Here is a 46,746-nt window from a genome sequence, read left to right on the forward strand (position 1 = left end):
GCGCGGAAATCCGTTCCGCGCTACACAACCTAGGTTTTAATTCATAACGATTGATGAAACGCCCTTTCGCCCTATTGCTTCTGCTGCTTAGCACGTTGGTGCTAACTGCGCCTGCCACGGCCAAGCCGCCTAAAAAAGAGCCGTACAGCGCCTATTTGTTCGCCTATTTCACCGGCAACGACAAAAACGAGGAAGCTATCCGCTTTGCCCTGAGCAACGACGGCTACCACTACGTGGCCCTGAATGGCAACCGGCCGGTCATCAGCTCGGCCGCCATCAGCGAAACCGGTGGGGTGCGCGACCCGCACATTCTGCGCGGCGCCGACGGCAAAACGTTCTACATGGTAGCTACCGACATGGTATCGGCCAAGGGCTGGAGCTCCAACCGCGCCATGGTGCTGCTGCGCTCTACTGACCTGATTACCTGGAAGTCCAGCATTGTCAACATCCAGAAGAAGTACCGCGGCCAGGAAGACTTGCAGCGGGTGTGGGCTCCGCAAACCATTTATGATGCGAAAGCCAGGAAGTACATGGTGTACTTCTCGATGAAGCACGGCAAAGACCCCGACAAGATCTACTACGCTTACGCCAACAAGGACTTTACCGACTTAGAAGGCGAGCCGAAGCAGCTGTTTTTCAGTCCTACCAACGGGTCCTGCATCGACGGCGACATTGTGCAGAAAGACGGCAGAAACTATTTGTTTTTCAAGACGGAAGGCCAGGGCAACGGCATCAAGATAGCCGTATCGGACAAGCTCACGGGAGGCTACGTGCTGCAAGACAAGTACGTGCAGCAAACTACCGACCCCGTGGAAGGCGCGGGCACCTTCAAGCTCAATAACTCCGACGACTACATCCTGATGTACGACGTGTACACCAAGGGCAACTATCAGTTCACGCGTACCCACGACTTGCAGCACTTCACGGTGGTAGACAGCGAAGTGAGCATGAACTTCCACCCCCGGCACGGCACCGTGCTGCCCATCACGGCCACTGAAGCCGCGCGCCTGGCCGCCCGCTGGCTAGCGCCAACTGATGTGCTGCCGACCGCGCAAAACCTAGCTATTCGGAAGAACAATACCGTCGTGGATAGCCTAGGTGGGAAGGTGTCTTTCTTCGTGAAGCCGGGCACTAATCTTAAATCGTTTGATCCAGCTTTCGCCACCTTTTCTGGGGTGACGGTGGCACCCACCGGCGCCCAGGATTTCACCAAAGGACCCGTGCGCTACACCGTGAGCGTGGGTAGCCGCAAGCAGGCGATAGATATTCAGGTCACCGACCCACACAACCCGGTTTTGAGCGGCTACTACGCCGACCCGGATATTCTGTACTCGCAAAAAACCGGCAAGTTTTACCTCTACCCCACCAGCGACGGATTCACCGGCTGGTCGGGCACGTACTTCAAGACGTTTTCTTCCAATGACCTGGTGAACTGGAAGGATGAGGGCGTGATTCTGGATCTGCCCAAAGACGTGAGTTGGGAAAAAACCCGGGCCTGGGCGCCGACCATCATCGAGCAAAAGACGGCCAGCGGCTATAAGTACGCCTATTATTTTTGCGCGGGCGCCAAGATCGGAGTAGCACTGGCCGATAATCCGACCGGCCCGTTTGTCGACTCTGGCAAGCCTCTGCTCGACCAACGGCCCGAAGGCGTAAAAGGTGGCCAGCAGATTGACCCGGCCGTGTTCCGCGACCCGCAATCCGGCAAGCTCTACCTCTACTGGGGCAACGGCTACCTAGCTTGCGCGGAGCTGAACGACGACCTGGTGTCGCTGAAGCCCGGCACCACGCGCGTGCTGACGCCGGACAACACCTTCCGCGAGGGCGTTTACGTGCTGTTCCGCAACGGGACGTACTACTTTATGTGGAGCGAAAACGACACCCGCGACCCTGACTATCGGGTGCGCTATGGCACGGCCACTTCTCCCCTAGGTCCGATTAAGGTGCCAGCCAACAACTTAGTAATCAACAAGGATGCAGCGGCGGGCATCTACGCCACCGGCCACAACTCCGTCATTCAGATTCCCGGCCGCGACGAGTGGTACTTGGTGTATCACCGCTTCACCTACCCCAAGGGCATCACGATGGGCCGGGCCGCTGGCTACCACCGCGAAGTGTGCATCGACAAGCTGGAGTTTAACCCCGACGGCAGCATCAAGCCCGTGACTCCTACCCACGCCGGCATTCAGCCGGTTAAGCTGAAGTAACGCTTTCTTTGCGTGCGAATTACCTTTCCTCCTACTACCTAGGTCGGCTCCATGATAAACCCTAAGCATCTGTTAACCGCCACGCTGATAGCCCTTGTTGGTCTGCTGGACACTGGCTGCACTACTTCCAAAACCTCCAATGCTGGCACCGGAAAAGCCTTGCCGAAGAAAGAGGAAGTGCTGCCGCTCATCACCAAAGTGAACGACCATTGGCAGGCCGAACACCCGCCGCAGCAGCGCGCTTTTTGGGATGTAGCGGCTTACCAGACCGGCAACATGGCCGCCTATGCCGTAACCAAAAACGACAAATACCGGCAGTACGCCGAAGACTGGGCCGTGCATAACAACTGGAAAGGCGCCACCACCGACGACAAGTCGGCCTGGAAGTACAAGTATGGCGAAACGCCTGACTACGTGCTGTTTGGTGATTGGCAGATTTGCTTTCAAACCTACATCGACCTGTACAACCTCAAGCCGGAGCCCCAGCGCATTGCCCGTGCCCGCGAGGTGATGGAGTACGAAATGAGCACCAACCAGAACGACTACTGGTGGTGGGCCGATGGCCTCTACATGGTGATGCCGGTGATGACCAAGCTCTACAAGGTGACGGGCAATCCGCAGTACCTGGAAAAGCTGCACGAGTACTTCAGCTACGCCAACAGCATCATGTACGACTCCGAAACGGGCCTGTACTACCGCGACGCCAAGTACGTGTACCCGCAGCACAAGTCGGCAAACGGCAAAAAGGATTTCTGGGCCCGCGGCGACGGTTGGGTGCTGGCGGGCCTGGCCAAAGTGCTCCAGGATCTGCCGGCCGACGCCCCGCACCGCGCCGAATACCTGAGCAAGTACCTAGGTCTGGCTGCCGCCATCAAAAAGGCCCAGCAACCCGAAGGCTACTGGACGCGCAGCCTCCTCGACCCGCAGCACGCGCCCGGCCCCGAAACCAGCGGCACCGCCTTCTACACCTACGGCCTGCTCTGGGGCATCAACCACGGCGTGCTCAACAAAAAAGACTACCTGCCGACGGTGCAGCGCGCCTGGCAGTATCTCACGACCAACGCCTTGCAGCCCGACGGTACCATCGGCTATGTGCAGCCCATCGGGGAGAAAGCCATTCCCGGCCAGGTGGTCGACAAAAATTCGACGGCCAATTTTGGGGTGGGTGCTTTCCTGTTGGCGGCCAGCGAGATGTACCGCTACCTGGACAAACCTAGGTCGTGATGCTAACTCCGTAGCTGGCACGAGCAAGTAATTACTGGCTTTGTTCGACTGCTCGCTTCCACGGCAGTGGCGACAACGGCAACACCAAGCGAGTAGGATGTGGTAACCTAGGTTCTGCTCTACGAACTTGTTGGCACTGACGGCGGAGAGGCGGAAAGGAATATAGCGTCAGGCCCAACAACACAAGACGGGCTGGCAAGAATGCACCAAGCGTTAGGAAACCAGCAAGGCTAGCTGCCGGCGGACGGCGCTGTTTGCGACCTAGGTTTGTTGCGCTGGCACTTTTCGCCGCAATACTTCACCTCGTCCCAGCAGTTGCGCCACTTCTTACGGTAGGCAAACGGCCGGCCGCAGGTCAGGCACAGCTTGGTGGGCAGGGTCGTTTTGGTGAAGCGGGACATCATTGGCTAAGAAGTTATCCAACTAGGTAAAAACAAAATTCAGTCTGTCATTTCTCCCGTTGGTCGAAATGACTCCTAATTTGATAAGGTCTTACAAGCTAGGTATTGCTGACAACCAGCGAGTTTAGCCTTGGTTCGACTCCTGAACGCAACCTTTACTCCAGCCAGCGTTTTAAGATGGGGGTCCGGTCGCGACTCACCAGGATTTCCTCGGCTCGCGGGGGCCGCAGCTCGATTTTTAGCTTGCCGGCGAAGTAAGGATAGATTTTGTCGATGGCCTTGAGCGACACCAGGTACTGGCGGTTCAAGCGGAAAAACACGGCCGGGTCGAGCAGCGTCTCCAGCTTTTCCAGCTTGTGTTCGAGGGGAAACTTGCGGCCGTCGTGGCGCACCAGGTACACGAGTTCGTGCTGGGTAAAGCAGTAGGCAATTTCTTCCACCGCCACCGGTAGCAGCTGCTCCCCGGCCGTGACCAGGAAGCGCTGCCGGTAGCGCGGCTGGGTGGGCGCGAACTGCTCTAGCAGCTGCTGCACCTTCGCCAGCTGCGACTCTCCTCCCCGTAACTGTTCCTGTGGTGTGGTCTGGGCGAGCCAATACGCATGCTTTTCCAGCGCCCGGGCTAAGTCAGCGCCCTGGATGGGCTTGAGTAGATAGTCGAGGCTAAGCAGCGTAAAAGCCTTCAGCGCATACTCGTCGAAGCTGGTAGTGATAGATGATGGGCGCGCGCACGGCTACCGCGTCGTATATCTCAAAGCTCAATCCGTCGGAAAGTTGAATGTCGGAGAAAATTAAGTCGGGCGCCGGATTCGTACCTAGCCAATGGATGGCCTCGGCCACGCTGGGCAGCACGGCAATGACTTCGACCGTCGGATGCTTGCGCAGGAGCAGTTGCAGGTGCTCCACCGCCAGGTACTCGTCTTCAATGATGAGGGTGCGCATTAGGCGGGTAGTAAGGGCAGGGTAACTTTAAACTCACTACCCCGATTCTCGATAATAACCCCGCCCCGTACACTGCCCCGCGGAAGAACGAAATCGTGGTGAAGAACCACGCCGTGGCCATCAATCCACTGTACTGGATGAAGCAGGTTGGCGGCAACTTTATGTACGGCTGGCTTAAGTACCCCTTCGTCTTGGGCAGCGACCTGGCCGGGGAGGTGGTGGGAGTCGGCGCCAGCGTCTCGCGCTTTAAGGTCGGCGACCGGGTGATTGGTCAGGCCGTGGGCATGGATAAAAAGCGCAACAGATCGGCGGAAGGTGCCTTTCAGGAGTACACCGTGCTGCTCGCTCACATGGCCGCGCCCATCCCCGACAGCCTAGCCTATGAAAGGGCCGCTGTTTTGCCGCTGGGGTTATCTACCGCTGCCTGCGGGTTATTCGAAAAAGACCAGCTGGCGCTCAACCATCCTTCTGCCAACCCCAAACCCACGGGTAAAACGTTGCTCATCTGGGGTGGCTCGACGAGCGTGGGCAGCAGCGCCATTCAGCTCGCCGTGGCCGCTGGCTACGAGGTGATTACCACCTGCTTGCCCCGTAATTTTGACTACGTAAAAAAGCTAGGTGCAAGTCAGGCTTTCGACTACAACAGCCCGACCGTGGTGTCCGACATCAGCAAGGCGTTCCAGGGTAAGACGAGCGCCGGCGCGCTGGCCATCGGCCAAGGCTCGACTGAGGCTTGCCTGGACATCTTGCCTGCCTGCCAGGGCAACAAGTTTGTTTCTATTGCCTCATTCCCCATCGATTTTCAGCAGTTCACGCAGGGCTTGCCGATCTTGCAGTTCCTGCGCCAGGTCCCGAAGATTGTTGGATTCATCGTGTCGATGCTGTTTAAAGCCCGCACGCGGCGCATCGGCACGAACTTTATCTTTGGCACGACGCTCATGAACAACGAAGTTAGCCAACTTATTTACGCCGACTTCCTGCCCCGCGCCTTGGCAGAGGGCCAATTCGTTGCTACCCCGGCGCCGCATGTTATTGGCAAGCACCTAGGTTTTTTGCAAGCTGCTCTGGATGCCCAACGCCAAGGCGTATCTGCCCAGAAAGTGGTTGTCTCGCTATAAGTATTGGTCATTCGATGAGCTACTTCCTTTCCACACTGGTACTGCGCAACGCACCGCTCTATTACTTCGGCTGGGTTTGCTTGGTTGGGGCGCTGGCCTGCGCCGTGCTAATCCGAATCAGTAGCACTCGCGTAAGGGGCATCAACGCCTGGAGCAAGCCACTCAAGTTCTTCGTCTCCGTCAGCGTATTCTCCTGGACGCTAGGTTGGTACCTAGGCTACCTGGGTTCGCGGCCAGCCGTATCGATTTACACTTGGGTGGTAGTGGTGGCATTGGCTCTCGAACTGCTCTGGATTACTGGACAAGCCGCTCGCGGACAACGCTCACACTTCAACCTCAACTCAGCCTTCAACGCGGTGTTGTCGGCGTCGATGGGTGTGGTCGTTGTGGTTTTGATGTTGTGGACGGCCTATATCGGGCTGCTGTTTTGCCAGGCGCCGCTGCCGGACCTGCCGCCGGCTTATGCCTGGGCCATTCGGCTGGGCATCGGGCTGTTCGTGGTTTTTGCCTTGGAAGGTGGGCTGATGGCTTCGCGGCAGGCCCACACCGTGGGAGGCCGTGATGGCGGCCCTGGCCTGCCTGCCGTGGGCTGGAGCACCCGCCACGGCGACTTGCGCGTGGCTCATTTCCTTGGCATGCACGCCTTGCAGGTACTGCCGCTGCTGGCTTGGTACTGCCGGCTTAGCGTGTTGGGCACCGGGCTAGTGGCACTGCTCTACGGCGGGCTGGCGGTAGCGGTGCTCATTCTGGCGCTACAAGGTCGGCCGTTGCGCCGCCGTACGCCCGCTACTGCGCCCGCCTAGCATCTTGCCTTATCCATTCGCCAAACTTTTAATCGAGGACAAGCTTACGTATTGGTTACAAAGCCCCGCTCATCCTAGGTGGCTAAGTCCACGTATCTTCGCCTCATGTCTCACCCACGTACTTCCGATCCGCTCGGTCAGGCACTGCTTGCCTACCAGCACGGCGACCGTCATGCTTTTGTTACGGTGCATTCCAGCGTTACCGAAGATGATCAGCTGCCCGCCAGCTACTTATACCGCACGCTTTGGGAAATGCCCGAGCTAGAGCGCACCGCGCTGGAAGAGTGTCGCGGCCGCATCCTCGATGCCGGCGCCGGCGCCGGTGCCCACGCCCTGGAGCTGCAAAGCCGCGGGTTTGAGGTAAAAGCCATCGATGTATCGCCGGGCGCCGTGGAGGTGATGCAGGCGCGCGGCGTACGCGCAGTAGCCCGCCACGATATATTCGACGCGCCCGCCACCGACGAGCATTTCGATACCATCCTGATGTTGATGAATGGCCTAGGCTTAGTGGGCACGGTCGAAGGCCTGGAGAAATTCCTGATGCATGCCCGCGCCCTGCTCGCGCCCGGCGGCCAGATCCTGGCGACTTCCTCCGACATCAGCTACCTCTACGAAGACGAAGAAGGCGCCCTGGTGTTCAACCTCAACGGCCCGTACTACGGCGAGGTCGAATACACCATGACCTACAAAGACGAAATGGGACCCGGCTTCGCGTGGCTGTTCGCCGATCCTACCATCTTGCAGGATTACGCCGAAGCCGCCGGCTACGAGGTGGAGTTCCTGGAAGAAGACGACCAGCAGCAATACCTAGCCCGCCTGACCTTGCGAGCCTAGCCATCTGTCATTCCGAGCAGCGCGAGGAATCTGAGTTGGGTACCGAGGTATTTAACCCAGATTCCTCGCGCTGCTCGGAATGACAAAGGGTTTCTACCCTAAAACGCGAACGAGATTTTACCCATCGACACGGCGGGGCTGCCCGGCTGGCTGGGTTCAGCGGCCGGGTTCCCGACCAGGCATTCATTCGCCAGCGTGGCAAACAACACCGCTTCTTTCGCATCGGGGTTGATACCTAGGTCGGCGGTGGTGCGGAACGTGAAATTTGGTAAACGCTTGCGTAGTGTGTTCATCACCAAGCTATTGTAAGTGCCGCCGCCGCTGGCGTAAATACCTAGGTTCGCAGCCGTAGGAACCACCGTGCAGCGCTCTACGGCCCGAATGATACCTTCGGCGCTGAACTGCGTGAGCGTGGCAAGCAAGTCGAAAGGGGAGAGGTCGGTGGCTTGGGCGCGCTGTTGGGCGGCGGTTACATACGCCTTACTGAACAGCTCCGGCCCCGTGGTTTTAGGAAAATCAGCAGCAAAGAAAGGATGAGCGAGCAAGGCCGCGAGCAGCGCTTCGTGCACGCGGCCCTGCGCAGCCAGGTCGCCGTTGGTGTCGAAGCTCTGTTTGGGAAAGAATTGCCGGGTGAAGGCGTCGAGCAACGTGTTGCCGGGGCCTACATCTGTGGCAAAAACTTTAGCTGTATCGAGTGAGCCGGGCAGGTAGGTGAAGTTGGCAATGCCACCCAGGTTCAGCAAAATCCGGTCCTCACCAGCTTGCGACAACAGCAGGTAGTCGCCGTAAGCTGCCAACGGCGCGCCTTCGCCACCCGCAGCGGCGTGCTTCTGCCGGAAGTCGCTGATCGTCAGGATGCCAGTACGTACAGCTAGATGGTCGCCGTCGCCGATTTGCAGCGTGGCATTCGGGAAATCGGGGCGGCCGTGTTGGCGCTGGGGGGCGTGAAACACCGTTTGGCCGTGGCTGGCAATACAATCCACTTCAGCAGGGGCTAGGTGCCAGTCGCGCAGGCAGGCCAGCACCATATCCGCGTGCAACAAGCCAATCCAGGGATTAAGCAGGCAAAGCTGCTCGAAGTCGATTTGCGATTTGGCAAATACGCGCCGGATTTCGGCTTTAACTTCTTCAGTATACGGCACCGTCGCAAACTGCTCCACTTGCACCTTTGTGGCAGTGCCGCTGCCCATGAAGCGGCATAGCGCCACATCCAGCCCATCAAGCGAAGTGCCCGACATCAGGCCGATGATGCGCCGTTCCGGCTTCTGCGCAATGGTGACGAGATGGTGCAGGTTTGGATTCATGACGAATGCTTAGCTAAGAACCGCCAAGTTGCAAAACACGACGCCGTTTTCGTAAACTGCAGTCCCATTTGCCACCAGCTTAGGTGCTCTAATTATGGCCGCAGAGCCTGGCTAAGGCTGTTTTGAGCATTATTTAAGCATTCCGGAGTCAGTTCTAAGTAATAAAAAAGTATAAAACAGTACATGGTTTACACGTAAGCAACAGCCATCTACCTAGCTGTTGACTAGTAGCTATTACAATCCCCTCACCGTCTTTTTCTGAATGCAAGCTTACGAGAAAACCTATACCGCACGGTGGGCCGACATGGACCCGAACGTGCACATGCGCCACTCCGCCTACACCGATTACGCCGCGCAGTTGCGCCTGGAGTACCTAGCCGACCACGGCTTTGCCATGCACACGTTCGCTAAGCTAGCTATCGGCCCTATTCTATTTCGGGAGGATACGCGCTTTCTGAAGGAGGTAGGTCTGAGCGAAATGATCCGGGTAACAGCTGAGCTAGCAGGCCTGAACGAAGATGGCTCGCGCTGGCGCATCGTCCACACGATTTATAAAGCCGACGGGCGTCCCGCGGCTATCATTACCGTTGATGGTGCCTGGATGAATTTGCGGCTGCGCAAGCTAACTATTCCTCCAGCCGAACTGGTGGAAGTGATGCGTCAGCTGCCCCACCACGAAACCTACGCGGACATTGTGAAGCAGTGAACTGGTGAGATAGTGAACTGGTGAGGTAGTGAGTTTAATGTTCTTGATTGTGCACATAGAACATCAAAGTCACCACCTCACCAGTTCACTATCTCACCAGTTCACCACCTCACTGTCTCACCGCACGCGTGATGCGCTCCACTTGCCGCTGGTGGTGCAGCACGTGGTCGATCATGAAGTCAAGGGTTTGATAAATGTTGAGCATACCGGAGCGTGGGTGCCGGAAAATAGCCCGACTCAGCAGCTTCGACGGAAACTCATTAAGCAGGCGTTCGAGTCGCCGGCGTACACTTTCCCATTCGCTTTGCAACTGGCTGAGCGGCGGCGCTTCGGCTGGCATCAGTTGCGCTAAGCGCTTCGGTGATTTGAAGCGCAGAAAAGGCACGCGCAGCAACATCCGGAGCAAGCCAGAGCGCAGAAAAGCTCCTACACCAGCTGGCGCGTGGCCTTCCTCCTGCTGTACCTTTTTCTCCAGATACTGCTCAATACCCGTTTCCGCCAGCACTAAATGCTGCACCACCTGCGCCGCCGACCACTGCTCAGGCCCTGGCGATTGGTGGTCTTTGTCGCCGAGTGCTGCGGCCATCTGAAGCAGCTGCGTAGTAGCTCGTTCAAGCTGCTCGAAGCGAATGTGCAAACGGTGATTCATAAGCAGAGCGAATTGGGTGGGAGAGAAGGAAAGCTCAGCGCTAGATACGAGAAATCAACTTACTAGGGCGCAATTAACCTTCCGCAAGCTAGCTTGTTCGTTTCATGTATGTTCCGGTAGTCTACAAGCTATAAACCTCATGAAAGCCAGCCACTTCAAACATCTCGCCGCTACGGCCTTGCTAGTAGCCAACCTTAGCTTAAGCGCTCAGGCGCAAGAGTATGTAGCACCAGTACCGTCGAAACCTGTTGAGCTGGGGAAGGCACCGGGGTTAAAAGTAAAGCTGCTGAGTACTGGTGGGCAAACCAAAACCTACGTCCTGGTTTTTGCCAAGGGTGACGAAGTGGTATCGGGCTTAACGGAGTTTGCCCAAAAATATAATGTAAAGAGCGCCCACTACCAGGCTATCGGCGATGCCACATCGGCCAAAGTAGGCGTGTATGATTATGACCGTAAGATGTTCAAAGTCATACCCATTGCCGAGCCCGCGGAGGTAACCACCATGACCGGCGACATTGCCGTGTTCAATGGCAAGCCGGTAGCACATTCGCACGTCAACCTAGCTACCCCCGACGGCCTCGTGCACGGAGGGCACCTGCTGGAGCTGATTATCGGTCCGACAATGGAGCTGTTTGTGACGGTTGAGCCGACTCCGCTGTACAAAAAGCTGAATACCGAGTTTAACGCCGGCGTAATAGATCCGGCTCTGGCTAAATAAAGCCGATGTGCGCTGTGGCGAAAGACCTAGGTTTCTGTATGGCCTAATCGTATCACTCTCAGATCAAGATCAGCACAAACAGAAAGAGCCGCCCTTGTTATGGGCGGCTCTTTCTGTGTTATAAAGCTATAGAGAAGCTAGGTTAGGCTTTCTGGTACAGAACACCTTTCACCGCCTTCACCGTGCGGGCCACGTTGGGCAGCGACGCTTCGATGAGGGTAGGCGCGTAGGGCAGCGGTACGTCGGCGCAGGTGATGCGCTCTACGGGCGCGTCGAGGTAGTCGAAGGCGCGGCGCTGAATGATGTAGCCCAGCTCGGAGCTGATGCTGGCCAGCGGCCAAGCTTCCTCCACAATCACCATGCGGTTGGTTTTCTTCACCGATTCTACCAGCGTGTCGTAGTCGATGGGGCGTACCGAGCGCAGGTCGATTACTTCGGCTTCGATGCCTTCTTTGGCAAGCTCGTCGGCGGCGGCATACACCACTTTCATCATTTTGCCAAAGCTCACCAGCGTTACGTCTTTACCCTGGCGCACTATGTTGGCTTTGCCGATTTCCAGCAGGTACTCTTCTTCCGGCACCTCGCCTTTGTCGCCGTACATCAGCTCCGACTCCATGAAGATCACCGGATCGGGGTCGCGAATGGCGCTTTTCAGCAGGCCTTTGGCGTCGTAGGGGTTAGAAGGAACGACTACTTTCAAACCGGGGCAGTTCGCGTACCAGTTCTCGAAGTTTTGGGAGTGCTGCGACGACAGCATGCCCGCGTTGCCGGTTGGTCCGCGGAACACGATGGGGCAGGAGTACTGTCCGCCCGACATCGAGTAGATCTTCGCGGCGGCGTTGATTACCTGGTCGATAGCAACCAGCGAGAAGTTGAACGTCATGAACTCAATGACCGGAATCAGGCCGTTCATGGCAGCTCCTACGCCGATGCCAGCGAAACCTAGCTCTGCGATGGGCGTGTCAAGCACGCGCTCCGGGCCGAACTCGTCGAGCATGCCCTGGCTTACTTTGTAGGCGCCGTTGTACTCAGCCACTTCTTCGCCCATCAGGAAGATGCGCTCGTCGCGCCGCATTTCTTCGGATAAGGCTTCACGCAAGGCTTCCCGGAATTGGATGGTCCGCATAGGTATTGGTTGACAGAGAAATCGATAAACTCAGAAAGAAGAAAAGCCGGTGGCAAACCGGCCCGTAAAGCTACAACGCTTGGCGCGGATGGGCAAATTAGCCAGGCAGAACGTCAGGCGGAGCTGATCGAAGCATCTCTACCGCTTCGTTAGAACGTCATTTCGACCAACGGGAGAAATCTCACGCGCTATGGTAACTTCTGACGTCTGCAACGAAGCGATAGAGATGCTTCGATCAGCTCCGCCTGACGTTCTCAAAGAGCTTTGGTGATTTTTAAATAGCCTTAAACTTTTATTGTCAAGTTTTTGAATAATTATCTTAACCTTTCCACCTTTGTAAGTGTAATGTACTTACAAAAATAGCCGGCAGCCACACGGGCCACCGGCTACCCACTACTTGAACAATTGAGCGGCTAAGTAGACAGCGCCACTAGCCCCTCCAATTGCTCCCAGCACCTTCACAAGGAAGACGCTGGTTACCCGGAATCTGCACTCGAAGTACAGTTCATCCGAGTCCGTACGAGCCCTTTTTTCCATTTCCGTTAGAAGTTAGGGTGTATCAGCACCCAATCTTCTGAAACCCCGAACGGGCCAACGTTCGGGGTTTCGCCGTTTATAGGCAACCGTGTTGGCGGGGTGTTTACCGTACGTTGCGCTAAAGATACCAGGCTAGCCTTGTTTCCCGCTACAAATTCAGTCAAGTTGATCCGGCAGGAGTTGGCTTAATGAGGTGTGTGGCTGCGCCACAGGGGATTACAAATCCCCAACTCGCTACAGCCGGATTATAAATCCGGCCGAGCTAGGGAAGTACGCCTATCCTGAAATTCGGCCTCGCGTGGAGTACGAGCTAACCGCCAGCGGCCAGCAAGCTCTACCGGTAGTAGACAGCATCATAGCCTTCGGCCGACAGTATTTATAGAGGAACCGCTCGGCCGGATTTATAATCCGGCCGTCAGGAGGGGCGGACTTGCAGTCCGCTACGTTGGCTGGAGCGGTGCTACCTAGGCTAGCTATTGAGAAGACGTGCAGGTGACCTGTGTGGCTGCGCCACAAGGGATTACAAATTTCCAGCTCCCAACAGCCGGATTATAAATCTGTCGGAGTTGGAGTCATCTGGTTTCGCACATTGAGTATCTTGCTTCATTACTGGTATAAATACTCTCTATGAATGCCTCTGAAATTTCGCAGCTAAAAAAAGAAGTAATTAAACGTGCTGTATCTGAGTTCAAGGAGTCACAAGGGACTATATATGATATGATGTGTGACAGTGAGGTGTATTTTAAGCTAGGACCTCTAATTGATTTTATTATCAGCAGAGCAATTAGAGTTAACCAACTCACCAAGCAAGGAAGCATTGAAGATGCTGAGATATTGTTTAGATCGATGCTGGAAGGCTTTATGAAACTCCTGTACATCATCACTGCAGAAACTGATGATGAATATAAAGAGCGCGTGAAAGAGTACTATATTATCCTAGGTGATATAGAAAGGTTAAGATCATCCGACAAGTACAAAGTGTTAGTAGAGGCAAAAATCAATAACGAATTAGATCCTTATTCTAAGCTGATCCTGACTTTAGAGGAAGAAGAAGCTCTGAAGCAAAAGGAGAGTTGGTCAAACCGGAAGTATAGACAACAAGTCAAAGCTAAGTGGTCTTACAGTGAGCTAAGTAAGTATTTGGCTGACAGCTTGAAGGGAGGTGTTTTTGTACCTCTAGTGTTATTAGACCACTATTACAAACACGCAAGCCATATAGCTCACGCCGATCAGACTATTTTTAAGAATAAGTGGATGGAGCCGTTCATTGGTAACGAATTCAAAAGATTAACTAATTTAGGTTATACAATTAAGTTACTGAGAATAGTTAATGAGTTAATATTTTGGATAGGATTAGAGCTAGCTAAGTTCGTTAGGAATGAACCTGTTTATGATATTATATTTAATCGCTATACCAATTACAAGAAAGATATTATTGTTACTCATAATTACGTAGCGACTATAGCTATGAATGGAGGAAGGAATTCCTAATTCATACAAAGTAATTCAGAAACTTCACCCTACCGCAGCGCCTCCAAAAACGTCTTGCTACGCGCATAATCCTGAAACTCCAGGTCCTCCACGGCGCGATTAGCGTAGCCCCTATCTAGCTGCACGGCGTGGCGGAGTTGCTGACCTAGCACCGTTTCGTTTTTGGCGCGGGCTGCTACCACGGCTTGGCAATAATAAGCCAGTGCATCGTTGGGCTTCAGTAAAGAGGCTTCGTAGTAGAGCACCGTGGCGCCGCCGTGGTCACCTTTCAGCAGGTGGACCAGCGCCCGATTCATCAGGTTCTGGTAGGTTTTGTTGCTGTAGCTGAGGCTGCCGAGCGCATCATCTAGCTGGCCGATTTCAATTTCCAGAGCGGCTTTATCGGCGAATACTTTGTAGAGCATCGGGCGCGAGCCACCTAGCTTGATGGCGTAGTCGTAGCTCTGGAGGGCTTCGAGCCGGTCGCCAGCGCGGTGGTAGGCGCTGGCGGCGCGGTAGAACACGGCGGCGGTAGGGTTGCGGTGCGCGGCCAGGATGAAGTTGGTGGCGGCGCGGCGCAGGTAGGCCCGTTCTACTTTCGGGTTCACCTCCTTTTCGGAGCGCAGCTGCAACACGACTCCTAGGTTGTAGTACGCCTCCCAGCGGCCGGTCGTGGCCACCGAGGTTTCGTAGATGCGCTGCTTTTCGGCTAGTAGCGGCGTGAGCTGGGCCGAGTAGCGCAGCTCCTCCGGCGTGAGGGCATCGGCTTCCATCTGCTTCTCAACGATCTTCTTGGAGAGCAGATAAATCTCGGAATCATAGCGCTTGGGCGCGGTGTACCGCACGGCCACCGTGCCAAAGCGCATCACGGGGTAGATGTACTGCTCCAGGTAATCGTAGAAGGAGAGGGTGTGCAGGCGCCGCTCTTTCTCGGCAAAGCTCCCCGGCGTGTCGTTGATGATGTAGAGCACCGAATCAACTTGCTCGGGCTTCAGAGCAGAAGCCTGCACCTTGTTCAGAAACAGATCCCAGCGGCGGTGATAGGCTACCGTTTCAAACTTGATGCTGCGGACCGAGTTCTGGTACGAGTAGTTGTCGACGCGCTTTTTGTAGTAGCGCAGCAGGGTCTGCACGCGCTTGTCGGCCAGGCGCGGGTCGCGCATGTCGAGCGAGTCGGGCGAGTGGCCGGCTATCACCATCACCTTTTCCGTGTGCTGGTTGGCATCAATAAAATCTTCCAGCGCTGCCACGTTGGTACCTAGGTAGTTACGAATGGCCGCCTGCCCGGCATCGAAGAAAAACGGCAGCACGCGGGTGCCGCTCATGTTGTTGCTGACGCTGCCCGCCACAATCTGAATGGCCGTATCCTGGCGCACGACCAGGCGCCCGGTCGTCACGATGCCGCGGGCCAGGGTGATTTCCGGCGCCCGCCGGCGGGTGCTTTCGTCACCTAGCTTGTACACTTCCGGTGTGGCCACGAGCAAGCCGGGGTTTTTAACCGGGACGTAGGGAAAAGAAAATTGCTTGGTGATAACCAGCTGATTCTTCTGCTCGGGGTCGTACACGTACTCGCCGGAGATGAAGGCGATGCGCCCCACGGTATCTTCGCGCAGGCCGTTGTCGTAGCGGTAGCGCAGGTTGAGCCGATAGGCTTTGCCGCTCTGTAAGTGTTTGACGGGCACGCGCGCCGTGACTTCAAACAGCACGTTTTCGCCGTTGCTATCCAGCACCGAGGGCTGTACGCTGACCTGACGGCCGCCTTCCGCAACCTTCAGCATACGAGGCAACGTACAACTGGTAAGCGTACTTGTAGCTAGCAAAACCAGCGCGAACGGCAACCGGCACAAAACACTTTTCATAAGGGAAATACGGGCGGAATGCGGCGCAGAATATCGGGATAACAAACGCAAAGCTGCGGCTTCTGCGGGGAAATTACGTTGATTTTCTGCGGATGTGCTTGTAAGCTGCTCGGTTTGGCGTTATTTTAAGGTGCTTTAGCTGAGCTAATTGACTAGAAAGGAGAAATTATGAAACGTATAACTGATTTCATTGAGAAGCAGAGTTTTGGAGTCTGCAACGCTCTGGGAAACCGGTTGGGTTTCTCCACTAGCAGCGTACGGCTATCTTTTATTTACGCCTCTTTTTTTACGTTTGGCTCGCCGGTGGTGCTGTACTTCGCGCTGGCGTTCTGGCTGAACGTGCGCCGCGCCATGCGCCGGCAGCGCAGCACTGTCTGGGATTTGTAACAGCTGCTAGCTGGTGGCTGTTAGCTGATAGCTTTTTTGCTCCGGGCCTGGCTGAATACCTAGGTCCGTGAACGTGCGCTTGCCCTGCACAAAGTACGCCCACACGAGGCTACCCTGATACGTGCCGGGCCGCTCCGCCAGGCGCAACCTAGGTTGGGTTTCCTGGCGGCGGCGCTTCCAATACGACCGGTTTTTCAGAAAGTCGCGGTGGGCGCGCAGAATGGCCCGCGCATCTGCCGTAGCGCCTTGGGTCAGAAAACGCACCGCGGCCACCCAATCCAGTAACACGCGGGTAATCAGTACGCTACCTAGCTCCGCCTGCGGCAGGTTTTTGTATACCAAAGCTAGCCCATTGCGGAAGTTCAGGTAGGTTTTGCGCGGGTTCGACTTGTGCAGCGTCCCGCCCCCAACGTGGTACACCGTGCTGCCGCCGTGATACCAGACCTCGTAGCCCGCATTCCAAAGGCGCCAGCACAGGTCAATTTCTTCCATGTGGGCAAAAAACTCCTTCTCTAAGCCGCTCATGGCGTGCCAGGCCGCGGCGCGCACCACCATGCAGGCGCCGGTGGCCCAGGCCACGGGTCGCGCATCGTCGTACTGACCAGTGTCGGTTTCGAGCGTATCGAAGAGGCGGCCGCGGCAGAACGGGTACCCTAGCTTATCGAGGTAGCCGCCGCCCGCGCCGGCGTACTCAAACTGCGTTTGCGCAGCGTAAGCCCGGATTTTGGGCTGGCAAGCAGCTAGCTTTGGGCGCTCCGCGAAAAGGGCGCGAATCGGTCGCAGCCAGCCAGGCGTCACGGCTACGTCGGAGTTGAGCAGCACATAGTAGTCGGCCGCTATCTGGCGCAGTGCCTGGTTGTAGCCTTCGCAAAAACCTAGGTTGCTGGCGTGCTGAATCAGCTCGACGGCTGGAAACTCGCGGCGCAGCACCCCCACCGAGTCATCGGTAGAAGCGTTGTCGGCGACGATAACGCGGGCACCGTCGGCGTAAGCCAGCACGGAAGGCAGGAACTGCCGCAGCAGCTCCTGGCCGTTCCAATTCATAATGACAATGGCAACATCGGTGCAGTCCACCGCTTGCGCGCTAGAGGCCAAAGTTGCCTAGGTCGAGGCCGGGCAGGTTGGGCATGAGGCCGGCGGTTTTGCTTTTCAACGCCTCGCGGGCTTGTTCGCCGGCGTCCTCAATGGCTTTGTTTACGGCCGCTACCACGAGGTCAGCTAGCATGTCACGGTCCGTGAGCAGCGACTCGTCGATTTCCAGCTTCAGCAGGCGCCGCTCGCCGTTGGCCGTAGCCTTCACCAGCCCGCCTCCCGACTCGGCCGTAGCCGTAATATATTGCATCTCACTCTGGGCCTGCTTCATTTTCTCCTGAAGCTCTTTCACTTTGCCCATCATCCCCATCATGTCAAACATAAGCTTATAATATAGGCTTCCAGCGTGTGGAAGCGGTTTTTGAAAGAAGGTTGCTACAACACTGAGCCGTAAAACCGGCGCAGACGCAATAGCCGTGGCAATTTACGTAAAGCACGCGCATTAGGCGGTTGGCTTTTTAGCTGTTAGCTATTGGCTGTTCACTCGTGCTCAAAACAGCTGACAGCTAACAGCCAGCAGCTAATAGCTAAAAAGCAACGCCCAACAAAACCTAGGTTCTGTTGGGCGTTGCTGTCGGCGTTAGCAAAGACTACTCGTACGGGAAGTGCGAGGGGCGGCCGCCTCTCGACCGGTACTTGTCTTTTTTGCTGGACTTATCCTTGTCTTTGGACGTGAGCAGCAGGACGGCACCGGTGGTCACAGCGGCAATGGTTGCCATTTTAACTACGAAAGCCGTGCGGTTGTATTTCCACTCTACAGGGTAGCCTTTCTCGGCGAAGATGTTGGGCACTTTGCCGTGCACCAAGTCACTGAGCACGCCTTCCACCACGTTCACGCGGTCGGCGAGCAGCAGCGGCAGCCAGTGCCCGTAGTGCGACTCGCTGTATTTGAAGGCGTAGCGCCGGATCATGCCGCTCAGCCCACTCGGCGGCGACGACTCGCCGAAAACCGAGGATATGTGGTCGCGCTCAATAGACTTTAGCAGCTCAATGTCAACTGGTTGCTGCGAAGGGCGCTGTTTGCTGTTGGGGTCCTGCGTTACGTTCAGGCGCGGCTCGCGCATGGGGTAGGTAGGGTCGTTCTCGGGGTTTGCATCGATGCCCCAACCCGGCAGTTTCTGAGGATCTATCACGGTATTTTCCATGGTCAGTGGGCGTTAGATGTTAGCGGATGGGGAAATCAGGATGGGCTTGATGCAGTTGTTCAGCTTGGCCGAGAACATGCGGTAGCCGTCGGCCACGTCTTCCAGCGGAATGCGGTGCGTAATCAGGGCTTTCGGGTTGATGATGCCGTTCTGTACGTGGTCAATCAACCTAGGTAGCAGACGCTTCACCGACGCTTGGTTAGCCCTGATGGTCAGGCCTTTGTTCAGCACGTTGCCGATTGGTACGAGGTTATCCGTGGGGCCATACACGCCTACAATCGACACCACGCCGCCTTTCTTCACTGAGTTGATAGCCCAGTGCAGCGCCGTGGTCGAGCCGGCCTGAATCAATAGTTTGCGGCCGGTAATGGTCTGCATGGCGTTGCCGGCGGCTTCCGCACCTACGGCATCAATCACGCAGTCGGCACCCATAAAGTCGGTGATTTTCTTGATGAACACCACCGGGTCGTCCATGTCCTTCTCGAAGTTGTAGGCTTCGCAGTTGGCGTAGTTTTTCGCGAATTCGAGGCGATAGTCTTCCTTATCAATAATAATGACGCGGCCGGCGCCAAACAGCCAGCAGCACCGCGCCGCCATAATGCCCACCGGACCCGCACCGAACACCACCACCGTGTCGCCGGGCTGAATGCCGGCCATTTCGGCAGCTTGATAACCCGTTGGAACTACGTCGGTTAGCAGCACGGCATCATCGGGGTCCATGCCTTCCGGGATTACCGTTGGGCCGACGTTGGCGTATGGTACGCGGGCATATTCTGCCTGGCCGCCATTGTAGCCGCCAGCAGTGTGCGAATAGCCAAAGATGCCGCCTACAGCACTGGCTTGTGTGTTCGATTCGTGGCAGTTACCAAACATGCCCTGCTTACAGAAGTGGCATTCGCCGCAGGCTACGTTGAAAGGAACCAGCACATGGTCGCCAACTTTTACCTTGGTCACGTCCGGGCCGACTTCCACGACAACGCCCGTGAACTCGTGCCCGAAGGTCATGCCCACGCGCGTATCGGGCACGTTGCCGTTATATAAGTGCAGGTCGGAGCCGCAGATGCAGCTGCGGGTAACCCGTACAATGGCATCCTGCGGATGCTTGATTTCGGGCATTGGTTTCTGGCTGGCACGAACCCGTTTCGGGCCGCGGTATTCCATTGCTAGCATAGCTTCTTGGTTTGGAGTGGTGAGGTGGGGAACTTGAGTCTGTAGCGAGGCGCTTCGTACGAGAATCTCAGGGACTCTACATGCCGAAAAACTCCACTTTGGAACTAAGGAGTACTGTCATCGGCACAGGCAAGGTTACGGATGCCCGTTTAATTGCGGGTAAATACGTATTTAAACCTTATAACATCCGTAAAAATGCGGATAACAGGCGGCGCGGTCTGCCAACCTAGGTCTGCTGGTGTGCTTTACGGCGGCGGCGAAAAGGCGCTGAAAATGAGATTGTACCTAGGTGTAATTGCCTTGTGAGGTCCTGCGGTGCTAATCTAAAGCAGAAGGATAGTGCTTAGCTACCTGAAAAAACCTAGCTTGGCGCCGCCGACAAAAGCCTAACCTATCGGTTATTTGTTAAGCCTGGCGCAGAGCGGCCAAAAGGGCTTAGCTGCCAGAAAGCGCCTACAGCCTAGAGGCTGATTGCGGCCTGGCAACATCCGGCCGCGCCAGATTCCGTACACGAAAGCCGGGGCGCGGCCCGACGCACGTTCATGCACGCTTCAGGTCACCTACTTTCCTTCCCTGACAAGAAAGTTTAACACGAAAACCATATCACTAATGAGCGAAACGCCAACTAAGTACGCGTTCGGCATGATTGGCCTGGGCACCATGGGCCGCAACCTGCTGTTGAACATGGCCGACCACAATTTTGCCGTGGCCGGCTATGATAAAGATGCCAGCAAGATTGACCTGCTCGGCAAAGAAGGGCAAGGCAAGCCCGTCGAAGGTTTCACCAACCTCTCCGATTTCATTGCCAGCCTCGAAACGCCGCGCGCCATTATGATGCTGGTGCCCGCCGGCAAAATCGTGGATAGTGTAATTGACGAGCTGACGCCGCTGCTCGACAAAGGCGACATGATTATCGACGGCGGCAACTCGTACTTCCTGGACACCACCCGCCGCGACGCCGAGCTGGAAGCCAAAGGCTTTCACTTCTTCGGCATGGGCATTTCAGGTGGGGAAGAAGGCGCCCGCTTCGGCCCCAGCATGATGCCCGGCGGCGACAAAGAAGCGTATCAGAAGATGAAGCCCGTGCTGGAAGCCGTAGCAGCCAAAGTGGACGGTGAGCCGTGCGTAACATACATCGGGCCAGGCGCTTCGGGGCACTTCGTGAAGATGGTGCACAACGGCATCGAGTACGGCATCATGCAGCTGCTGGCCGAAACCTACGACATTCTGAAGAACGGCCTGGGTATGGACAACCAGGCCATCCAGCAGCTGTTCACGAAGTGGAACGAAGGCCGGCTGCAATCTTTTCTGGTTGATATCACCAAGGATATTTTTGCCTTCATAGCGCCCAACACCGACCACCTGCTGCTCGACGACATCAAGGACGAGGCCCGCGCCAAAGGCACCGGCAAATGGACCTCGCAAGTGGCCATGGACCTGCAAACGCCCCTAGGTACCGTCGACACGGCCGTCTCGATGCGCGACATGTCGAAGTACAAGGCGCTGCGCGTGCAAATGGAAGGCCTGTACGGTCCGCGCCCAAACCTAGGTTCCGCCAACAAAGAGCAGGTGCTGGAACAGCTGGAGCAGGCGTTCTACTTCAGCATGATCATCAGCTATGCCCAAGGCATGCACATGCTGGCCAACGCTTCGGTGGAGTATAAGTACGAGTTGAACCTAGCCGAAATTGCCAAGATCTGGCGGGGAGGATGCATCATCCGCTCGAAGTTCCTGAACGATATCTACAACGCCTTCAAGCACCAGCCCGACCTAGCCCACCTGCTGCTCGACGCTGAAGTGCAGAAGCAGATTCAGGAGTCGGTGGTGGGAACCCGGGCGCTGCTCGCCCAAACGGTGGCGGCTGGCCTCGCTACGCCGGCCTATGCGGCTTCGCTCAGCTACTTTGAGGCCCTGCGCACCGGCCGGATGCCGTCCAATCTCATCCAGGCCCAGCGCGACTACTTCGGGGCACATACTTACGAGCTGATCGGCCACGAAGGCGTGTTCCACACGCAATGGGCACCCGACCACGAAGATGCTGCTAATAAACAGGATACACACGAAGGCGAAGGCTACGTGAAGCACGAAGAGCCTGTTATTCCGAACAAGTAGGTTTTTTTTAGCTGGTAGCTGCTGGCTGTTAGCTGGTAGCTTTTCTCAAACAAGAGCTAACAGCCAGCAGCTACCAGCTAAAAAACCAACTCATCATCCAAAAGCCAACAGCTAGCAGCCAACAGCTAACAGCTTAATTAATACCTTCTCACTTCGCATGAGTACGCACGATAAAATCCAGCCCACCGTCTTCGTCATCTTCGGCGGCACCGGCGATTTGAACGCCCGCAAGCTGGCGCCGGCTTTGTATAATCTGTATCTGGAGGGCTGGCTGCCCGAGCAATTTTCCATCATCGGCACGGGCCGCTCGAAGCTTTCGGATGGGGAGTTTCGGGAGAAGCTGCTAAACGACATCAACCAGTTTTCGCGCACCGGCAAGGTCGCGCCGGAGAAGTGGGACGTGTTCTGCCAACATCTTTACTATCAGGTGGCCGACGTGAACAACGCCGATACCTACAAGGAGTTTGGCAACCGCATTCAGCAGCACGAAAGTGAGTGGAAGACCAAGGCCAATGTCATTTATTACCTGGCGGTGGCGCCCAATTTCTTCCCGATTATCGCCGAGAACATTGCCAAGAGCAAGCTAGGTGCCGCCGCCGACCGCGTGCGGATTGTGGTGGAGAAGCCCATCGGGCACGACCTGAAATCGGCGCAGGAGCTGAACCAGTTGCTCATGCGCCTCTTCGAAGAGCGCCAGATCTACCGCATCGACCACTACCTAGGTAAGGAGACAGTGCAGAACATCATGGCGTTCCGCTTCGCTAACTCGCTGCTGGAGCCGCTCTGGAACCGCAACTACATCGACCACGTGCAGATTTCGGTTACCGAGCAGCTCGGTGTGGGCGACCGGGCCGGCTACTACGACGGTTCCGGCGCCCTGCGTGATATGATTCAGAACCACTTGCTGCAACTGCTGTGCCTCGTGGCGATGGAGCCGCCCATCAACTTCAACGCCGACGAAGTGCGCAACCGCAAAGTGGACGTGCTGCGCGCCATGCGCCGCTTTTCGCCCGAAGATGTGCGCCTTTCCACCGTGCGCGGGCAGTACGCTTCGGGCTGGATTGAGGGCAAAGAAGTGCCCGGCTACCGGCAGGAGCGCGACGCCAACCCCGATTCGAATACCGAAACCTTCGCCGCGGTGAAGTTTTTCGTGGACAACTGGCGCTGGCAGGGCGTACCGTTTTACCTGCGCACCGGCAAGCGCATGCACCAGTCGTCGTCGGTTATTACCATTCAGTTTAAGGACGTGCCGCACTCCGTCTTTCCGGCCGAATCGGCGGAAGGCGGGCACCAGAACAGGCTCATTATCAGTATTCAGCCTGAGATGAGCATCCGTTTGCAGATGCAAGCCAAGCGCCCCGGTCTGGAAATGATTCTGAACACGGTGGATATGGTGTTCGACTACAAAGGCACCTACACCACCCAGGCCCCTGAGGCGTACGAAACGCTGCTGCTCGACACTATGCTTGGTGACCAAACCTTGTTCATGCGGGGCGACCAGGTGGAAGCCGCCTGGGACCTGATCATGCCGATCCTGAATACCTGGCAGAACCGCAAGAGCCTGAACTTCCCGAACTACTCCGCCGATTCGTGGGGGCCGGAGTCGGCCGAAGCCCTCATTGCCCGCGATGGTTTCCACTGGTTTACGCTCCCGCTCAATGGAAAAAAATAAGCCCGGCATCAAGCTCAACGTCTTCACGACGCCCGACGAGGTGTTACAGCACCTCGCCGACTACTTCGTGTACCTGGCGAACCAAAACATCGAAGTCAGGGGCCGGTTTGCCGTGGCGCTTTCGGGCGGCAACTCCCCCAAGAAGCTCTACGAGCTGCTCGCTTCTGACGCCTACAAAGGTCAGGTAGACTGGGATAAAGTGGATTTCTTCTTCGGCGATGAGCGCTACGTGCCGCAAACTGCGCCGGAGAGTAACTACCTAATGGCGAAGCTAGCGCTGTTCGAGCCGTTGCAGATCCCATCAACGCACGTATTTGCTGTCGATACGGAGCTGGAACCGGCGCAGGCTGCCCTAGCCTACGCGACCAACATTCAGTCGTACTTCAACGGCTTGCCGGCTAGGTTCGATCTGGTATTACTCGGCCTGGGTGACAACGCGCACACGGCGTCCTTGTTTCCGCACACGCCCGTGCTGCACGAGCAGGCCTCCACGGTGAAGGAGGCGTTCTTGCCCGAGCAGCAAGTGTACCGCATCACCCTCACGGCCCCGCTGATTAATCAGGCGCAAGCTGTGGCATTCCTGGTTTATGGCCAAGACAAAGCCCTGGCCGTGCAGCAGATTCTGGAAGCCGACCGCGACATTGAGCAGTACCCGGCCCAGCTGATTGCCCCGAAAGAAGGCGACCTGCAATGGTTCCTGGATAGCGCCGCTGCTTCGGAGCTAAGCGAAGTGATGAGCTAGGACTGCTAGTTTTAATCATTGTCATCCTGACGCAGGAAGGACCTTATTCCCCTAGGACGAATTGTTGTTCTGGTGGAGTAAGGTCCTTTCTGCGTCGAGATGAGAGCTAGGTACTAAGTAGGAATAAAAAAGAAGTTATATGTAATCATAATGGCTATGTATACTTGTGCTAAAGCTTGTGATTTTTAGAAAGCCAATAGCTGAGCCCGTATGCGGCTAGGGCACTCCCTATTGGAGCAGTGCATACTAGGAGATTAATAAAGTGTCTATCAACATATATAAGGTAATTCACCCGTAAGTCCCCACACCAAGAAGGTAGCGAGCAGATAAACGGTGACTATTAATGCTTTTTTAGCATAAAGTGCCTGCCTTAATCAAGAGAACCGCTAATAGAAAGAGAATTGACTTGTAGGAAGACAGTTTCTAAGATTTCTTCTCCATGCGCGAAAGCTCCTATAGGAAGGAGCAAGAGTAGCAACAGAAGGAGACCTTTGCGAGCGGTCATACTAGTGACGGAGTAGCGTCTAGAAGTTTCTGGTTAACGCACGAAGCATCACTGGTCGATATAAAAGTTACTTTAGCTAAGAATGCCGGGATCGTACCAAACGTCCATATATGCCTCTTCCGGTACAAGCAGAAAGCGCCAGCCAGGCCCCAGTCCTAAATAGCGGTGTAACTGTGGTTCCCACTTGTCTAAGTGCACCACATGTACTGGCTGAAAGAAGTCCTCGGCGGCAGAATACTCTCCAGCCCAGATGTACCAGCCCGTTGTATCGCCTTCAGGCACATACCGTATCCCATGAATGGGTCTTGCACCTTCTCGGACGCTTGTAGAGAGCCCAACTTTCAAATGTTCCTCAATAGGTAGGTAGTCTGCGCCATACGCTTGGCATAGGGCCCGTTGTGCTTCAGTCTGATTCATTCTGTCTGTTTCAGCTTGATTTCTGGCCGAGACTTGCTTTTGTGAAGAAGTTTCAAAGTAGATAAAAAGCAGAAATCGTTAGTCCTACCTAGGGCAAATCAACAAAATTGCTGGCTAGCGCGGGCGCTTGGCCGGCGCGGATTACCTGTACTTCCTGGCCATTGGCAATGAGTGCCGCTTTAGCTAGGTCGATGAACAAGCCCTGCTCCACGATGCCCGGAATATTTTGCAGCTGATGCGCCAGACGCTCAGGATCGGGAATGACTTCAAAATGGCAGTCGACCAGTAGATTGTTCTGGTCGGAGCGGTACAGCTGATTCGGGTCGGCTTTTGCGGTGCGTACCATAGGCGCGCCACCTAGCTTTTCCACGGCATCCATTACCCACGGCAGCGCAAACGGCACCACTTCCAGCGGTAGCGGAAAGCGACCTAGCTGCGGCACCAGCTTGGTGGAGTCGGCAATGACCAGGAAGTACTCCGAAGCCGTTTCCAGTAGCTTTTCGCGCAGCAAAGCGCCGCCGCCACCTTTGATGAGCCGTAGCTGCGCGTCCAGTTCATCGGCTCCATCCACGGCTAAGTCGAAGCGCAGGCCACGGCGGGGCTCCACCAGCGGAATGCCCACCTGCCGGGCCAGGTTCTCGCTGGCCAGCGACGTGGCCGTGCCCTGCACGCGCAGCTGCCCGGCTTGCACAGCCTCCCCGAGTAGCGTAATAAAGGCGGCTGATGTGCTGCCACTGCCCAGGCTCAGGAGCATCCCATCGCGCACCCAACGGAGGGCGGCGGCGGCGGCGTGACGCTTTTCTGAGGCGAGCTGGCTTGGGTCTGGAGTCATGGCGTGGTGCTTTAATGAGGGCGAAAATGATAGCGAGTTGAGGCCGGCAATATTAGCGAATGTGCCTCATACCACATCCGTATGGCGCAGTGCCAAGAGTTTTTCCTCCGTACACAGCCGAGTGCTTGCGCAGATTCTCCATTTTTGGCGGCGTTTAACTTAAAAGAGCAGCAAGAAATGGCGTACACAATGCAGCAAACCATGCGCTGGTTTGGCCCCAATGATCCTGTTAGCCTGGCCGACATCCGGCAGGCCGGTTGTGCTGGCGTCGTGACGGCCTTGCACCACTTGCCCAACGGTGTGGTGTGGCCGGTAGAGGAAATCCAGAAGCGCAAGGCCGAAATTGAGGCGGCCGGCCTGGTGTGGAGTGTGGTAGAAAGTGTGCCGGTGCACGAGAACATCAAGACGCAGACGGGCGAGTTTGAAACGTACATCCAGTACTACCAACAGTCGCTGCGCAACCTGGCTGAGTGCGACATCCGCATCGTCACCTACAACTTTATGCCGGTGCTTGACTGGACGCGCACCGACCTGGCTTTCACCGTGGCCGATGGCTCCAAGGCCCTGCGCTTCGAGCGCGCCGCGTTTGTGGCCTTCGACGTGTTCCTGCTTCAGCGCCGCAATGCCGAGCAAGACTACACGCCCGAGGAAATCGAAAAGGCGCGGCAGCGCTTCGCCGCCATGAGCGACGCCGATAAGCAACTGCTTCAGCGCAACATCATTGCGGGCCTGCCGGGCAGCGAGGAAAGCTTCACGCTGGCGCAGTTTCAGCAGGCCCTTGACACCTACGCGGGCATCGACGCGGCCCGGCTGCAAGCCAACCTCATTTACTTCCTGCAACAAGTGGTGCCCGTGGCGGAGGAAGTAGGTGTGAAGCTGGTCATCCACCCCGACGATCCGCCCTACAGCATCCTAGGTTTGCCGCGGGTGGTGAGTACGGCGGCCGATGTGGCGGCTTTGTTCGAGGCGGTTCCGTCGCCGAGCAACGGCTTGTGCTTCTGCACCGGCTCGTTCGGCGTCATTCCGAGCAATGATTTGCCCGCGATGGTGCGCCAGTTTGCCGATCGCATCAACTTCATCCACCTGCGCAGCACGCGCCGCAACGCCGAGGGCGACTTCTACGAGGACAACCACCTGGAAGGCGACGTGGATATGTTCGGCGTAGTGCGCGAGCTGCTCACGGCCATGCAAACCCGCCAGCTCAGCATCCCGATGCGCCCCGACCATGGCCACCAGATGCTCGACGACTTGAACAAAAAAACCAACCCCGGCTACTCCGGCATCGGCCGCTTACGTGGCCTGGCCGAGCTGCGCGGCCTGGAGCTAGGTATTCAAAAGAGCCTGTTTGAGTAAGATGGTTTAGGCTAGAAAGATGAGTAGGACGTCATTGTAGAACGACCTGAACAGAACGTCATTCCGACCAGCGGGAGGAATGACGTTCTGTTCAGGTCGTTCTACAATGACGTCCTAACCCGCGCTAATTGCAAAACAAGCGTTACAAAACTTAACTGCTCATTTTAGCTCATGAAGTATTCTGCTGCTCTGCTACTTACGCTGGCTTTGCTCTTGGGTAGTAACCTAGGTTTACAGGCGCAAGGCCTCAAGTCAAAAGTGCGCGAGTCGGCAACGCCGCCCATTCGGAAAGAGAAGTTTCAGCTATATCTACTTGTCGGTCAGTCAAATATGGCGGGGCGCGGCTACCCGGAAGCCCAGGATACCGTGCCCGACCGCCATGTGCTGCGCCTGAACCAGGCCGGCGCGTGGGAAATAGCCAAAGAACCTATCCATTTCGACAAGCCCATAGCAGGCGTCGGACCGGGGCTGGCGTTCGGCAAGGCAATGGCCGCGCCGGATACGAGCGTCGTTATTGGCCTGATTCCGTGCGCAGTAGGTGGCTCCGGTATTGCCGTATGGCAGCCGGGTGCTTACTACGAAGCCACCAAAACCAACCCCTACGACGACGCTATTGCGCGCGCGAAACTCGCCATGCAAACGGGCAAGCTGAAAGGCATCATCTGGCACCAGGGCGAAACCGACAGCAACCCCACCGACAGCAAGCTGTACGCGCAAAACCTAACGGCGCTAATAGCTAGGTTTCGCCACGATTTGCAGTCGCCCGCAGTGCCGTTTGTGGCTGGGCAATTACCTGAATTTCAATTCGTAAAGCCGGATAGTACTGGACACCGGCAAGTCAACGAAGCGGCCATTCAGGTGAATAAAAGCGTGGCGCAGCTGAAGAAAACCGTCCCGAATTACGCCTGCGTTACGGCGGAAGGCACCAAAGACCGCGGCGACCAGCTGCATTTCGATGCTGCTTCCGCCCGCCTGATGGGCCGCCGCTACGCGGCCGCAATGCTAGGTTTACTTAAGAAAAAGCATCGATAAGCGAGCCGCTCCGGCACTGAAAAACCAGAACGTCGCTGAGCTTGTCGAAGCAGCTTGCATGCGGACTTCAGAACGATGTAGAGACGCAATACTTTGCGTCTCCTCGTTGCTGACGTTGTTGACCTAGGTTGTTCTACGTAAGTCGTTCAACGACGAGACGCAAAGTATTGCGTCTCTACATCGTTCTGGATTCTTGTATATCTCTAATAATTAAGGTGTTATTCCACGCCCTTTACCTTCATCGGCAGCGTGAACACGGACTCGGAAGCGGTGATGAAAAGCGTTTTACGGTCTTTCCCGCCGAAGCACAAGTTGGCCGTCCAAGCGGCGGGCACGTCGATGTGGGCTAGCTTCTGGCCTTGGGGCGTGTACACCGTCACTCCTTTGCCAGTCAGGTAGACGTTGCCCTGGCTGTCGAGCGTCATGCCATCGGAGCCTTGCTCCACGAAAAGCTTGCGGTCGGTGAGGGTGCCGTCGGCGTTGATCTGGTATTTGTAAGTCTTATCTGCTTTAATATCAGCCACGTACAAGTACTTGCCATCAGGAGTGCCCACAATGCCATTGGGTTGCTGAACCTGATCATCCACTACAATCGGCTCCGTGCGACCTTTAGCCAAGTAGTAGACTTTCTGCCCGTCGATGTCAGGGCTTTGGCGCGTCCAGTAGGAGCGTTGGTAGTAAGGATCGGTGAAGTAAATACCGCCTTTAGCGTTGATCCATAGGTCGTTGGGGCCGTTGAGCTTGTGCTGCTGCACGTCGCGCAGCAGCACCGTCACCTTGCCGGCGGGGCTGATCGACCAAAGTTCGTTCTGAGCATCGGCGCAGGCGAGCAGGTTGCCCTGCGGGTCGAAGTACAAGCCATTGGAGCGGCCCGTCTTGTCCAGAAAAACCGACAGCTTACCATTGGTGCCGTACTTCCAGATCTTATCATTCGGCTGATCGGTGAAGAAGATGTTGCCTTTTTTATCAACCGCTGGCCCTTCAGTAAACTTAAACTGACTGGAAACAAGCCTAGGTTTTGCCTCGCCGGCTACGATGGTGCTGAGCCGGGCCGCGTTGCTGGTATCGGCCGGAAAGCTGCCAAACCTAGGTGCTCGACTTTCGAGCTTCACGCTTGGCTTGGTGCCGTTTCGGGGTGCTTCCAGCGAATGGCGGAAGGGAAATAAGCTGGCAGCCAGTAAAATGTATGATAGTCGCAGGCGAGTTGGGGAAGCGTTATTCATCGGGTAGTTGGAAGTGGAACAGTACGAATAGCAGGGGGCAACCTAGGGCTAGGTCGGCTGAGACGGGCGCACAAGCAAGCTGGTCAGACCAGCGCTAAAGCTAGGAAAAGCGGCTATAACCTAGCGCAGAATCGTGATGGTGCCGCTCTGCACGACCTTCTGGCCCGTTTCGTCCACGGCTTCGAAGCGCCAGGCGTAGGTGCCGGGCACGGGCGGATTGTTGCGTACGCGGCCGTCCCAGGTTTGGGTGCGGTCGATGCCGCGAAATACTTCCTGACCGTTACGGTCGACCACCACAAACGTAAACTTGTCCAAGTAGCGTCCTTTCACTTCCAGCACATCGTTCAGACCGTCGCCGTTGGGCGTGAAAGCCGTGGGCAACACCACCGTTATGCGCCTCGCGACGGTGGCCACATTGGAGTAGCTGAAGGTGCCGGCCGGCAAGCCGCCGCTGGCTTCGAGGCGGTAGCGCAGCACCTGCCGCGTGCTGGCCGGCTGCTGGTCCAACTCCGTCGTGCCCGACACGCTCCGGCTCGCCAGCACAGTGCCATCGGCAGCCAGGGTGAGCAGGCGGTAGCTAACCGGCGCATTCGGGTCGGGCCCGCGCAGCCCCGACCACGATAGTGTGGCCGTGTTGCCGAGCGGGTCGGCGGCCTGGGCGGTCAGCACGGGCGGGCAGACCGGAGCGCTATCTGCGGAACGGTTCCCGCACACGTCCACCAGGCGCACGGTGTAGCAGGCGCCGCTGCCCGGCGCCAGGGTAGAGTCGCGGAGGGTGCGGGCGGTGGTGGGGGCCAGGTCCTGGCCGTTGCGGGTGTAAGTCAGTTGCCCGCTGGTTGGGTTACGCGGCGTGGAGGCCGTCAGCTCGATCTGGTTGCGCAGGTTGAAGCTGGCTACTAGGCGCGGGGCGGGTGGTGCCTGCGTCGAAGCGGTCTGCACCGAAGCTAGGTCCGAAGCCGAAGCAGCAGCCCCTACGGTTGCCGTGACGCGATATTGGTACGTGGTGCCACAGCTCACGAGGGTGTCCCGGTACTGCGTCGTGCCACTCACTACCGCTAAGCGCTGCCCATCGCGCGTTATTTCGTAGCTGTTTGTCCGCGCTGAATCAGGAAAAAACCACCGGAGCACGTTGCGGGCATTCACCGAAGCAACCCGCAACGTAGTGGTAGCCAACGGTGTTGAGGGATAATCAATCGGGCTCCTTTGGCAAGGATCTACCAAGCGCAGTCGGTAGCGGCCGGGTAGTGTGGCATTGGGTAGGGTAAAGGTGGTGCCGGGGTTGGCGGGCAACACCGCCAGCGTAGTGTAGGCAGCCCCATTTGCCAGCTGCAACTCGTAGCGGTATTCCGGCTGAAGCGGCGCAAACTGGAAGTTGAGACTTCCGCTGCTTAGGGTCAGGCGCTGAATAACAGGTATTTGCGGTGTAGGCAAAGGCGTAAAAGAAACCGTTTCCGAGCCTACGCATTGCACCGCATCGTAAATGCCGGTCACTGTCACGGTGTAAGGCCCACCGGCCGGAGCTGCGTAAAGCGCTGTGCCCGGCTGCACATTAGCAGTAGTCGGCCCATTCCCGACGCGCACGGAGTAGCGGTTATAGCTCGGACCTAGGCTATTAGGCGCGGCAATCGTCACTTCTACCACGCCTGCCGAGCACGCCCGCACCGAGACCCTAGGTTTGGCTGTGCCATACACGGCGTAGCGCCGCACGTAGGTAGTGCCGCTGGCCGGGTCAAGCGGGTTCTGGGCATTCTCATACACGCTGATACGGCCCGGCCGGCTCGTGATGGTGTACTCAGTGCGGCGAGGCTCCGCGAACTTGCACTGTGTGGTGTCATAGTACACCTTCGTTGCATCCACATTGCGCGCCGGGTTGGGTGCAAAGCGGACCTTCTGCCCTTGGCAAAAAGCGTCCAATCGTTGCCCTGTCACAGCATCATACGCCTCAAAAGCTCCGGGTGGCTGGTTCGGTGTGATGGGCGTGCGGCAGGAATCAACAGGCGTTTGGGCCCGCAGATCAGCGGAAAAACCTAGCCAGCACAGCCAGAGCAAGAACAGATAACGGTACCTCACGAAGAACATAACGTGTAAAAGCAGTCAACAATTATCAGGTATCAGTTACCAAGTGCCAGTTACCAACTGTCAGTTAACACGGCACTGCTAACCTAGATGCGGCGGACAAGTACTGATACCTGGTAACTGGTAGTTGGTAACTGATAACTGTTAACTGAAAACCTCTGTGCGGATGAAAGAAACTGCTGCCTGTAAGGCTAGGTAGGGCGCTTGTGGCTGCGTCTCGAAATCAACTTTCGCCTTCAAAGTCGCAACTACTTGCTCCAGTGCGGGCGAGGTGCGGGCCGGACGCCGCAGGCGCAAGGCCTGCACTGCCGTGAGCAACTCAATAGCCAGCACCTGTTCGGTATTCTCTAGAACACGCCGCACCTTGGTCGCCGCATTAGCGCCCATACTGACGTGGTCAGCGGGGCCCGCGCTGCCGAAGTTGTTGTCCAGCGAAGCCGGCGCGCAGAGCTGCTTATTCTGACTCACGATGCTGGCGGCCGTGTGTTGCACCATCAACAAGCCAGGTGTCGTAGTAGATCCGGTTATTTTAGGTTGATATGCAAGCAATTGCGCCGTGCGGCGCTCCGAGATGCTACCTAGCTCGGCAATGGCAATAGCCAGAAAATCAAGCGGCATTGCCAGGGACTGCCCGTGGAAGTTGCCGCTCGATAGCGTAATATTATCAGCAGGGAAGAAGGCCGGAGAAGCCGTGACGGAGTTGCATTCCGTTTCCAGCACTTGCGCCACGTAGCTCAGCGCATCGCGGGAGGCGCCGTGCACCTGCGGCTGGCACCGGAAAGAATACGGCGTTTGCTCTACGGACCTAGGTTGCTGCGTTAGCCCGCTGTTCGCTAACAAATTGCGCAACCGTTCCGCGACCAGCGCCTGCCCGGCTAGTGGGCGTAGCGCCTGCAAGCGCGCATCAAATGGCTCGACACTGCCCCCCAAAACATCGTGCGATAACGCCCCGACTACATCGGCCGCGCGGGCCAGGCGCTGCGCACGCAGCAACGTATGCACGCCATAAGCCAGCATAAATTGCGTGCCCATTAGCAAAGCCAGGTCCTCGCCGGAAGCTAGTGGCACCGGCTCCCAGCTGAACAGGTGAAACGCATCGGCGGTCTGAAGCCGGTAGCCTTGGAAGTTAACCTCGCCCAACCCGAGCAGCGGCAAACCTAGGTGCGCCAGCGGCACCTGGTCGCCGGCTCCGGACGAGCCTTGCTGGTACACCACGGGCAGCATCTCACGGTTGTAAAAATCCAGCAGACGCTGCACCGTGGCCACCTGCGCGCCACTATGGCCGTAGCTCAGGCTCTGGGCTTTGAGCAGCAGCATAAGCCGCACCAGCTCGCTGGGCACTTCATCGCCGGTGCCGCACGCGTGCGCCAGCAACGTACTGGCCGGCGACTGGTCGTTGCTGGCTGCTTGCGTGAGAAGGTGCGCGTGCCCCGCTTCTATCCGCTGCTTCGCTTCGGGGCTGAGCACCACGCGGCCCTGGTCGGTTAGCAGCGCGTCGAGGGTTGCCAGGTCGAGGCGGGTGGCAGGATGAAGAACGTAGTCAGGCATAAAGCGGGAGAAAAGCTGAAATCAGGGCAGCCAGTAAGGGGCTTATTCGCCAGTAAGAGTAGCCACTACCTGACCTAGGTCAAGCAAGCGCTCCTCGCCGGTGCGCATGTCGCGGAGCTTGGCTTGGCCAGCGGCCCGTTCTTCCGAACCTAGGAGCAGCAGGTACGGAATACCCTTTTGGTCAGCGTATTGAAACTGCTTCTTCAGCTTGCCGCTTTCGGGGTACAGCTCGGCCGAAATGCCCGCTTCGCGCAGCTGGCGCAGCACCGGCAGCGCTGCCCGCTCCGATTCAGCGTCGAAGTTGGCGAGCAGGCATTGCGTGGTGGCCGTGGCGGCAGCGGGGAAAAGCTGCAACTCTTCCAGACAGTCGTACAGCCGATCAACGCCGAAGGAGAAGCCTACGCCCGACACGCCGGGCAGCCCGAAAGCGCCCGTTAGGTTGTCGTAGCGTCCGCCACCCGACACGCTGCCCATGTTTACGTTGTTGATCTTGACTTCGAAAATACAGCCCGTGTAGTAGCTCAGGCCACGGGCTAGGGTCACGTCGAAATCAAGGTTCTTAAAGTGCTCGAAGCCAAACTCCTGTAGCAGCTCGTACACGCGGCGCAGGTCTTGCAGGCCCCGGTAGCCGTTTTCATTATCGGGTGTAACGCCGGCCGTCACGAAAGCGGCCAGCAGCCGGTCCAGCTTTTCAGCGAAATCACCTTCCACGCCCAGCAGCGTAAACAGCGTGTCGATGGCCGTAGCTGAGAAGCCGCGCTCCGTTAGCTCTTTCTCCACGCCAGAGCGGCCAATTTTATCAAGCTTGTCGATGGCCGTGAACAGGTCTACTTCCGTGCCTTCGCCGCCCAGTGCCTGATAAATAGCGCCGAGCACGCCGCGGTGGTTGATCTTAATCGAGTGTTCCGTCAGACCTAGGGTGCTGAGCACCTCGCTCATCATCAGCACGATTTCCGCCTCGCACAGCAGCGAGTTGGTGCCCACCACATCGGCGTCGCACTGGTAGAATTCGCGGTAACGGCCGCGCTGGGGATTGTCGGCGCGCCACACGGGCTGAATTTGATAGCGCTTGAATGGGAAGGTGAGGGTGCCCCGGTTCATCACTACGTAACGGGCAAAAGGCACTGTCAGGTCGTAGCGCAGCCCTTTTTCGGCAATTTTAGGCAGTACCTTTTTGTACCCAGCGGCTAGATCCTCAGCCGTTACAGCTGCATTTTTCTTGTTTAAATAATCACCAGAGTTCAAGATTTTAAACAAGAGCTGGTCACCTTCTTCGCCGTACTTGCCGGTCAGCACCGACAGGTTTTCGAGGGTGGGCGTCTCGAGCGGCGCAAAACCGAACTTCTCGAACGTGCGGCGGATAATGCCAAAAATGTAGTTGCGACGGGCCATTACAGCAGGACCAAAATCGCGGGTGCCTCGAGGGAGGCTAGGCTTCTGAATGCTCATCGAATACAATGCGGGTAAGAGCCGCGAAGGTACGCAAACGAGCGGGTGGCGCCAGCAACGCTAGGCTTAAGACCTCACATACTGGTACACGTAGTCGTCCTCGTGCACGGCATCCAGCAGCGAGAATACCAGCAGCGGCTGCGAAGCTGCATCGAGGTTGAGGAAGTGGTGGCGAACCTGGTCGGGCACGTGACACAGCACCAAGCGCCGATTCTGACAACGCAGGTGAAACGCGTAGGCCAGCAGCAAGTCAATGGCGTCCGGGGTGAGGTCTTCCAGCAAGCTACAATCCACCCAAACGGCCTTCTTGTTACTGCGGCTAGCCCGGTGCAAAGCACGGCTCAGCTTGATTTCATCAGGCGAGGTAGAGTCGGGGGCCAGAATCAGAAGGTAGCTGTCGGGAAGCACCTCGCGTTGGATGTCGAGCATAGTTTTGGTACCACCATCGGAGCATAAAGCATCCTCTTGCGGCTTTGCTGGTAGTCAAATATAAATGGCTAAATGGCACTAAAAAAGAGAAATTCACACATAGTCAGTATAGTATAAATTATACTTGGTAAAATAAAATATGATTTTCTATATATTATTGCTTCCTTGAAAACTACCAGAGGTAACAGGCCTCACATCAACCGGGAGGGATGAAGGTATGCTAATTAGGCAATTAGCAGCTGAACGGAAGGAGAATGGATGAAAGGCAACGAGCCTGAGAAAAGTCTAAAAAATGCTGCTGTTTCTGCCGTCAGTTGGTTTGTTAAGTAAGCGTAAGCCAAGGTGCTCATTGAGCGCGACGCACCTGATACAGGACTGAAGCAGCCAGTGGCGCTTTCCAAGCGGCCCGGATACCGGCACGGGCAAGCGTGCGGTTCGTCCAGTCGTTGCAGGTGTGCAGCAGATGGTAGCGGCCGCCAGCCCGAAAAAAGAAATCGTGCGGGGTGTAGCCGGCCGCATTGCGCAAGGTGAAATGATCCGCCGAATCAACCTGAAAAGATTGTGTAATAAGTTGAGTTAGTCTCTGATACTGAGCAACAGAAATCTGTACGGGAACCACCCGCCGACCCGCCGGCGCGCCCTGATAAAACCCAACGTGCATGAGTGTCCGGCCCGGTATCATAGCCCGCAGGGTAGTGCCAACGCCGGGAAAGTGCCCGTCATAGGAATCGAGGAAAAAACCTTCGCTGCCCCACCCAAACGCCACAAACTGGTAGCTGCTAAACTGATTAATCCAGGCCGGCTGACCTAGCTTTTGCAGCCAATCGGTAGCGGTGCGCGGCTCGCGCAAGGGCACCACCACATCGGAGTGGAAGCCATTGGACACAATGTAGATGGGAACTCCACCGGGCGTTTGCCTAAACTGGCGGTTGACAGGAACCACCGTGCCCGTCAGGAGAAAAAGCAAAATTGCTGCGAGTGCCGCCATCAGGAGCCGAAAACTACGTGCGAGTCGGAATGATTTCATGCGTGATTCCGCCGGCCAGACCTAGGTTGGAGCGGCCTGGGTTAATACCGCGTGCCACGCTGGGTAACCCACCAAAACCAACAAGGAGCCGCCACCCGAAGGTAGCGACTCCTTGAAGTTGATTGGCAGCTAGGTTGCTACCAACTTTGGCGTAGGCCCTAACTTAATTGACGGCCAGCATCGTGGCTGGGTGGCACTGCGCGGCACACGTTACGGCAGGGCTGGCAGCTGACTTGCTGGCTAGCTGCGTGTTAGCAGGTTGCATCACCATGTTGCCCAGAGCAACGCGCGTCTTCAACCCGTTGAAGGTGATGGTCGGCTCCATCTGCTGGTAGCCTAGCACCGTGGTGGTGAACTTGTACTTGCCAAACGGCACTTTGTCGAGGCGGAAAGAACCATCGGCATTGGTTTTTACGGAGCGTACGTAGGCGTTGTCGGTGGCGCGCAGCAGCACGACGTTGGCGTGCGGAATGGGTTCGCGCGTGTCGGCATCGAGCAGCTTGCCCGTGAGCGTGCCGTTGTAGAAAGTGGCGGCGGAGAGCTGTAAGCCCGTGAGCAGCAGGATGACACCAAAAAGAATGCGGTTCAGGAAGGAAGTTTTCATAGCTGGAAAGGAGAAGAACGATTGGAAAAGGAAGAGTGAACTTGTCTGCGGAACGGAAGCCGCCGCGGGTCTGATTTAGCGGCTGAAGCAAGCGGAAGGAAGGAGAACGAGGTAAGTCCAGGGCGCAAGCTGCGCTTTTGAGGAAAGCCCTGACAAGCAACAGTCAGCGGCGACTCCGAACGGCGTACAGTCCTTTAAAGGCCGTGATAGGGAGTATGAGGAGCAAAGGTTCTTTACAGTAACCTACCTTGCAAAACAAGGTACCTTATGTTTGTTTTACATGGCTACGAGGAAGCGCAAATTTTTGAGTGAGATGAATACTAGGCGGGAGAGGGAGGAAGGAGCTGGAAGCTAGCCTTAAAAGACTCTAGATTATTACAGGGTGCTGATTTTCAAGGGTATTCCTATATTCTGATCGTATGGTATCAGGGTAGGAGAGCAGCAGGTGGGCATTGAGGAAGCTTGGCTGATTTGATGTTACAAAAGTAGCGCAGCTTTGGGTGGGCGTCAATCACACAATGATGTGAATGTCATGGTATTAGCCCCCGAATCCGCCGCCACCACTTTTAGGACCTTGCTCAATCTTCTTGGATGGTTTGCTGTTGCCGAAGTAGTACGTGAAACCTAGGTAGCCCACGCGCGTCTCGCGTTTGTTGCGGAAGTTGGCGGTGAGGCCTTCCGAATATAGCTCCGTGTACTGGCGCTTGGTGTTGAAAATGTCGCTGACGCGGAGCGTAAGGGCCGCTTTGTCGTTGAACAGGCGCTGGCGCAAGGCAACGTCCGTGGAGTAAACCGAGGCCATGCGACCCTGCGCCGTGATGACGGCGCCGCGGTAGTTGCTGGTCAGCTGCACGTCGAGGGTTTTGGTAGGGTTGAACGTGTTCATCAGGCGGGCCGTGCCGGTGTAGTTGGAGCGGTTGCGGCTGTCGCCACTGAAGCTGGTCAGCTCGTTGCGGAAGATAGAGCCATTGGCGGTGATTTTCCACCACTTCGCAACTGGCTGCGTGATAGATAGCTCCAGGCCGTAGTTGTTCGTCTGCCCAAAGTTGCGGTAGCTCGTGCGAGTGATGAAGTCGGGCTGGCCGCTGAGGCGGGTGGCGGCGGTATCTACTTCGCGGATCGACTGCAACGACTGGTTGGTCTGGCGCCAGAAGGTGGTGGTGCTCAGGCTGGTTTGCCCCATCGAAACCTGATAACCTAGCTCGAAAGCATTCACGTACTCGGGCCGGATGTTAGGGTTGCCGATGCGGTAGTTGCGCTGATCGTTGTAGATAGGTAGGGCCAGGAACTGCATGAAATCGGGGCGGTTGAGGCGACGCGAGTAGCTGGCCTGTACGCGTTGGTCGCCGGGCAGGGTGCGCGCCACGGTAGCCGAAGGAAACAAGTTGAGAAAGTGTTGGTTGAAGTTGCCCAGGCTAGGTACTACGTTGCCCGTCAGGTTGGTGTACTCGGCGCGCAAACCGCCCTGGTAGCTCCACTTGCCAACTTCAGTCTGGTAGGTAGCGTAGCCAGCGTGCACATTTCGGGTGTAGCGATAGTCGTAGGAGAAGGCATCCTGCCGGGTGAAGGTGGCCGCATCCGCGTCCTGAAGCAGATAGTCGACACCGCCGCTGGTGTACAGGTTTTCAGTTTTCAGACCTAGGTCGAGGTGAGTTTTCTCGCCCAATGGGTGCACATAATCGACTTGGCCCATCAGCAGGCTCAAGCCTACGTCATATTTCTGCTGCCGCTCCTGCTTGGGATATTCAGCCGGACCATCCAATACTTTTTGACCTACCGTAACATCCACATCCACATCTACATACGTAACGTTGGCGGTCAGCTCGCGGCCTTTCTGGTTTTTCCAGGTGCGGCGGTAATCGCCAGAAAGATCTAGCTCGCGTTGTTGCTCCTGGTCGTAACCTAGGTTGCGCAGGGCAATGGGTGCGTCGCTATTGCGGGTGAGTAACGTGTTAAAGTTTTCCCGCTCCCAACTCTTGTTGCGGCTGAGGTCGGCGGCTACTGTCAGCTTTTGGTTGTCCGTTAGGTCATAGTCGGCTCCAATTCGGCCGCCGTGGTACGTGCCGTGGCTAACGTTATTACCTTCCTGATCGGTGCGAGTGGTCGAGTTGCCCACCGTGGCTACCTGGTGCAGGTTGCCAGCGCCGCGCCACCTGTTATCGCTGCCGTCGTAGCTACCGAAGTAGTTGATCTTGCCGCTTTTACGGTTCACGTTCAGCGAGGTGTTGTACTTGTCCTGTGTTCCGACGTTAGCCACGGCTTGCCCGTTCCAGCCATCTTTCTGCTGTTTCTTCAGGGTGATGTTAATCACGCCACCTGAGCCAGCGGCCGAATATCGAGCCGAAGGATTGGTGATAACCTCCACATTCTCAATGCGGCTGGCGGGTAGCTGATCCAGGCGGAAGGTGCTGGGAGCGGGCTTGCCATCCACGTAAATCGTCACGTTCGGTGTGCCCCGCAGGCTCACTTGCCCGCTTTGGTCTACTGATACAGAAGGCACGTTCTGGAGCACATCCACGGCCGTGCCGCCGGTGCTGTTGAGGTCTTTGCTGACGTTGATGACCTTTTTATCCAGATTATCCACGACGGCGGCCTTCTCTCCTTGTACTACTACGCCTTTTAATTGCACTGCTGTGGGCGCAATCTTCAAAATACCTAGCTGCGCGGAAGGAGCAGCGGCGGTCAAGGTTATTGCTTTCTTAAAAGGTTGATAGCCCACTACCGTCGCCCGTAGCATGTAGCTGCCCGAAGCAACCTTTTCAACGGTAAACGTGCCGTTATCAGCAGTTTGAGCACCAGCAACGAAGCTGGAATCCTGGGCTTTCAGGAGCACCACATTGGCGAACGGTAGTGGCTGGCTGGTACTTTGATCGAGTAGTTTGCCCGAAACCGTACCGTTATTTTGAGCTTGCACTACCAGCGGAAAGAGCGCAACAAGGAACCCTAGGCACCGCAGTGCCCGGCGAAAGGTAAGGAAGGAGTTCATAGAAGTAGGAGAGGTGAGTTGGAAGAATCAGGCAATAGGGGGCTGTCCCAGTCGGCCGCGGTTCCGCTGGTCACCCCCACGCAGGGATTCACTCAAGTTTTCTGGGATGCTCGTTGGCGAGACATCGGTGCAACGCCCTGGTAGATGCCGGCAGGCGGTCGAGGGTTGTCTAGGCTGCAAAAAATTTGCTGACCGACTTACCTGCGTCAGGTGGCGTTGGAGGCCCGGCGGGCACCACCCCGGCTGGGTGATTACGACGGCCAGGTTTTAGTTCCAATTAGTGATACAAAGATAATGACAGGTACTATGCGACGCAAGGTACCTTGATGAATTTATTTTTAGTCGTTAGTATTTAGATGGGTTAATGCACTTGTTTATTGGGCTTAGCTAGGTTGAATAAAGTCGTAATATGTTGTATATCAGCAATTTTATTTTGTTGTGCTAGCAGAGTCGTGGTGTTTATGACAATGCTTATCTTATGTGCTCAGTAAGTACTTCTTCTTTTATAAGTGAGTAGTTGATGCTCCGAGCGGTCTTCAATCCTGCGAGCTAATAGGCTGAAGAAAATTACAGCAAAAGCTCATTTTGGATTAATGGTATGTTAAACTAGAGGAAACATAGGTGCCCTACCTTGCAGCCGCATTCACAACACCACCTCATGAAACAAAACCTACTCTTTCTCGGGGCTGTCTTATTCGCTAGCGGCGCCGCTCAAGCCCAGACATCTCCCAACTGTAATCCGCTTCCTGCCGGCTCACTGAGTGATTTTATCTCCGTGCGGCCTACCACCCAGATGCAGGGGTTGACTATTCCTTCGACGCATATCTACCAAATGCTGGTGCAAACCGGCGACTCGTACTCGAGCCCAAGCGAGGGAACGGTAAAAGCCGCTAACGACTTCACCGGCTATGTGCCAGTTAATAATAGCAGTACCAACGGGTATTTGTCAATCAACCACGAAGGCTCCTCGACGGCAACGTCGGGGGTGAGCATGCTTAACTTGCAGTTCAACGCTGGCACGAAGCTGTGGAATGTAACGGCCAAGAATCCCGTTGACTTTACGCAAGTAGTTGGTACTTACAACAACTGCTCGGGTGGTATCACGCCTTGGAAAACAGTAATTACCTGCGAGGAAAATACGCCCACCGCTCCAACCGACAGCAACAACGACGGCTACCTTGATTTTGGCTGGAACGTGGAGCTAGACCCGGCCACGCACAGCGTGAAAGATCAGGATGGAGATGGCAGGCCCGACAAGCTGTGGCGTTTGGGTCGTATGCGTCACGAAAACGTAGTTGTAAAGGCTGATGGCAGCACCGTATACGAGGGCGCCGACGATGGCGGCACCAGCTACGTATATAAGTACGTAGCCGATACGCCCGGCAAGCTAGCCAACGGCAACCTCTACGTGCTGAAGCTCGATGGGGCTATCGGCGCGGCTACCACCGGCAAGTGGATTCAGGTGCCGAATACTACCAAGACTGACTGCAACAACACCACGACGTTGGCTACTGCCCTAGGTGCTACGAGCTTCAACGGGGTAGAAGACGTGGAAATCGGCCCGCACGACGGTCGTATCTACTTCACTGCCAAAGGAACAGGTCGCGTGTATCGCTTCAACGATGGCGCCGCCACGGTGAGCGGCTTCGAGATATTTGCGGGGCAGCCGGTGGGTGTTACCAACCAAGCCTACCCGATCAACTACGGTGGTGGCACGGTGCTGGAACCCTGGGATACGGGCAACGACAATCTCACCTTCGACACGCACGGCAATTTGTATGTGCTGCAGGATGGTGGCCGCAACCACATCTGGCTGATCAAACCGTGTCATACGCAGGCTACCCCTGCCGTGGAGGTGTTTGCCGTGACGCCCGCCGGCTCCGAGCCGACTGGCATGACGTTGTCGCCCGATGAGAAGTTTATGTTCGTGTCCATCCAAAGTCCGAGCAGCGCCAACACACAAGCGACTATTGATGCTGCTGGTAAACCGGTGGTGTTCAATCGCGCCACGACAGTCGTTATTGCCCGCAAAGAAAACCTAGGTACGACGGTAGCCGCGACGCAAGTCGTTAAGAATTCCAGCAAGTTAGAACTGTACCCAAACCCAGCGACTGACGAGCTAACCCTGGAGTTGCCGAGCGACCGGCAGGAAGTAGCGACTTTGCAGATCGTAAGCGTTATTGGGCGGCAGGTACTAGTTGAAAAGGCTGTTAAGCTGACCCAGGGCGCCAATCAATTGAAGCTGCCCGTGAATTCATTGAGCAGTGGCCAGTATATTCTGCTCATCAAAACGGCCCGCACCACCACTACGCGCTCATTTATCAAGAAGTGAGGCTAGGTTCGTTTATCTCATTCATTCTATTACCTGTTGCCCTGCAAGTTTTGCAGGGCAACAGGTGTTTAGCGCAGTGCCCTAATGCGGCGGCTTTCACCATTGCCGAAGCGCTCAGTCGACCAGCCTGCACGCTCGAACTGAACCTGCGCTTCCAGGATTTGGAGCAGTTGCCAGCAGCGGTAAGCAAACTGCCGCGCCTGCGCCGTTTGCACGTCCAGGACAACCACCTGCGTCATCTGCCCGATGAGGTAACCCAGCTGGACAGCCTGCGCGAGCTATTTGCCAATAAAAACGGTTTACTGGACTTGCCTGCGCAGCTTGGCAATCTTCAGCGCTTAAGGCAGTTGCAGGTAAATGAGAATGCCCTCGCTGAATTGCCACCTAGCATCGGCAAGCTCGACAGCCTGCGCTATCTGATAACAGCCTGGAACAACTGCACCTCATTACCTGACGAGCTAGGTCAACTGAGGCAACTCGAATACTTCGACGCTTCGCACAATCAGCTGCTGTTTTTGCCCGCTACCCTAGGGCAGTTGCGTCACCTGAAATATGCTTATCTGAACCATAACCGGTTGGAAAATCTGCCAGTTCAGATAGGAGAGTTGCGCGAGTTGCACGAGCTGGACCTAGCTAACAACCATCTAGAGCAGCTGCCCGCCAGCATCGGCCGGTGCCGGTCGTTGAAGGCCCTGACGCTCACCAGCAACCAGCTAAAAAACTTGCCTAGCAGCCTAGGTCAGCTCACCGACTTGGAAACCCTTATTGCCAGCGACAATCACCTGACCACGTTGCCTCGTTCTTTGGGTAAGCTGAAGAAGCTCAAGACGGTAATCCTGGTAGGCAATGCTTTCACCCCCGAAGCCCGGCGCCAAGCAGAAGCCCTGCTACCCAGCGCGAAACTCTATTTTGAATGATTGCTTATTCAGTCCGCTTCCGAGCCGTGAGGCGTCCTTTCCTGCTTGTTCTTGCCATTCTGCTGTTTTCCTTCACTGTATTGCGCAAAACGCCCGCGGAACAAGTCAAAGACTATTACGATACCCACTTAAGCCAGCTGCATAAAACGCTGCTGCAGTTCCAAGAAATCAGTGATCAGGCTAGCCTCACTGCTTTGCGCGCCAGCTTTACGGCATGTCGGAGCGAGTACAAGCGCCTGGAATTCGCTGTGGAATATTATTACCCAAATGCGGCGCAACGCCTGAATGGGGCCGCGCTGCCCGAAGCCGAGCCCAGCGAGCCTGAGCAGGTCATGCCGCCCACGGGTTTTCAGGTGTTGGAAGAATATGTATACGGCAGCACTGACAACCAAGCTACTCGCGGCCTGATTGGGCAGGAACTGGAAAATATGCTCTACCAAGTGCGTTACCTGCAAGCGCAGGCACCAGTACTCACGTTCACCGAAACAGAAGTTTTCGATGCCATTCGCCTGAACCTCTACCGATTAGCTACAAAAGGCCTATCCGGCTTCGATTCACCCGTGGCGTTTGCCTCCTTACCCGAAGCTGCCGTGACATTGGAAGGAACAGGGGAGGTGCTAACGTGCTTTGAGCCACCAGCGTTGCTCTCACAACAAGTGCAGCGAAGCGTGGCCGCCGTGCACACGCCAGGTACCACCGTAGCTGGCTTCAACGCCTTCGACCGTGCTGCCTTCCTGGTTCGGTATTTCAATCCGTTGCTGGCCGCCTTGCAACAAGCACAACTTCAGCAAGGTATTCCGTTCGTGCAAGCCAAGCGTGCTATTCGGCCTAGGGCTGTCAGCTACTTCGCCGCCGATGCTTTCGATCCGACCTTCTTTGCCCCCGCTGATGCGGCTCCTGCCACGCCAGCGGTGTTAGCTCTTGGTAAAGCCTTGTTTCAGGAACCCGCTTTGTCAGCACGGAGCGGACGGACGTGCGCCAGTTGCCATATTCCTGGCCGGGCCTACACGGATGGGTTGAAGGTAAACAACTCGCTGTTAGCAGGTGTGAACCTGGAGCGCAACACGCCCACCTTATTAAATGCTAGCTTACAGCCTGCTCAGTTTTATGATGGGCGAGTACCTTTTTTGGAAGATCAAATTCACGAGGTAGTTTCCAACAAAGCCGAGATGGGCGGACGCTTCGACGAGGTAACGAGTGTGCTCCGGCGCAAAAAAGGTTACACCAAATTATTTGCTCAAGCTTTTGCCACCGAGTCAAAGCCGCTCACTGAACGCAACATCCGCAAGGCGCTAGCAGCTTACGTCCGCTCTCTGGTACGCCTCAATAGCCGCTTCGACCAGTACATGCGTGGCGATACAGCGGTGCTTTCCAGAACCGAAATCACAGGTTTCAACCTGTTCATGGGCAAGGCAAAATGCGGTACCTGTCATTATATGCCGTTGTTTAATGGAACAGTGGCGCCGCTCTACAATAAGGTAGAAAGTGAAGTGCTGGGAGTACCAACTACCCGCGATACACTGCATCCTTCTTTGGATAAAGATCAGGGCAAGTACTTGCTTTACCAGATTGCGTATCAGCGCTATGCATTTAAGACGCCTACGGTGCGTAATGCTGCTCATACGGCGCCGTACATGCACAATGGCGTGTATCAGTCTCTGGAAGAGGTGATTGATTTCTACAACAAAGGTGGCGGTATTGGTCTAGGTCTGGAGGTACCAACGCAAACGCTAGGGGAGGACCACCTAGGTTTATCCGCTCTTGATAAACAAGCTATTATAGCCTTCATCAACTCACTAACGGACGAAGGTGAACAATAGGAGGGGGCATCTTTACTAAGCCAGCAGCCTATAAGTGTGCTCCGGCAGCTTTCGGGCGTTTAGTACCAAGAAGCCGTCGAGTGAGTTACTAACAGTATTGATATTAAGGCCTAGAAAACGGGCATTCTGTCGAAGGTAATGGCGTAATGATGTTGGCATGTACATTCCACCAGGTTGTAAGTCAGCTACCAAATTGTGTAACGCCTCTACCTGATCTAAGCCCATTTCTATCTGCGTAGCCCTTTGCTCCTGAAGAGGATGGTAGCGAAACTGTTTGCGGGTGTGTACATAAACTGCCCGTTCTGCATCAAAGTAATACTGCCTGATAAAATTGGCGACGAATGCCTTGGAAGCTGGTAAAAAGCTAGGGCTTACACTCACTGAACTAATTAGATAGCTATATTCGGAATGCGAGCTTAGGTAAGCAGCTAGTCCTTTCCAGAGTAAGACAACTGGTAGCTCCTGATTTCGATATTCGGCCCGGATGAATGAACCTCCGATTTCCAACGATTCGCGTAGCAAAGGAGTCAGCTTCTTCTTCCAGCGAAACAGCGAATGTAAGTAGAAACCCTGATTGCCATGCTGCCTCAAAACAACACGACCTGGGCCTACCCGGCAGGCACCTACTAATTGCCGGCTTTGGCGATTATAAAGGAATAAATGTTGTTGGTTATCGTCGTACCTAGCTAATGGTTGCGCAATGGCGTTTACTACAAGCTCGCGCAAACGCACAATTTCCTGCAACACATTCGGGATTTCACCTCGCTTAACTATATACACTTCCCATTCACCGCAGACTATCAACTTCCGCGATGGCCGGAGTTCTGCCAAGTCTTCTTCCAACGAAGCAACGGCGGTTTCGGATAGAATAGCCCTCGCTTTCTCCCCCAAAGATTCAGACGAATTAGCTATCTGGGAAGCTGTTATGGTAGACTCTAGGTCACAAATCTGCTGACCTAGGTAAGCCGTTCGTATATTAGCAGTTATACCACCTAGTTCAGTTGCTGTTATTGGTCTGCCAATACGCAGACGTATTGTTGTGTCGCGCTGTGTCAACAAATCAGCTAGAATCCGTGATGTGCCTAGCAAAGGAGAAAACCACGTAAGCCAAGTAGGATGAGTCGTCTGTCCATTAAACCAAATTGGAACAATAGGTAAGCATGTGGTCTCCAACAGGTGAGTACCAGTAGGGCATGTGGTTAGATCAGAGCCGGTTCGAAGCTTCTTCCCTGAGAAGAATAGTAGGGGAATGTCGTTTTGTACGAGGCGTAATAAGCGCCGCAAGCTCTGCTCATTGCTAGACTTCACGCCTGTGTTAGGACCTAGGTTCACAAACTGGAAGTTGAACTTCAATGATCGGCTTATAGCCTCCAGATCATTCACAACTACATGCAAGTCGGGTCTCACTTGTCCAAGCACATGCAATACAGCCAATTGATCAAGCAATCCATTAGGAGAGCCTGCTACGGCAATAAAAGTACTGGTGGGTAGTTGGCAGAGTTCCGAGAAATTATACTCTACTCGAATATGTAAGTGGTCCAACAATGCCGCAACGAATGCGAACCCCGTCAGCGTAGAATTGGTACAAAACTGCCGTAGCTCACGAAGATAACTTCTTTGTTGAAGTATTGATAGGGATAAAGCTCGTGAGGCAGGATATAGGAGAGGGATACTTTAGATGAAGATAGACTACTCATGAACACTAAAATTAGTAGTCAAACTTCGCTAAAGCATACTAACTGGTGGTTAAGTAGGTATTATTTACTTGTTATAAAATAAATAATAAGAAAGCTATTCACTAGAACCTTGAAATATATATTAAGGCCTTTTTAGTGATTAAAGAAAGCCTTTAAGAAATACTATTTACTCCTGCGCCTAGCGAAGGGTGGGGGGCTAAATGAGTTCAGCCCTGACTGTTCGCGCGGAGGGCAGCGACCAGCCAGGGCTGAAGAACAAGCAAAGGTTGGCGGCGACCGACTCT

Annotated in this window: 40 protein-coding genes; 18 read left to right on the forward strand and 22 right to left on the reverse strand. The window is 55.8% G+C overall.

Annotated features, from left to right (window positions below):
* Positions 1–53 precede the first annotated feature (53 nt).
* A complete protein-coding gene (locus IEX74_RS13435) occupies positions 54–2,207 on the forward strand; it encodes a glycoside hydrolase family 43 protein (RefSeq protein WP_188814492.1) in 2,154 nt (717 codons plus the stop codon).
* A 51-nt stretch (positions 2,208–2,258) separates the two neighbouring features.
* Entirely contained in the window at positions 2,259–3,431 is a 1,173-nt protein-coding gene (locus IEX74_RS13440; RefSeq protein WP_188814493.1) for a glycoside hydrolase family 88/105 protein, read from the forward strand.
* Between the two features lie 230 nt (positions 3,432–3,661).
* Here the strand turns inward: IEX74_RS13440 and IEX74_RS13445 are convergent, their stop codons facing one another.
* The 3 genes from IEX74_RS13445 to IEX74_RS23260 all read right to left on the reverse strand — a co-directional run bounded on the left by IEX74_RS13445 (position 3,662) and on the right by IEX74_RS23260 (position 4,771).
* On the reverse strand, positions 3,662–3,835 hold the full coding sequence (locus IEX74_RS13445) for a DUF2256 domain-containing protein (RefSeq protein WP_188814494.1): 174 nt from the start codon (positions 3,833–3,835) through the stop codon (positions 3,662–3,664).
* Positions 3,836–3,987: 152 nt separating this feature from the next.
* Positions 3,988–4,365: a LytR/AlgR family response regulator transcription factor gene (locus IEX74_RS23255; protein WP_229755279.1), complete on the reverse strand. Its 378-nt coding sequence runs from the start codon at positions 4,363–4,365 to the stop codon at positions 3,988–3,990.
* A 127-nt stretch (positions 4,366–4,492) separates the two neighbouring features.
* On the reverse strand, positions 4,493–4,771 hold the full coding sequence (locus IEX74_RS23260; RefSeq protein ID WP_229755280.1) for a LytR/AlgR family response regulator transcription factor: 279 nt from the start codon (positions 4,769–4,771) through the stop codon (positions 4,493–4,495).
* Positions 4,772–4,866: 95 nt separating this feature from the next.
* On the opposite strand from IEX74_RS23260, the gene IEX74_RS13455 reads away from it, so the two are divergent.
* From IEX74_RS13455 to IEX74_RS13465, 3 genes are all read left to right on the forward strand, one after another.
* On the forward strand, positions 4,867–5,889 hold the full coding sequence (locus tag IEX74_RS13455; protein ID WP_229755281.1) for a zinc-binding alcohol dehydrogenase family protein: 1,023 nt from the start codon (positions 4,867–4,869) through the stop codon (positions 5,887–5,889).
* 14 nt (positions 5,890–5,903) lie between these two features.
* Complete coding sequence (locus tag IEX74_RS13460) at positions 5,904–6,692, forward strand: hypothetical protein (protein ID WP_188814495.1); 789 nt, start codon at positions 5,904–5,906, stop codon at positions 6,690–6,692.
* 105 nt (positions 6,693–6,797) lie between these two features.
* Positions 6,798–7,526 carry a class I SAM-dependent methyltransferase gene (locus IEX74_RS13465; RefSeq protein ID WP_188814496.1) on the forward strand — a complete coding sequence of 243 codons (729 nt, stop codon included), beginning with the start codon at positions 6,798–6,800 and terminating at the stop codon, positions 7,524–7,526.
* A gap of 98 nt (positions 7,527–7,624) precedes the next feature.
* On the opposite strand, the gene IEX74_RS13470 is transcribed toward IEX74_RS13465, so the two are convergent.
* The gene (locus IEX74_RS13470; RefSeq protein WP_188814497.1) at positions 7,625–8,830 is read right to left on the reverse strand and encodes an anhydro-N-acetylmuramic acid kinase; all 1,206 of its coding nucleotides are present in this window, start codon (positions 8,828–8,830) and stop codon (positions 7,625–7,627) included.
* Between the two features lie 262 nt (positions 8,831–9,092).
* On the opposite strand from IEX74_RS13470, the gene IEX74_RS13475 reads away from it, so the two are divergent.
* Positions 9,093–9,536, forward strand: a complete 444-nt coding sequence (locus tag IEX74_RS13475; protein WP_188814498.1) for an acyl-CoA thioesterase — start codon at positions 9,093–9,095, stop codon at positions 9,534–9,536.
* A gap of 109 nt (positions 9,537–9,645) precedes the next feature.
* Here IEX74_RS13475 and IEX74_RS13480 read toward each other — a convergent pair whose 3' ends face one another.
* A complete protein-coding gene (locus IEX74_RS13480; protein ID WP_188814499.1) occupies positions 9,646–10,185 on the reverse strand; it encodes a DinB family protein in 540 nt (179 codons plus the stop codon).
* A gap of 139 nt (positions 10,186–10,324) precedes the next feature.
* Between IEX74_RS13480 and IEX74_RS13485 the strand changes: the two genes are divergently transcribed.
* A complete protein-coding gene (locus IEX74_RS13485) occupies positions 10,325–10,903 on the forward strand; it encodes a PPC domain-containing DNA-binding protein (RefSeq protein ID WP_188814500.1) in 579 nt (192 codons plus the stop codon).
* Between the two features lie 142 nt (positions 10,904–11,045).
* On the opposite strand, the gene IEX74_RS13490 is transcribed toward IEX74_RS13485, so the two are convergent.
* Positions 11,046–12,029 carry a pyruvate dehydrogenase complex E1 component subunit beta gene (locus tag IEX74_RS13490; RefSeq protein WP_188814501.1) on the reverse strand — a complete coding sequence of 328 codons (984 nt, stop codon included), beginning with the start codon at positions 12,027–12,029 and terminating at the stop codon, positions 11,046–11,048.
* Between the two features lie 730 nt (positions 12,030–12,759).
* Here IEX74_RS13490 and IEX74_RS23505 point away from each other — a divergent pair.
* Both IEX74_RS23505 and IEX74_RS13500 read left to right on the forward strand, forming a co-directional pair.
* Positions 12,760–12,948, forward strand: coding sequence for a winged helix-turn-helix transcriptional regulator (locus IEX74_RS23505; protein ID WP_188814502.1), 189 nt, complete (start codon positions 12,760–12,762; stop codon positions 12,946–12,948).
* 245 nt (positions 12,949–13,193) lie between these two features.
* A complete protein-coding gene (locus IEX74_RS13500; protein ID WP_188814503.1) occupies positions 13,194–14,057 on the forward strand; it encodes a DUF5677 domain-containing protein in 864 nt (287 codons plus the stop codon).
* 29 nt (positions 14,058–14,086) lie between these two features.
* On the opposite strand, the gene IEX74_RS13505 is transcribed toward IEX74_RS13500, so the two are convergent.
* The gene (locus IEX74_RS13505; protein WP_188814504.1) at positions 14,087–15,814 is read right to left on the reverse strand and encodes a tetratricopeptide repeat protein; all 1,728 of its coding nucleotides are present in this window, start codon (positions 15,812–15,814) and stop codon (positions 14,087–14,089) included.
* A gap of 249 nt (positions 15,815–16,063) precedes the next feature.
* On the opposite strand from IEX74_RS13505, the gene IEX74_RS13510 reads away from it, so the two are divergent.
* The gene (locus IEX74_RS13510; RefSeq protein WP_188814505.1) at positions 16,064–16,282 is read left to right on the forward strand and encodes a PspC domain-containing protein; all 219 of its coding nucleotides are present in this window, start codon (positions 16,064–16,066) and stop codon (positions 16,280–16,282) included.
* 6 nt (positions 16,283–16,288) lie between these two features.
* Here the strand turns inward: IEX74_RS13510 and IEX74_RS13515 are convergent, their stop codons facing one another.
* From IEX74_RS13515 to IEX74_RS13530, 4 genes are all read right to left on the reverse strand, one after another.
* Positions 16,289–17,356: a glycosyltransferase family 2 protein gene (locus tag IEX74_RS13515; RefSeq protein ID WP_308421124.1), complete on the reverse strand. Its 1,068-nt coding sequence runs from the start codon at positions 17,354–17,356 to the stop codon at positions 16,289–16,291.
* A gap of 10 nt (positions 17,357–17,366) precedes the next feature.
* On the reverse strand, positions 17,367–17,696 hold the full coding sequence (locus IEX74_RS13520; protein ID WP_188814507.1) for a YbaB/EbfC family nucleoid-associated protein: 330 nt from the start codon (positions 17,694–17,696) through the stop codon (positions 17,367–17,369).
* Between the two features lie 268 nt (positions 17,697–17,964).
* Positions 17,965–18,519, reverse strand: coding sequence for a hypothetical protein (locus IEX74_RS13525; RefSeq protein WP_229755282.1), 555 nt, complete (start codon positions 18,517–18,519; stop codon positions 17,965–17,967).
* A 12-nt stretch (positions 18,520–18,531) separates the two neighbouring features.
* Complete coding sequence (locus IEX74_RS13530; protein WP_188814508.1) at positions 18,532–19,689, reverse strand: zinc-dependent alcohol dehydrogenase; 1,158 nt, start codon at positions 19,687–19,689, stop codon at positions 18,532–18,534.
* Positions 19,690–20,298: 609 nt separating this feature from the next.
* On the opposite strand from IEX74_RS13530, the gene gnd reads away from it, so the two are divergent.
* The 3 genes from gnd (at position 20,299) to pgl (ending at position 24,215) form a co-directional block, all read left to right on the forward strand.
* Positions 20,299–21,801 carry an NADP-dependent phosphogluconate dehydrogenase gene (gene gnd, locus IEX74_RS13535; protein ID WP_188814509.1) on the forward strand — a complete coding sequence of 501 codons (1,503 nt, stop codon included), beginning with the start codon at positions 20,299–20,301 and terminating at the stop codon, positions 21,799–21,801.
* Positions 21,802–21,958: 157 nt separating this feature from the next.
* Positions 21,959–23,473, forward strand: coding sequence for a glucose-6-phosphate dehydrogenase (zwf, locus tag IEX74_RS13540; RefSeq protein ID WP_188814510.1), 1,515 nt, complete (start codon positions 21,959–21,961; stop codon positions 23,471–23,473).
* Complete coding sequence (gene pgl / locus IEX74_RS13545) at positions 23,460–24,215, forward strand: 6-phosphogluconolactonase (protein ID WP_229755283.1); 756 nt, start codon at positions 23,460–23,462, stop codon at positions 24,213–24,215. The genes zwf and pgl overlap by 14 nt, the downstream gene beginning before the upstream one ends.
* A 577-nt stretch (positions 24,216–24,792) precedes the next feature.
* On the opposite strand, the gene IEX74_RS23575 is transcribed toward pgl, so the two are convergent.
* Positions 24,793–25,137 carry an immunity protein Imm33 domain-containing protein gene (locus IEX74_RS23575; RefSeq protein WP_444542871.1) on the reverse strand — a complete coding sequence of 115 codons (345 nt, stop codon included), beginning with the start codon at positions 25,135–25,137 and terminating at the stop codon, positions 24,793–24,795.
* Between the two features lie 88 nt (positions 25,138–25,225).
* Positions 25,226–25,969 carry a ribose-5-phosphate isomerase RpiA gene (gene rpiA, locus IEX74_RS13550; protein ID WP_188814511.1) on the reverse strand — a complete coding sequence of 248 codons (744 nt, stop codon included), beginning with the start codon at positions 25,967–25,969 and terminating at the stop codon, positions 25,226–25,228.
* A 177-nt stretch (positions 25,970–26,146) separates the two neighbouring features.
* Between rpiA and uxuA the strand changes: the two genes are divergently transcribed.
* Positions 26,147–27,322, forward strand: coding sequence for a mannonate dehydratase (gene uxuA / locus IEX74_RS13555; protein WP_229755284.1), 1,176 nt, complete (start codon positions 26,147–26,149; stop codon positions 27,320–27,322).
* Between the two features lie 171 nt (positions 27,323–27,493).
* Positions 27,494–28,354 (forward strand): sialate O-acetylesterase, encoded by an 861-nt coding sequence (locus IEX74_RS13560; RefSeq protein WP_188814512.1) that lies wholly within the window; start codon positions 27,494–27,496, stop codon positions 28,352–28,354.
* Between the two features lie 218 nt (positions 28,355–28,572).
* On the opposite strand, the gene IEX74_RS13565 is transcribed toward IEX74_RS13560, so the two are convergent.
* The 8 genes from IEX74_RS13565 to IEX74_RS13600 form a co-directional block, all read right to left on the reverse strand.
* Positions 28,573–29,577: an SMP-30/gluconolactonase/LRE family protein gene (locus tag IEX74_RS13565; RefSeq protein ID WP_188814513.1), complete on the reverse strand. Its 1,005-nt coding sequence runs from the start codon at positions 29,575–29,577 to the stop codon at positions 28,573–28,575.
* A 120-nt stretch (positions 29,578–29,697) separates the two neighbouring features.
* Positions 29,698–31,656 carry a T9SS type B sorting domain-containing protein gene (locus IEX74_RS13570; protein WP_188814514.1) on the reverse strand — a complete coding sequence of 653 codons (1,959 nt, stop codon included), beginning with the start codon at positions 31,654–31,656 and terminating at the stop codon, positions 29,698–29,700.
* A 141-nt stretch (positions 31,657–31,797) separates the two neighbouring features.
* Complete coding sequence (locus tag IEX74_RS13575) at positions 31,798–33,201, reverse strand: HAL/PAL/TAL family ammonia-lyase (RefSeq protein WP_188814515.1); 1,404 nt, start codon at positions 33,199–33,201, stop codon at positions 31,798–31,800.
* A 42-nt stretch (positions 33,202–33,243) separates the two neighbouring features.
* Entirely contained in the window at positions 33,244–34,650 is a 1,407-nt protein-coding gene (hisS, locus tag IEX74_RS13580) for a histidine--tRNA ligase (protein ID WP_188814516.1), read from the reverse strand.
* 66 nt (positions 34,651–34,716) lie between these two features.
* Positions 34,717–35,079, reverse strand: a complete 363-nt coding sequence (locus IEX74_RS13585; RefSeq protein ID WP_188814517.1) for a hypothetical protein — start codon at positions 35,077–35,079, stop codon at positions 34,717–34,719.
* Positions 35,080–35,425: 346 nt separating this feature from the next.
* Complete coding sequence (locus IEX74_RS13590) at positions 35,426–36,046, reverse strand: DUF2459 domain-containing protein (protein WP_188814518.1); 621 nt, start codon at positions 36,044–36,046, stop codon at positions 35,426–35,428.
* 223 nt (positions 36,047–36,269) lie between these two features.
* A complete protein-coding gene (locus IEX74_RS13595; RefSeq protein WP_188814519.1) occupies positions 36,270–36,710 on the reverse strand; it encodes a carboxypeptidase regulatory-like domain-containing protein in 441 nt (146 codons plus the stop codon).
* Positions 36,711–37,248: 538 nt separating this feature from the next.
* Positions 37,249–39,696, reverse strand: a complete 2,448-nt coding sequence (locus IEX74_RS13600) for an outer membrane beta-barrel family protein (RefSeq protein ID WP_188814520.1) — start codon at positions 39,694–39,696, stop codon at positions 37,249–37,251.
* A 658-nt stretch (positions 39,697–40,354) separates the two neighbouring features.
* On the opposite strand from IEX74_RS13600, the gene IEX74_RS13605 reads away from it, so the two are divergent.
* Genes IEX74_RS13605 through IEX74_RS13615 form a run of 3 tightly spaced genes read left to right on the forward strand, consistent with a single transcriptional unit; the run spans position 40,355 to position 44,765 of the window.
* Positions 40,355–42,028 (forward strand): alkaline phosphatase PhoX, encoded by a 1,674-nt coding sequence (locus tag IEX74_RS13605; RefSeq protein WP_188814521.1) that lies wholly within the window; start codon positions 40,355–40,357, stop codon positions 42,026–42,028.
* 50 nt (positions 42,029–42,078) lie between these two features.
* Complete coding sequence (locus tag IEX74_RS13610; protein ID WP_188814522.1) at positions 42,079–42,945, forward strand: leucine-rich repeat domain-containing protein; 867 nt, start codon at positions 42,079–42,081, stop codon at positions 42,943–42,945.
* A 26-nt stretch (positions 42,946–42,971) separates the two neighbouring features.
* Positions 42,972–44,765: a cytochrome c peroxidase gene (locus IEX74_RS13615; RefSeq protein WP_188814523.1), complete on the forward strand. Its 1,794-nt coding sequence runs from the start codon at positions 42,972–42,974 to the stop codon at positions 44,763–44,765.
* A 15-nt stretch (positions 44,766–44,780) separates the two neighbouring features.
* On the opposite strand, the gene IEX74_RS13620 is transcribed toward IEX74_RS13615, so the two are convergent.
* Positions 44,781–45,656: a GNAT family N-acetyltransferase gene (locus tag IEX74_RS13620; RefSeq protein ID WP_229755285.1), complete on the reverse strand. Its 876-nt coding sequence runs from the start codon at positions 45,654–45,656 to the stop codon at positions 44,781–44,783.
* Positions 45,657–46,746 lie beyond the last annotated feature (1,090 nt).

Origin of the sequence: Hymenobacter cavernae (genome assembly GCF_014641455.1) — a bacterium.
Lineage (GTDB): Bacteria > Bacteroidota > Bacteroidia > Cytophagales > Hymenobacteraceae > Hymenobacter > Hymenobacter cavernae.

Coding starts and splice junctions, on each gene's coding strand:
- IEX74_RS13435 (WP_188814492.1), top strand. CDS start 54: ATGAAACGCCCTTTCGCCCTATTGCTTCTGCTGCTTAGCACGTTGGTG.
- IEX74_RS13440 (WP_188814493.1), top strand. CDS start 2,259: ATGATAAACCCTAAGCATCTGTTAACCGCCACGCTGATAGCCCTTGTT.
- IEX74_RS13445 (WP_188814494.1), bottom strand. CDS start 3,835: ATGATGTCCCGCTTCACCAAAACGACCCTGCCCACCAAGCTGTGCCTG.
- IEX74_RS23260 (WP_229755280.1), bottom strand. CDS start 4,771: ATGCGCACCCTCATCATTGAAGACGAGTACCTGGCGGTGGAGCACCTG.
- IEX74_RS13460 (WP_188814495.1), top strand. CDS start 5,904: ATGAGCTACTTCCTTTCCACACTGGTACTGCGCAACGCACCGCTCTAT.
- IEX74_RS13465 (WP_188814496.1), top strand. CDS start 6,798: ATGTCTCACCCACGTACTTCCGATCCGCTCGGTCAGGCACTGCTTGCC.
- IEX74_RS13470 (WP_188814497.1), bottom strand. CDS start 8,830: ATGAATCCAAACCTGCACCATCTCGTCACCATTGCGCAGAAGCCGGAA.
- IEX74_RS13475 (WP_188814498.1), top strand. CDS start 9,093: ATGCAAGCTTACGAGAAAACCTATACCGCACGGTGGGCCGACATGGAC.
- IEX74_RS13480 (WP_188814499.1), bottom strand. CDS start 10,185: ATGAATCACCGTTTGCACATTCGCTTCGAGCAGCTTGAACGAGCTACT.
- IEX74_RS13485 (WP_188814500.1), top strand. CDS start 10,325: ATGAAAGCCAGCCACTTCAAACATCTCGCCGCTACGGCCTTGCTAGTA.
- IEX74_RS13490 (WP_188814501.1), bottom strand. CDS start 12,029: ATGCGGACCATCCAATTCCGGGAAGCCTTGCGTGAAGCCTTATCCGAA.
- IEX74_RS13500 (WP_188814503.1), top strand. CDS start 13,194: ATGAATGCCTCTGAAATTTCGCAGCTAAAAAAAGAAGTAATTAAACGT.
- IEX74_RS13505 (WP_188814504.1), bottom strand. CDS start 15,814: ATGCTGAAGGTTGCGGAAGGCGGCCGTCAGGTCAGCGTACAGCCCTCG.
- IEX74_RS13510 (WP_188814505.1), top strand. CDS start 16,064: ATGAAACGTATAACTGATTTCATTGAGAAGCAGAGTTTTGGAGTCTGC.
- IEX74_RS13520 (WP_188814507.1), bottom strand. CDS start 17,696: ATGTTTGACATGATGGGGATGATGGGCAAAGTGAAAGAGCTTCAGGAG.
- IEX74_RS13525 (WP_229755282.1), bottom strand. CDS start 18,519: ATGGAAAATACCGTGATAGATCCTCAGAAACTGCCGGGTTGGGGCATC.
- IEX74_RS13530 (WP_188814508.1), bottom strand. CDS start 19,689: ATGCTAGCAATGGAATACCGCGGCCCGAAACGGGTTCGTGCCAGCCAG.
- gnd (WP_188814509.1), top strand. CDS start 20,299: ATGAGCGAAACGCCAACTAAGTACGCGTTCGGCATGATTGGCCTGGGC.
- zwf (WP_188814510.1), top strand. CDS start 21,959: ATGAGTACGCACGATAAAATCCAGCCCACCGTCTTCGTCATCTTCGGC.
- pgl (WP_229755283.1), top strand. CDS start 23,460: ATGGAAAAAAATAAGCCCGGCATCAAGCTCAACGTCTTCACGACGCCC.
- IEX74_RS23575 (WP_444542871.1), bottom strand. CDS start 25,137: ATGAATCAGACTGAAGCACAACGGGCCCTATGCCAAGCGTATGGCGCA.
- rpiA (WP_188814511.1), bottom strand. CDS start 25,969: ATGACTCCAGACCCAAGCCAGCTCGCCTCAGAAAAGCGTCACGCCGCC.
- uxuA (WP_229755284.1), top strand. CDS start 26,147: ATGGCGTACACAATGCAGCAAACCATGCGCTGGTTTGGCCCCAATGAT.
- IEX74_RS13560 (WP_188814512.1), top strand. CDS start 27,494: ATGAAGTATTCTGCTGCTCTGCTACTTACGCTGGCTTTGCTCTTGGGT.
- IEX74_RS13565 (WP_188814513.1), bottom strand. CDS start 29,577: ATGAATAACGCTTCCCCAACTCGCCTGCGACTATCATACATTTTACTG.
- IEX74_RS13570 (WP_188814514.1), bottom strand. CDS start 31,656: ATGTTCTTCGTGAGGTACCGTTATCTGTTCTTGCTCTGGCTGTGCTGG.
- IEX74_RS13575 (WP_188814515.1), bottom strand. CDS start 33,201: ATGCCTGACTACGTTCTTCATCCTGCCACCCGCCTCGACCTGGCAACC.
- hisS (WP_188814516.1), bottom strand. CDS start 34,650: ATGAGCATTCAGAAGCCTAGCCTCCCTCGAGGCACCCGCGATTTTGGT.
- IEX74_RS13585 (WP_188814517.1), bottom strand. CDS start 35,079: ATGCTCGACATCCAACGCGAGGTGCTTCCCGACAGCTACCTTCTGATT.
- IEX74_RS13595 (WP_188814519.1), bottom strand. CDS start 36,710: ATGAAAACTTCCTTCCTGAACCGCATTCTTTTTGGTGTCATCCTGCTG.
- IEX74_RS13600 (WP_188814520.1), bottom strand. CDS start 39,696: ATGAACTCCTTCCTTACCTTTCGCCGGGCACTGCGGTGCCTAGGGTTC.
- IEX74_RS13605 (WP_188814521.1), top strand. CDS start 40,355: ATGAAACAAAACCTACTCTTTCTCGGGGCTGTCTTATTCGCTAGCGGC.